57 protein-coding genes and 2 pseudogenes (2 of these 59 cut by a window edge) are annotated in these 55068 nt (G+C 71.4%); 29 read left to right on the top strand and 30 right to left on the bottom strand.

Annotated features, from left to right (window positions below; all coding sequences use genetic code 11):
- A protein-coding gene (locus EIY87_RS33980) for an alpha/beta fold hydrolase (protein WP_125313993.1) crosses the window boundary here: on the bottom strand, window positions 1-191 show its beginning. Its footprint begins 688 nt before the window's first position; only the first 191 of its 879 coding nucleotides appear in the window; the start codon lies at window positions 189-191; its stop codon lies beyond the left edge, outside the window.
- 112 nt (window positions 192-303) lie between these two features.
- Here EIY87_RS33980 and EIY87_RS33975 point away from each other — a divergent pair, with 112 nt between their 5' ends.
- Complete coding sequence (locus EIY87_RS33975; RefSeq protein ID WP_125313992.1) at window positions 304-2217, top strand: BTAD domain-containing putative transcriptional regulator; 1914 nt, start codon at window positions 304-306, stop codon at window positions 2215-2217.
- 5 nt (window positions 2218-2222) lie between these two features.
- Here EIY87_RS33975 and EIY87_RS33970 read toward each other — a convergent pair whose 3' ends face one another.
- Together EIY87_RS33970 and EIY87_RS33965 are read right to left on the bottom strand one after the other, a co-directional pair.
- Window positions 2223-2621 (bottom strand): arsenate reductase ArsC, encoded by a 399-nt coding sequence (locus EIY87_RS33970; RefSeq protein WP_125313991.1) that lies wholly within the window; start codon window positions 2619-2621, stop codon window positions 2223-2225.
- Window positions 2605-3160 (bottom strand): annotated as a pseudogene (locus tag EIY87_RS33965) (arsenic resistance protein). Before EIY87_RS33965 ends, EIY87_RS33970 begins: the two are co-directional and overlap by 17 nt.
- On the opposite strand from EIY87_RS33965, the gene EIY87_RS49030 reads away from it, so the two are divergent.
- A complete protein-coding gene (locus tag EIY87_RS49030) occupies window positions 3102-3227 on the top strand; it encodes a hypothetical protein (RefSeq protein ID WP_263855651.1) in 126 nt (41 codons plus the stop codon). The pseudogene EIY87_RS33965 and the gene EIY87_RS49030 overlap by 59 nt on opposite strands.
- On the opposite strand, the gene EIY87_RS33960 is transcribed toward EIY87_RS49030, so the two are convergent.
- A complete protein-coding gene (locus EIY87_RS33960; RefSeq protein ID WP_125313990.1) occupies window positions 3217-3579 on the bottom strand; it encodes an ArsR/SmtB family transcription factor in 363 nt (120 codons plus the stop codon). The genes EIY87_RS49030 and EIY87_RS33960 overlap by 11 nt on opposite strands.
- A 73-nt stretch (window positions 3580-3652) precedes the next feature.
- Here EIY87_RS33960 and EIY87_RS33955 point away from each other — a divergent pair, with 73 nt between their 5' ends.
- The 3 genes from EIY87_RS33955 to EIY87_RS33945 all read left to right on the top strand — a co-directional run bounded on the left by EIY87_RS33955 (window position 3653) and on the right by EIY87_RS33945 (window position 5148).
- On the top strand, window positions 3653-4114 hold the full coding sequence (locus EIY87_RS33955; protein ID WP_125313989.1) for an ArsI/CadI family heavy metal resistance metalloenzyme: 462 nt from the start codon (window positions 3653-3655) through the stop codon (window positions 4112-4114).
- On the top strand, window positions 4054-4317 hold the full coding sequence (locus EIY87_RS48140; protein WP_125313988.1) for a hypothetical protein: 264 nt from the start codon (window positions 4054-4056) through the stop codon (window positions 4315-4317). The genes EIY87_RS33955 and EIY87_RS48140 overlap by 61 nt, the downstream gene beginning before the upstream one ends.
- Window positions 4318-4422: 105 nt before the next feature.
- Complete coding sequence (locus tag EIY87_RS33945; protein WP_125313987.1) at window positions 4423-5148, top strand: IclR family transcriptional regulator; 726 nt, start codon at window positions 4423-4425, stop codon at window positions 5146-5148.
- Window positions 5149-5175: 27 nt separating this feature from the next.
- Here the strand turns inward: EIY87_RS33945 and EIY87_RS33940 are convergent, their stop codons facing one another.
- From EIY87_RS33940 to EIY87_RS33930, 3 genes are read right to left on the bottom strand one after another with little or no spacing between them, the layout of a single operon-like run.
- On the bottom strand, window positions 5176-6021 hold the full coding sequence (locus EIY87_RS33940) for an HpcH/HpaI aldolase/citrate lyase family protein (protein ID WP_125313986.1): 846 nt from the start codon (window positions 6019-6021) through the stop codon (window positions 5176-5178).
- Entirely contained in the window at window positions 6018-6515 is a 498-nt protein-coding gene (locus EIY87_RS33935; protein WP_125313985.1) for a MaoC family dehydratase, read from the bottom strand. The genes EIY87_RS33940 and EIY87_RS33935 overlap by 4 nt, the downstream gene beginning before the upstream one ends.
- A complete protein-coding gene (locus EIY87_RS33930; protein ID WP_225440201.1) occupies window positions 6512-7840 on the bottom strand; it encodes an MFS transporter in 1329 nt (442 codons plus the stop codon). Before EIY87_RS33930 ends, EIY87_RS33935 begins: the two co-directional genes overlap by 4 nt.
- A gap of 170 nt (window positions 7841-8010) precedes the next feature.
- Here EIY87_RS33930 and EIY87_RS33925 point away from each other — a divergent pair, with 170 nt between their 5' ends.
- The 3 genes from EIY87_RS33925 to EIY87_RS33915 all read left to right on the top strand — a co-directional run bounded on the left by EIY87_RS33925 (window position 8011) and on the right by EIY87_RS33915 (window position 11941).
- On the top strand, window positions 8011-9174 hold the full coding sequence (locus EIY87_RS33925) for an acyl-CoA dehydrogenase family protein (RefSeq protein WP_125313984.1): 1164 nt from the start codon (window positions 8011-8013) through the stop codon (window positions 9172-9174).
- Window position 9175: 1 nt separating this feature from the next.
- On the top strand, window positions 9176-10432 hold the full coding sequence (locus tag EIY87_RS33920) for a CaiB/BaiF CoA transferase family protein (RefSeq protein WP_125313983.1): 1257 nt from the start codon (window positions 9176-9178) through the stop codon (window positions 10430-10432).
- Window positions 10433-10714: 282 nt separating this feature from the next.
- Window positions 10715-11941 (top strand): cytochrome P450 family protein, encoded by a 1227-nt coding sequence (locus EIY87_RS33915; protein ID WP_125313982.1) that lies wholly within the window; start codon window positions 10715-10717, stop codon window positions 11939-11941.
- A gap of 12 nt (window positions 11942-11953) precedes the next feature.
- On the opposite strand, the gene EIY87_RS33910 is transcribed toward EIY87_RS33915, so the two are convergent.
- On the bottom strand, window positions 11954-12526 hold the full coding sequence (locus tag EIY87_RS33910; protein WP_225440200.1) for a hypothetical protein: 573 nt from the start codon (window positions 12524-12526) through the stop codon (window positions 11954-11956).
- A 28-nt stretch (window positions 12527-12554) separates the two neighbouring features.
- Here EIY87_RS33910 and EIY87_RS33905 point away from each other — a divergent pair, with 28 nt between their 5' ends.
- Window positions 12555-12947, top strand: coding sequence for a winged helix-turn-helix transcriptional regulator (locus EIY87_RS33905; protein WP_225440199.1), 393 nt, complete (start codon window positions 12555-12557; stop codon window positions 12945-12947).
- Window positions 12948-13263: 316 nt separating this feature from the next.
- On the opposite strand, the pseudogene EIY87_RS33900 reads toward EIY87_RS33905, so the two are convergent.
- Window positions 13264-13681, bottom strand: a pseudogene (locus tag EIY87_RS33900) (LysR substrate-binding domain-containing protein); the annotation flags it as partial.
- A 110-nt stretch (window positions 13682-13791) separates the two neighbouring features.
- On the opposite strand from EIY87_RS33900, the gene EIY87_RS33895 reads away from it, so the two are divergent.
- On the top strand, window positions 13792-14067 hold the full coding sequence (locus EIY87_RS33895) for a hypothetical protein (RefSeq protein ID WP_225440198.1): 276 nt from the start codon (window positions 13792-13794) through the stop codon (window positions 14065-14067).
- Between the two features lie 83 nt (window positions 14068-14150).
- Here the strand turns inward: EIY87_RS33895 and EIY87_RS48620 are convergent, their stop codons facing one another.
- The 3 genes from EIY87_RS48620 to EIY87_RS33880 are packed head-to-tail and all read right to left on the bottom strand — an operon-like array spanning window position 14151 to window position 16002.
- Window positions 14151-14942 carry a DUF3224 domain-containing protein gene (locus EIY87_RS48620; RefSeq protein ID WP_225440197.1) on the bottom strand — a complete coding sequence of 264 codons (792 nt, stop codon included), beginning with the start codon at window positions 14940-14942 and terminating at the stop codon, window positions 14151-14153.
- A gap of 38 nt (window positions 14943-14980) precedes the next feature.
- Window positions 14981-15619, bottom strand: a complete 639-nt coding sequence (locus EIY87_RS33885) for a CatB-related O-acetyltransferase (RefSeq protein WP_125313981.1) — start codon at window positions 15617-15619, stop codon at window positions 14981-14983.
- A complete protein-coding gene (locus EIY87_RS33880; protein WP_125313980.1) occupies window positions 15616-16002 on the bottom strand; it encodes a nuclear transport factor 2 family protein in 387 nt (128 codons plus the stop codon). The genes EIY87_RS33885 and EIY87_RS33880 overlap by 4 nt, the downstream gene beginning before the upstream one ends.
- A 121-nt stretch (window positions 16003-16123) precedes the next feature.
- Here EIY87_RS33880 and EIY87_RS33875 point away from each other — a divergent pair, with 121 nt between their 5' ends.
- Window positions 16124-18868 carry a helix-turn-helix transcriptional regulator gene (locus tag EIY87_RS33875; RefSeq protein WP_225440196.1) on the top strand — a complete coding sequence of 915 codons (2745 nt, stop codon included), beginning with the start codon at window positions 16124-16126 and terminating at the stop codon, window positions 18866-18868.
- A 20-nt stretch (window positions 18869-18888) separates the two neighbouring features.
- Entirely contained in the window at window positions 18889-19047 is a 159-nt protein-coding gene (locus tag EIY87_RS47840; protein WP_158641411.1) for a hypothetical protein, read from the top strand.
- 56 nt (window positions 19048-19103) lie between these two features.
- Here EIY87_RS47840 and EIY87_RS33870 read toward each other — a convergent pair whose 3' ends face one another.
- On the bottom strand, window positions 19104-20378 hold the full coding sequence (locus EIY87_RS33870) for a GNAT family N-acetyltransferase (RefSeq protein ID WP_125313978.1): 1275 nt from the start codon (window positions 20376-20378) through the stop codon (window positions 19104-19106).
- Window positions 20379-20618: 240 nt separating this feature from the next.
- Here EIY87_RS33870 and EIY87_RS33865 point away from each other — a divergent pair, with 240 nt between their 5' ends.
- Together EIY87_RS33865 and EIY87_RS33860 are read left to right on the top strand one after the other, a co-directional pair.
- The gene (locus tag EIY87_RS33865; protein ID WP_125313977.1) at window positions 20619-20933 is read left to right on the top strand and encodes a transposase; all 315 of its coding nucleotides are present in this window, start codon (window positions 20619-20621) and stop codon (window positions 20931-20933) included.
- Complete coding sequence (locus EIY87_RS33860) at window positions 20930-21823, top strand: IS3 family transposase (RefSeq protein ID WP_125313976.1); 894 nt, start codon at window positions 20930-20932, stop codon at window positions 21821-21823. The genes EIY87_RS33865 and EIY87_RS33860 overlap by 4 nt, the downstream gene beginning before the upstream one ends.
- Before the next feature lie 216 nt (window positions 21824-22039).
- On the opposite strand, the gene EIY87_RS33855 is transcribed toward EIY87_RS33860, so the two are convergent.
- A complete protein-coding gene (locus tag EIY87_RS33855) occupies window positions 22040-22693 on the bottom strand; it encodes a type 1 periplasmic-binding domain-containing protein (RefSeq protein ID WP_125313975.1) in 654 nt (217 codons plus the stop codon).
- 156 nt (window positions 22694-22849) lie between these two features.
- On the opposite strand from EIY87_RS33855, the gene EIY87_RS33850 reads away from it, so the two are divergent.
- From EIY87_RS33850 to EIY87_RS33840, 3 genes are all read left to right on the top strand, one after another.
- Window positions 22850-24040 (top strand): HupE/UreJ family protein, encoded by a 1191-nt coding sequence (locus EIY87_RS33850; RefSeq protein ID WP_125313974.1) that lies wholly within the window; start codon window positions 22850-22852, stop codon window positions 24038-24040.
- Between the two features lie 124 nt (window positions 24041-24164).
- Complete coding sequence (locus EIY87_RS33845; protein WP_225440195.1) at window positions 24165-25703, top strand: purple acid phosphatase family protein; 1539 nt, start codon at window positions 24165-24167, stop codon at window positions 25701-25703.
- A gap of 58 nt (window positions 25704-25761) precedes the next feature.
- Window positions 25762-26763, top strand: a complete 1002-nt coding sequence (locus tag EIY87_RS33840; protein ID WP_125313973.1) for a WxL protein peptidoglycan domain-containing protein — start codon at window positions 25762-25764, stop codon at window positions 26761-26763.
- Window positions 26764-26916: 153 nt separating this feature from the next.
- Here the strand turns inward: EIY87_RS33840 and EIY87_RS33835 are convergent, their stop codons facing one another.
- Window positions 26917-27375 carry a MarR family winged helix-turn-helix transcriptional regulator gene (locus EIY87_RS33835; RefSeq protein ID WP_125313972.1) on the bottom strand — a complete coding sequence of 153 codons (459 nt, stop codon included), beginning with the start codon at window positions 27373-27375 and terminating at the stop codon, window positions 26917-26919.
- A 91-nt stretch (window positions 27376-27466) separates the two neighbouring features.
- Here EIY87_RS33835 and EIY87_RS33830 point away from each other — a divergent pair, with 91 nt between their 5' ends.
- Window positions 27467-28513, top strand: a complete 1047-nt coding sequence (locus EIY87_RS33830) for an SDR family NAD(P)-dependent oxidoreductase (protein ID WP_158641410.1) — start codon at window positions 27467-27469, stop codon at window positions 28511-28513.
- Between the two features lie 106 nt (window positions 28514-28619).
- Window positions 28620-29519: an NADP-dependent oxidoreductase gene (locus tag EIY87_RS33825; protein WP_125313970.1), complete on the top strand. Its 900-nt coding sequence runs from the start codon at window positions 28620-28622 to the stop codon at window positions 29517-29519.
- 28 nt (window positions 29520-29547) lie between these two features.
- Here the strand turns inward: EIY87_RS33825 and EIY87_RS33820 are convergent, their stop codons facing one another.
- A complete protein-coding gene (locus EIY87_RS33820) occupies window positions 29548-30432 on the bottom strand; it encodes an oxidoreductase (protein ID WP_225440193.1) in 885 nt (294 codons plus the stop codon).
- An 18-nt stretch (window positions 30433-30450) separates the two neighbouring features.
- Complete coding sequence (locus EIY87_RS33815) at window positions 30451-30975, bottom strand: MarR family winged helix-turn-helix transcriptional regulator (RefSeq protein ID WP_125313968.1); 525 nt, start codon at window positions 30973-30975, stop codon at window positions 30451-30453.
- Window positions 30976-31073: 98 nt separating this feature from the next.
- Here EIY87_RS33815 and EIY87_RS33810 point away from each other — a divergent pair, with 98 nt between their 5' ends.
- From EIY87_RS33810 to EIY87_RS33800, 3 genes are all read left to right on the top strand, one after another.
- A complete protein-coding gene (locus EIY87_RS33810) occupies window positions 31074-31637 on the top strand; it encodes an NADPH-dependent FMN reductase (RefSeq protein ID WP_125313967.1) in 564 nt (187 codons plus the stop codon).
- 49 nt (window positions 31638-31686) lie between these two features.
- Window positions 31687-32616, top strand: coding sequence for an amidohydrolase family protein (locus EIY87_RS33805; protein ID WP_225440192.1), 930 nt, complete (start codon window positions 31687-31689; stop codon window positions 32614-32616).
- Window positions 32617-32827: 211 nt separating this feature from the next.
- Window positions 32828-34894, top strand: a complete 2067-nt coding sequence (locus EIY87_RS33800; protein WP_191984369.1) for a PQQ-dependent sugar dehydrogenase — start codon at window positions 32828-32830, stop codon at window positions 34892-34894.
- On the opposite strand, the gene EIY87_RS33795 is transcribed toward EIY87_RS33800, so the two are convergent.
- Genes EIY87_RS33795 through EIY87_RS33775 form a run of 5 tightly spaced genes read right to left on the bottom strand, consistent with a single transcriptional unit; the run spans window position 34881 to window position 40738 of the window.
- The gene (locus EIY87_RS33795) at window positions 34881-35780 is read right to left on the bottom strand and encodes an anchored repeat-type ABC transporter permease subunit (protein ID WP_125313965.1); all 900 of its coding nucleotides are present in this window, start codon (window positions 35778-35780) and stop codon (window positions 34881-34883) included. The two genes, EIY87_RS33800 and EIY87_RS33795, sit on opposite strands and share 14 nt — an antisense overlap.
- Window positions 35777-36499, bottom strand: coding sequence for an anchored repeat-type ABC transporter ATP-binding subunit (locus tag EIY87_RS33790; protein WP_125313964.1), 723 nt, complete (start codon window positions 36497-36499; stop codon window positions 35777-35779). Before EIY87_RS33790 ends, EIY87_RS33795 begins: the two co-directional genes overlap by 4 nt.
- Window positions 36496-37314: a TIGR03773 family transporter-associated surface protein gene (locus EIY87_RS33785; protein WP_191984368.1), complete on the bottom strand. Its 819-nt coding sequence runs from the start codon at window positions 37312-37314 to the stop codon at window positions 36496-36498. The genes EIY87_RS33790 and EIY87_RS33785 overlap by 4 nt, the downstream gene beginning before the upstream one ends.
- Window positions 37311-38831, bottom strand: coding sequence for an anchored repeat ABC transporter, substrate-binding protein (locus EIY87_RS33780; protein ID WP_125313963.1), 1521 nt, complete (start codon window positions 38829-38831; stop codon window positions 37311-37313). Before EIY87_RS33780 ends, EIY87_RS33785 begins: the two co-directional genes overlap by 4 nt.
- Window positions 38831-40738, bottom strand: coding sequence for a TIGR03773 family transporter-associated surface protein (locus EIY87_RS33775; RefSeq protein ID WP_158641409.1), 1908 nt, complete (start codon window positions 40736-40738; stop codon window positions 38831-38833). The genes EIY87_RS33780 and EIY87_RS33775 overlap by 1 nt, the downstream gene beginning before the upstream one ends.
- A gap of 134 nt (window positions 40739-40872) precedes the next feature.
- Between EIY87_RS33775 and EIY87_RS33770 the strand changes: the two genes are divergently transcribed.
- Window positions 40873-41523, top strand: a complete 651-nt coding sequence (locus EIY87_RS33770; RefSeq protein ID WP_225440191.1) for a choice-of-anchor M domain-containing protein — start codon at window positions 40873-40875, stop codon at window positions 41521-41523.
- Between the two features lie 28 nt (window positions 41524-41551).
- A complete protein-coding gene (locus EIY87_RS33765) occupies window positions 41552-42193 on the top strand; it encodes a choice-of-anchor M domain-containing protein (protein WP_125313961.1) in 642 nt (213 codons plus the stop codon).
- Between the two features lie 347 nt (window positions 42194-42540).
- On the opposite strand, the gene EIY87_RS33760 is transcribed toward EIY87_RS33765, so the two are convergent.
- Window positions 42541-43383 (bottom strand): oxidoreductase, encoded by an 843-nt coding sequence (locus EIY87_RS33760; protein ID WP_125313960.1) that lies wholly within the window; start codon window positions 43381-43383, stop codon window positions 42541-42543.
- 343 nt (window positions 43384-43726) lie between these two features.
- Here EIY87_RS33760 and EIY87_RS33755 point away from each other — a divergent pair, with 343 nt between their 5' ends.
- Complete coding sequence (locus EIY87_RS33755; RefSeq protein ID WP_125313959.1) at window positions 43727-44152, top strand: cupin domain-containing protein; 426 nt, start codon at window positions 43727-43729, stop codon at window positions 44150-44152.
- Window positions 44153-44204: 52 nt separating this feature from the next.
- A complete protein-coding gene (locus tag EIY87_RS33750; RefSeq protein ID WP_125313958.1) occupies window positions 44205-44960 on the top strand; it encodes a GNAT family N-acetyltransferase in 756 nt (251 codons plus the stop codon).
- Window positions 44961-45287: 327 nt separating this feature from the next.
- Here EIY87_RS33750 and EIY87_RS33745 read toward each other — a convergent pair whose 3' ends face one another.
- The gene (locus EIY87_RS33745; protein ID WP_225440190.1) at window positions 45288-46040 is read right to left on the bottom strand and encodes an SDR family NAD(P)-dependent oxidoreductase; all 753 of its coding nucleotides are present in this window, start codon (window positions 46038-46040) and stop codon (window positions 45288-45290) included.
- A 39-nt stretch (window positions 46041-46079) separates the two neighbouring features.
- The gene (locus tag EIY87_RS33740) at window positions 46080-46859 is read right to left on the bottom strand and encodes an SDR family NAD(P)-dependent oxidoreductase (RefSeq protein ID WP_125313957.1); all 780 of its coding nucleotides are present in this window, start codon (window positions 46857-46859) and stop codon (window positions 46080-46082) included.
- 59 nt (window positions 46860-46918) lie between these two features.
- Between EIY87_RS33740 and EIY87_RS49020 the strand changes: the two genes are divergently transcribed.
- Window positions 46919-47479 carry a TetR/AcrR family transcriptional regulator gene (locus tag EIY87_RS49020; protein ID WP_191984367.1) on the top strand — a complete coding sequence of 187 codons (561 nt, stop codon included), beginning with the start codon at window positions 46919-46921 and terminating at the stop codon, window positions 47477-47479.
- Between the two features lie 9 nt (window positions 47480-47488).
- Here EIY87_RS49020 and EIY87_RS33730 read toward each other — a convergent pair whose 3' ends face one another.
- The gene (locus EIY87_RS33730; RefSeq protein WP_125313956.1) at window positions 47489-48352 is read right to left on the bottom strand and encodes an isocitrate lyase/PEP mutase family protein; all 864 of its coding nucleotides are present in this window, start codon (window positions 48350-48352) and stop codon (window positions 47489-47491) included.
- Between the two features lie 20 nt (window positions 48353-48372).
- Window positions 48373-49356 (bottom strand): PDR/VanB family oxidoreductase, encoded by a 984-nt coding sequence (locus EIY87_RS33725; RefSeq protein ID WP_125313955.1) that lies wholly within the window; start codon window positions 49354-49356, stop codon window positions 48373-48375.
- Between the two features lie 92 nt (window positions 49357-49448).
- Between EIY87_RS33725 and EIY87_RS33720 the strand changes: the two genes are divergently transcribed.
- Window positions 49449-50183, top strand: coding sequence for an EthD domain-containing protein (locus EIY87_RS33720; protein WP_158641408.1), 735 nt, complete (start codon window positions 49449-49451; stop codon window positions 50181-50183).
- A gap of 71 nt (window positions 50184-50254) precedes the next feature.
- Here EIY87_RS33720 and EIY87_RS33715 read toward each other — a convergent pair whose 3' ends face one another.
- Window positions 50255-51181 (bottom strand): SDR family NAD(P)-dependent oxidoreductase, encoded by a 927-nt coding sequence (locus EIY87_RS33715; protein ID WP_125313953.1) that lies wholly within the window; start codon window positions 51179-51181, stop codon window positions 50255-50257.
- Between the two features lie 254 nt (window positions 51182-51435).
- On the opposite strand from EIY87_RS33715, the gene EIY87_RS33710 reads away from it, so the two are divergent.
- The gene (locus EIY87_RS33710; RefSeq protein WP_158641407.1) at window positions 51436-52752 is read left to right on the top strand and encodes an MFS transporter; all 1317 of its coding nucleotides are present in this window, start codon (window positions 51436-51438) and stop codon (window positions 52750-52752) included.
- A 40-nt stretch (window positions 52753-52792) separates the two neighbouring features.
- Here the strand turns inward: EIY87_RS33710 and EIY87_RS33705 are convergent, their stop codons facing one another.
- Together EIY87_RS33705 and EIY87_RS33700 are read right to left on the bottom strand one after the other, a co-directional pair.
- Window positions 52793-53290 (bottom strand): flavin reductase family protein, encoded by a 498-nt coding sequence (locus EIY87_RS33705; RefSeq protein ID WP_125313951.1) that lies wholly within the window; start codon window positions 53288-53290, stop codon window positions 52793-52795.
- Window positions 53287-55068 carry the 3' portion of a xanthine dehydrogenase family protein molybdopterin-binding subunit gene (locus tag EIY87_RS33700; protein ID WP_158641406.1) on the bottom strand. Its footprint extends 327 nt past the window's final position, so the window shows 1782 of its 2109 coding nt (coding positions 328-2109); the start codon falls outside the window, past its right edge; the stop codon is at window positions 53287-53289. Before EIY87_RS33700 ends, EIY87_RS33705 begins: the two co-directional genes overlap by 4 nt.

Here is a 55068-nt window from a genome sequence, read left to right as displayed (position 1 = left end):
CGCAGGTCGGGGCAGATCACCGTGTGCTCGCCGGCGAGCCGCTCGGCGACGTGCCGCCACATCAGGTGCGTCTGGGGGAAACCGTGCAGCAGGACCACCGGGCTGCCGCTGCCGCCGACTTCGGCAGCCAGCTCGACACCGCCGGCACCGGGCAGGCGGACGTGGTCGAAACCGGGAATGGAGAGTGTCATCGAAGGCCGTCTTCCTGGTCGGGAACTTGACCTGGCCGAGCTTGGGCGACGGCGATCAGCAACCGATCAGTGCGCCCGGGCGCACCCGGCGGCCGGCACCGATGATGGGGACATGCGAATCGACGTGCTCGGTGCCGTGCGGGCCCTGGGCGACGACGGCAGCCCGGTCGGCCTCGGCGGCCCCCGCCACCGCGAGGTGCTCGCCCGCCTCGTCGCGGCCGAGGGGCGGCTGGTCACGACCGATACCCTCGTCGGCGACCTCTGGGCCGAGCCACCGGCACGCGCGGTCGGCGCGCTGCGGACGTTCGTCGCCGCGCTGCGCCGCGCCCTGGAACCCGACCGGCCGCCCCGCACCCCGCCGCGGGTGATCGTCACCGAAGGCCCCGGCTACGCGCTGCGGCTGCCCCGCGAAGACGTCGACGTCCACCGGTTCGAGGACGCACTCGCCCGCACCCGCCACTCCCCCGGCGCGGTGGCCGAGCTCAGCGCGGCGCTCGCGGCCTGGCGCGGCCCCGCCTACGCCGACCTGCCGGATTCGCCGTGGGCGCACCGCGAACGGAACCGGCTGGAGGAACTCCGGCTCGCGGCGCTGGAACTGCGCGCCCGCATCCACCTCGACGCCGGGGAAGGCGCCGACCTCGTCGCCGAACTCGGCGCGCACGTCACCGAGCACCCGTGGCGCGAACCGGCGTGGGGACTCCTGGCCCGCGCCTTGCACCGCGCGGGCCGCCAGGCCGACGCGTTGTCGACCCTCCGCCGCGCCCGCACGATGCTCGTCGACCAGCTCGGCCTCGATCCCGGCCCCGACCTGCGACGGCTCGAGACCGAGATCCTGACCGGACCCGCGCCCGGGTGGACCGGCCCGGGCACCCGGCTCGGCCCCCGCACGACGGTGCATCTCGCCCGTACGCTCGCGCTCGCCGGTGGCGACGCGCTCATCCACTCCCGGCGTGACCGCCTCACCGCGATCCACGCCGCCGAGCGCACCGGGGACCTGCGCCTGACCGCCCGGATCATCGGCGCCTACGACGTGCCCGCCATCTGGAGCCGGGCCGACGACCCCGAGCAGTCCCGTGCGGTGGTCACGGCCGCCGACCGCACGCTCGCCCGGCTCGGCCCGGACGGGCCCGCCGACCTCCGGGCGCGGCTCCTGGCCACGATCGCCGTCGAAAGCCGCACCGCCGACCTGGCCGAAGCCGAGCTGAGCCGCGCCCGGCGGGCCGCGCGCCAAGCCGAAGCGCTGGCCCGGGAGCTGGGCGACCCCGCGCTGCTGGCGTTCGCGCTCAACGGCGTGTTCCTGCAGTCCTTCACCCGCCCCGGCCTCGCGGCGGCGCGCGACGGGATCGGCGCCGAGATCCTCGACCTGGCGACCCGGCACGGCCTGCCCGACTTCGCGGTCCTCGGCCGGTTGGTCCGCCTGCAGTCCGCCTCGGCCCTCGGCGACCTGGACACCGCGTCAGCGCACGCTACGGCGGCCGAACAGCTCGCCGTCACCACCGAAGCTCCCCTCGTCGCCGTCCTCACGGCGTGGTTCCGCGCCCGGGTCACGGCCACCCGCAGCACCGAGCCCGGCGGACCGGCCCCCGCCGAAGCCGCGGCCCAGTACCGCGCCGCCGAAGAAGCCCTTCGTTCCGCCGGCATGCCGGGACTGCACCGCGGCCTGTTCCCGCTCGCCCTGCTGGGACTGCGCCTGCTGCACGACCGGCCCGCCCCCACCGACCGGCGCCTCGACTGGGGGCCGTACCTGCCCTGGGCGCGTCCCCACGTGCTGCTCGCCCAAGGCCGTCACGAGGAGGCCCGCACCGCGCTCGCGGCGGCGCCGGAGCCACCGCCCGACCACCTGCAGGAGGCGATGTGGTGCCTGACCGCCCACACAGCGGTCCGCCTCGGCGAACGCGAAACCGCCGCACTGGCCGCGGCCGCCCTGAGGGACGCTCAGGCGGAAGACGCCGGCGCCGCCGGCGGAACGCTGACCCTGGGGCCGGTGGCACGGTACCTGGCGGACGCGGAGACACTCGCCGGTTAGGCCGGTCAACGAAGCTCGGCGAGCAGTTCCCGCACCCGCCGATCGATTTCGTCCCGGATCGGCCGGACGTCCTCGACGCCCTTGCCCGCGGGGTCCTCGAGCTGCCAGTCCAGGTACCGCTTGCCGGGGAACACCGGGCAGGCGTCACCGCAGCCCATCGTGATCACGACGTCGGCGGCCTCCACCGCGTCGGTCGTCAGCTTCTTCGGGACCTCGCGGGAGAGGTCGAGCCCGATCTCGGCCATCGCCTCGCGCACGGCGGGGTTGATGCTGTCGGCGGGCGCGGAACCGGCCGAGCGGACGTCGACCGCACCCTCGGCGTGGTGGGCGAGCAACGCGGCGGCCATCTGGGAACGGCCGGCGTTGTGCACGCAGACGAAGAGGACTTCAGGCTTGCCGGTCATCGAAGCTCCTTGTGAAGCGGCGCCGCAGCGCGAGGGAGACGTACACGAGGCAACGGGCCGACGACCCCGGCGAGTGCCTGGCCGCTCGCGGCTCCGAAGGTCGCGATGGCCACGGCGCTGGCGAGTTCGAAGCCCACATCGGTCCGAAGTAGACCAACAGCGGAACCGCGATCCGCGCGACGGGCCCGATCCTCGGCGGGAACTTGTTCTCGTACCAGTCGCGGCCCTTGGCGCGTTCGCCGACGCGGCGGCTCAGGTAGCCGGCGAACAGCGGGATGCCGAGGAAGATCAGCACGCTCTTGGCGATCTGCCACCCGGGCAGGACCGAGAGGTAGAACCAGCCGAGCAGCCCGAAGGCGATCACCTGGAACACCGAGTTCAGCGCGACGAGCACGGCGGCGGCTTCGCGGTCGCCGCAGGCTAGGTCGTTCCAGATGATCACCATCGCGATGCAGCGGGCGAGCCACCGCGGACAGCGCGGTGGCCAAGCCCGGGACCCAGCGCCCGGCCAGCAGCCCGGCGACCATCGCGGCCGCGATCCACACCGGCAGGAGCTTGTCCGGAGTGGACAAACGCGGTGGCGCCTCGATCGTCGTCACGCGGTGACTGCTTCACCCGTGGTCGTCAGCACCGCCGACAGCCGCGCCAGCACCTCCGGGTGCACGCGGTAGTAGATCCAGGTGCCGCGCCGGTCCCCGGTGATCAACCCGGTCTCCCGCAACACCTTCAGGTGATGGGAGATGGTCGGGCCGGTCAGGTCGAAGGCGTCCGTCAGGTCGCACACGCACGCCTCGCCGCCGGCGTGGGACGCGATCAGCGACAGCAACCGCAGCCGGACCGGGTCGGCCATCGCCTTGAACAGGTGCGACAGCTCGACCGCCTGATCCTGCGTCAGCGGCTCCGCAGCCAGCGGCGCGCAGCAGGCGTCCAGCGCGACGAGCGGCAGTTGCTTCGACATCCCTCTATATTGACAGACTTCGATACAGGCGGCAATCTGCTTAGACCATCGTCTATTCAAGGAGGTAGCGCAGATGTCACGGGTACAGCTGGCCCTGCGGGTCGGGGACCTGGCCGGATCGATCGACTTCTACTCGAAGCTGTTCGGGACGGAGCCGGCGAAGCTCCGGCCGGGCTACGCGAACTTCGCGATCACCGAGCCCGCGCTGAAGCTGGTACTCCTGGAGGGCGAACCGGGCCAGGAGACGGTGATGGACCACCTCGGCGTCGAGGTCGAGTCGACCGACCAGGTCAACGCGGCAACCCAGAGGCTGACCGGCGAAGGACTCGAGACGCGGACCGAGGACGACACCACGTGCTGCTACGCGGTGCAGGACAAGGTCTGGGTCCACGGCCCCGGCAAGGAGCCGTGGGAGGTCTACACGGTCAAGGGCGACTCGACGACGTACGGCACCGACACGATCACCCCGGCAACGTGCTGCACGCCGGACGCCGAGACCGGCGCGACAGCCAAGCCGGAGGGCTGCTGCAGCTGAAGCCCGCTGAGCCGGCCGAGGAACTGGCCCCGCTGGAGCGCAGCGGTCAGTTCGGCCACGCGCGGGGCCAGGTGCGCCGGGCGGAACTGCTCGCGCGGGACGGCCACCGGCCCCGGGCACCTTCGACGATGGTCCGGCACTGGGGAGCGTTCGTCCGCCAGGGCGAGCAGCCGGCCCAGCAGGTGGGGGTCGGACGCCCGTAGACCCGGGAACGCCGGCCGGCGAGATCCCAGCCCCGTCGGCCGGCAGGGTCGCACTGGCGCAGTATGGTTCGTACATACGAACAGCTCATCGATTCCGGGGGTGCCATGGCAGAGCGGACCGCCAAGGCGCACCGCACGGTTTCGCGGGTGACCGACATCCTCGAAGCCGTCGCCGCGGCCCGGCCCGGCGGACTCCGGCTCCACGATCTCGCCCTGTCGCTGGACGCGCCGAAGTCGTCCGTCTTCGGCCTCGTCAAGGGTCTGGTCGCCACGGGCTACCTGGTCGAAGAGGAAAGCCGTTACGTCCTCGGCCCCGCGCTGGGCCAGCTCCTCGCCGTCGAGAGCCCCAGCCTGGTCGACGCGGCCCGGCCGGCGCTCGAGAGCCTGCGCGACACGTTCAACGAGACGGTCACGCTCGCCACTCCCGTCGGCGAGTCCATCGTGTACGTCGACTCCGCGGAGTCGAGCCAGATGATCCGCTACTCGCCCCCCGCGCACACGCGCCGTCCGCTGTACCCGCCCAGTCCCGGCAAGGCGGTCCTCGCGCACTGGTCGCGTCGGCGCCAGGAGGCGTACCTCAAGGAGATCGTCACCGCCGAAGAGCTACCCGAAGCCCTGGCCGAACTCGACGACGTGCGGGCGCGCGGCGTCGCCTTCAACCGTGGCGAGACGCTTCCCGACGTCAGTGCGGCCGCGGCGCCGATCCTCGTCGGCGGGAAGGTGCTGGGCGTCATCTCGGTCGCCGGCCCGAGCTCGCGGATGCGCGACCGGCTCGACGAGATCGCCGCGGCCGTGAAGGACGCAGCGGCCACGACCGCCGGGCGCGTCTGAACGCGTCCCCGGCGAGGGACGTCCGGCTCAGGCGCGAGCACGCGAAAGAATGCGCTGCGCCTGCGCGAAAACCGGACCGTCGACCATCCGGCCCTCGTGGGTCAGGACACCGAAGCCGGCGGCTTCGGCCGCACGCAGCAGGCTCTCGGCCCACGCCACCTGCTCGGCCGTCGGCCGGTAGCCCTCGCGGATCACCGGGACTTGGGACGGGTGGATCGCCACCTTGGCATCGAAGCCGATGGCGACGGCGTCCTCGACCTCGGCCGCGAGCCCATCGACATCGGGGATGTCCAGGTAGACGGCGTCGAGGGCCGGCTTCCCCGCCGCCTTGGCCGCGATCAGCGCCCGCGACCGCGCGTGGCGCGCGACGTCGCGGTAGCCGCCCGTCACGCGGCGCGCCATCGAGCCACCCAGGCCGGCGACCAGGTCGTCGGCGCCCCACATGACCGCCACGACGGCCTCGGCCTGCGCGATCGTGTCGGCGTCCCGGATGCCTCGCGGGGTCTCGAGCAGGGCCACCACGTCGCAGCCGCCGAGCCCGGCGACCGCGGCCGCCGTCTCGGTCTTGGCGAGCATGACCCGCCGGATCCCCGCCGGCCGCAGCGAGGTCGTGACCAGGTCGCGGTCGGCGGCGTGGTCGGCACCGCCGACCGCGTTGACGCGCACCACGATGCGCTCCGGGTCCAGCTGCCCGGAACCGGCTGCCTCGCGGAGGGCCTCGCGTGCCGCCGCACGGCGGTCAGGCGCGACCGCGTCCTCGAGGTCGAGGATCACGACATCGGCGACCGCGAGCGCCTTGGCGTAGCGCTCGGGGCGGTCGGCCGGGCAGAAGAGCCACGCACTGCCGGGCGGCCAGCCGGGAGCGTCGCTCACGACGCACCGCCCGGCCGCATCCGGACCAGGGTCTGCCGGACGGCGAGTGCGACGACCTCGCCGCGCTGGTTGACCGCCTGGTGGCGCAGGCTCACCACACCCTCGCCGGGGCGGCTGTTCGAGGCGCGCTTGTCGGTGACCGCGGTTTCGGCGTAGATCGTGTCGCCGTGCCGCACCGGTGCGGGGAAGCGGATCTCGCCGAACCCCAGGTTGGCCACGATCGTGCCCTGCGTGAGCTGGCTGACCGAGAGACCGACCAGGGTGGACAGCGTGAACAGGGAGTTCACGAGGCGATCGTGGAACGGCGGCAGCCGCTCGCTCGCTGCCTGGTCGAGGTGCAGCGGCTGGGTGTTCATGGTGAGCGTGGTGAAGAGGACGTTGTCGGCTTCGGTCACGGTCCGCCCGGGCGCGTGGACATAGGTGGCACCCACCTCGAACTCTTCGAACCACAGGCCGCGCTGCTCGATCCGGCGCTCCGGCCGCGGGAGGGTCATCGGGCAGCCACCGGCCGCTGCCGCCTGGCCGCGGCCTTGCGGGCCCGGCGCGCCTGGTCGAGAACCGCGCCGACCACCAGCAGGATGCCGGCGCCGACGAACATCAGCGAGACGCCGTACGTGGAGTGGCTCGGCGAGGCGTCGACCAGCGCGACCGCCCACAGTGGAGCGAAGCCACCCGCGAGGGCGCCGCCGACCTCACGACCGGTGCCGAGGCCCGAGGCCCGCACGTGCACGGGGAACTGGCGGGCGAGGAAGTCGCCCTGCGCGGACAACGCGGCCGGGATGACCAGCCCGGTGGTGAGCACGAGAGCCGCGCCGATCGCCCACTTGTTGCCGGTGTCCAGCAACGAGAAGAACGGGAAGGCGAGGGCGACGACGCCGGCACCGGCCGCCAGCAGGACGCGGCGGGAATCGACGCGGTCGCAGAGCCTGCCGACGACCGGGATCACGATGATCGCGGTGACACTGGCCAGGGTGATGCCGAAGGTGCCGTAGGAGGCGGGAGCGCCGACGTCCGTCTTGAGGTAGCTCAGGGAGAAGGTCTTGAAGACGTAACTGGCGCCGTTGTACCCGATGGTCATGACCATGACGACGAGCAGTGGCTTCCAGTTGCCGAGGACCAGCTCGATCAGCGGCTTGCGGCGCTCGCGTGGCGTCGCGTGCTCGAGCTCCTCGAAGGCGTGGGTCTCGGGCAGCCGCCGGCGGACGACGTAGCCGACGCAGACGAGGACGAAGCCGACCAGGAACGGGATGCGCCAGCCGAAGCCGTAGAGGAAGTCCTCGTCGATGGCGGTCAGCAAGGTCATCGTCAGCGACGAGACGAAGAGGCCGATGTTGACGCCCAGCGCGGGCCAGGAACCGAAGCGGCCGGTCTTGCCGGATCCCGCGTACTCGTAGGACATCGCGATCGCGCCGCTGAACTCGGCACCCGCGCCGAGGCCCTGCACCAGGCGGATGACGACGAGCAGCAGCGGGGCGGCCACGCCGATCGCGGCGTAGCCCGGCAGCAGGCCGATGCAGCCGGACGACAGGCCCATCACGAGGAACGTGATCGACAGGGTCGCCTTGCGGCCGAAGCGGTCCCCGATCGCCCCGAAGACGATGCCGCCGAAGGGGCGGGCGATGAAGCCGACCGCGAACGTCGCGAACGAGGCCAGCGTCGCGGCCGAGTCGTTGCCCGCGGGGAAGAAGACGCCGCCGAAGACGAGGGCGGCCATCGAGGCGTAGAGGTAGAAGTCGTACCACTCGAGGGCCGAGCCCACGATGATCGCGGCCGCGGCGCGACGGCGCTCGGTGCTGGTCAGCTCGGGTCGGGAAGCCACTTCGTCCACGGCGTTGCCTTTCGCATATACGAACGCGCTTGCGCATCTGCGGACTAAGGAAGCACGTGGCAGGCGTCACGTCAAGCGTTGGGCAGGGATCCGCAGGCTTGCCCGGAGTCCACATCCATGTTCAGATATGCGTACGGCAGTTCATATATGCGGAGGTTGTTGTGGATTTCACGCTCACTGAGGACCAGCAGGCCCTGCGCGCGGGCGTCCGGGCGCTGATCGCGAAGTTCGACGACGACTACTGGGCGCGCTGCGACGCGGAGCACGAGTTCCCGTGGGACTTCTACAACGCGCTCGCCGAGGGCGGCTGGCTCGGGATCGCCATCCCCGAGGAGTACGGGGGCGGCGGCCTCGGCATCACGGAGGCGGCGCTCCTGCTCGAGGAGATCGCCGCCTCCGGCGCCGGCATGAACGGCTGCAGCACGATCCACCTGACGATCTTCGGCCTCAACACCATCGTGAAGCACGGCAGCGAGCAGCAGCGCAAGGAGATCCTGCCCGGAGCGGTCGACGGCTCCCTGCACGTCTGCTTCGCGGTCACCGAGCCCGATGCCGGCACCGACACGACGCGGATCTCGACCTTCGCCCGCAAGGTCGACGGCGGCTACCACCTGCGCGGCCGCAAGGTGTGGATCACGAAGGCCGGCTACTCGCAGAAGGCCGTCCTCATCGCCCGCACGAGTCCCCGCGACGACGAGCGCCCGGTCGACGGCATGAGCCTGTTCCTGCTCGACATGGACTCCCCCGGCATCGCGCTGAACCCGATCCCGAAGCTCGGCCGCAACGCGGTGCCCTCGTACGAGATCGCCTTCGACGACGTCTTCGTCCCCGAGTCGGCCCGCGTCGGCGAGGAGGGCAAGGGCTTCCGCTACCTCCTCGACGGGCTCAACCCCGAGCGGATCCTGCTCGCGCACGAGGCGCTCGGCATCGGTCGCGCGTCGCTGCGCCGGGCCGTGAAGTACGCGCGGGAGCGGGTCGTCTTCGACCGGCCGATCGGACAGAACCAGGGCATCGCGTTCCCCCTCGCCGAGTGCGCGATGCGGCTCGACGCCGCCGAGCTCGTCGCCCGCCGGGCAGCCTGGGCCTACGACCAGGGCCTCCCCTGCGGCCGCGAGGCGAACACCGCGAAGTTCCTCTGCGCCGACGCGGGGTTCAAGGCCGCCGACCAGGCGGTCCAGACCCACGGCGGGATGGGCTACGCACACGAATACCACGTCGAGCGCTACTTCCGGGAGTCGCGCATCCTGCGCCTGGCCCCGGTCAGCCAGGAGATGGTCCTCAACTACGTCTCCACCCACGTCCTCGGCCTCCCGAAGAGCTACTGAGATGAGTACCGAGACGTACGCCGCGGACGCGCCCGCGCTGCGCGGCATCAAGGTCGTCGACCTGTCGCGAGTCCTGGCCGGGCCCCTCTGCGCGCAGATGCTCGCCGATCACGGCGCCGAAGTGATCAAGGTCGAGCCGCCCCTGGGCGACGAGACCCGGACGTGGGGTCCGCCGTTCGCCGGGCCGGACACGAGCACCTACTTCACCGGCATCAACCGCAACAAGGCGAACGTCTGCCTCGACCTGCGGACCGAGGCAGGCCAGGCGGTCCTGCGCGACCTGCTCGCCGAGGCCGACGTCGTCGTCGAGAACTTCAAGGCCGGCACGCTCGCCCGCTGGGGCTTCGACGACGAGGTCGTCCGCACGACGTGGCCGCGGCTGATCCTGTGCCGCATCACCGGGTTCGGCACCGACGGCCCGATGGGTGGCATGCCCGGCTACGACGCGGTGGCGCAGGCCTACAGCGGCCTGATGAGCGTCAACGGCGAACCCGACGGTGAGCCGCTGCGGGTCGGCGTACCGATCGCGGACATGGTGACCGGCATCTACGCCTGCACCGGCGTCCTGCTCGCCCTGCAGGCCCGGCACCGCACGGGCGAAGGGCAGATCGTCGACTGCAACCTGGTCAACACGGCCGTCTCGCTGCTCCACCCGCACTCGCCGTCGTACCTCATGGGTGGTGTCGACGGTGCGCGGACCGGTTCGGCCCACCCGACGATCGCGCCGTACAACAGCTTCGCCGCGGCGGACGGGCTGGTGTTCATCGGCTGCGGCAACGACAAGCAGTTCCGCACGCTGGCGGAGGTGCTCGACATCGCGGGTCTCGCCGACGACCCGCGTTTCGCCTCGAACGCGGCGCGCTTGGCCAATCGCGCCACGATGGAGGAGCACCTCCGTCCCGCGATCGCGACGTGGAAGCGCGCCGAGCTGAGCCGCGAACTGCTGGCCCGCGGCGTCCCGGCGACACCGATCCACACCGTCGGCGAGGCACTCGAGGACGCCCACGTGCGCAGCCAGCAGATGGTGGTCTCGAGCGGCGGCTACGTCGGCACCGGAATCCCGATCAAGCTGCGCGGCACGCCCGGCACGGTACGCACGGCCCCGCGTCCGCGCGGCGCCGACACCGAGGCGGTCCTGGCCGCACTCGGGTACGACGCCGACCGCGTCAACCGGCTCCTGAGCGACGGCACGGCCCACGCGGCCGACGAGACGGAGCGAGCTTTGCCGACGAGCCCGCCTCCGGCGGAGAACGGCTAGGTGATCTCCGAGGTTCGCGGTGCGGATCGCACCGGCCCACCGCTTCCGGATCTGCTCGCTCGAAAGCAGCCACTCGCCGTTCGCTTCGAAACCGCGGGAAGGTCGCGTGATCAGGGCGGGAGCTGCGTCATTTCACCCGTTGAGGGCACGCGTGCCGCATCCACGCGGTGGCACGATGGACAATGCCGGCAACCGTGCGGGATTCAATTTGCTCTTCTGTTCGGTGAACGCCCGTGCGTCGGCGGCGACAGCGTCGAAAACACCGGTTCGTAGGGGGCGACCGTGGAACAGCCGATAACGCTCGATGTCAACGCGTCCGACGTGCACGCCGAAGGCGCCCGCCTGCGGGCACGGGGGCCGGTCACCCGGATCGAACTGCCCGGTGGCGTCCCGGCCTGGGCCGCCACCGGGAACGATGTCCTGCGTCGGCTGCTGGCCGACCCCCGGGTGTCCAGGGACGCGATGCAGCACTGGCCCGCGTTCACCAACGGGGAAATCGCCGAGGACTGGCCACTACGGATCTGGGTTTCGGTCCGGAACATGTTCACCGCATACGGCGCCGACCACCGGCGCTTGCGTTCCCTGACGGCCGCCGCCTTCACCGCCCGCCGCACCGAGGCACTCCGCCCGAAAATCGAAGAAATCACCCGGGACCTGCTCGACGCCATCGAGGCGGAATCCGATGACGCGCCCGTTGATCTGCGGGCGCGGTACGCCTACCCACTGCCGATCGAGGTCATCTGTCAGCTGTTCGGCGTCCCGGGCGACAAACGGGCCGGGATCCGCGAAGTGGTGGACCGCTTCTTCGACAGCGCGATAACCGAGGAACAGGCGCAGGCCAACGTGGCGACGGCGTACACCCTGTTCACCGAACTGATCGCGCAGAAACGCGCGGCGCCCGCCGACGACCTCACCAGCGCCCTGATCGCCGCGCGCGACGACCGGGACGGCGCGCTGACCGAAACCGAGCTCGTCGACACGATGATGCTGATGATGACCGCCGGCCACGAGACCACGGTGAATCTGCTCGATCACGCCGTCACCGCGCTGCTGTCCCACCCCGATCAGCTCGCCCTGGTCCGGTCCGGGCGACGGACCTGGACCGCCGTGGTCGAGGAGACGCTGCGCTGGCAGGCACCGATCCCGTACACACCGCTGCGGTACGCGGTCGAGGACATCGAGGTGGACGGCACGGTGATCCGCCGCGGCGACGCGATCCTGGTCGGCTTCGGCGCCGCCGGGCGCGACCCCGCCCAGCACGGCGACACCGCCGACGAGTTCGACATCACCCGCACGGCCGCACCGCACCTCACCTTCGGCTACGGAGCGCACCACTGCCCGGGCGCGCCGCTGGCCCGCCTCGAAGCCGAGGTGGCGCTCCCGGCGCTGTTCGGCCGCTTCCCGGAGCTGTCCCTCGCCGTGCCGCCGGAGAAACTGACCACCCTGCCCACGTTCCTGTCCAACGGGCACACCAGCCTGCCCGTCCACCTCCGGCCCGCACCTCGCTGACACCACCGGCGGTCATCTGCGGTCGATGGCGACCCAGTTCGTTTCCCACGTGGTTCCGCCGTCGGCCGAGAAGGCCTGTTCGAACCTGGCGGTGTCCTGGCCCTGGCGGAAAACGAGGAAGCGCACCTTGATCGGACGGCCGCCCAGCTGGTCGTCGCCGTAGAACTCGCCGACGCCGTCGTGGAACCCGCCGTACACCGCCGGGTTGAGCAGGCCGTCACGGGCGTTGACGAAGGTCAGGCTCCACCGCTGTGCCGCCGGTTCGTACAGCCGCAGGTTGAGGGCGTCGATGTGTCCGCTCGGCCCGGCGACCTTGAGCTCGACGACGTTCTCCCGCCGGTCCAGCAGTGGACGGACGACGCTGGTACCCGAGAACTGGAGCCATTCGTCCGCGGACTCCGAGAGCGGCTCGGCGAGCACCCGCACCGTGGTGTGCCAGGTACCGATTTCCCAGTCGAAGTCGCATTGGCCACCGGCAGCCGTCGACGACGCCGGAGCTGTCGAGGCGTCGCCCGACGTCGCCATCGCGATCAGCATGAAGGCCGAAACGCCTGCGGTCAGGATCCGTCTGTATGGCATGGTCATGGTCCGACTATCCGAGCGGAGCACGGCCATGGACAAGAAGGCACCTGCAGGTAACTCCCCGCGTCCCAACCCGCTGCCCGGCTGCCCGATGGCCGCGGCGTTCGCCGCGATCGGCGGCAAGTGGAAGCTGACCCTGCTGTACTGGCTCGGCCACGGAGAGTCCCACTTCGCCGGCCTGCGCCGCCGGAGCGCCCCGATCACGCCCAAGGTGCTGGCCGAACAGCTGCGCGAACTCGAAGCCGACGGACTGGTCGAACGGGTGGCGACCGGACCGGTCCCGGCACCCGTCATCTACCGGCTCACGCCGTACGGATCCACCGTCCTGCCCGTCGTCGAAGGAGTCCGGGTGTGGGGTGAGGAGCACCTCCGGCGCTCCCCCGCCGCGGGCACGCCGATGAGCTGCGTCAACGCGATCGCGTAGCCGCGCTCAGTCGGTGACGTGCCACTTTCCGCCGCGCAGTTCGAGGACGGCGTCGCCATCGGTGATGCAGCCACGGTCCACAGTGGCGGTCAGCAAGTCCGGCCGCGCCGCACATGCCCACAAGACTGTTCTGCGCCTTGGTTTTTGGCCGCGCTCGCAGTCATGCGCAGGGCGCCCTGGAACGATGGCTGCGGCGCCGGCTCCGGTGGGGGCGCGGGGCGGCGCACCTCGTAGCCGGCCAGGGTCACCGCGCTGAGCCAGAACTGCGAACGCGTGCTGGGCAGCACCGCCATCGCCACGATCCCCGCGAGCATCAGCTGTCGCGGGTCCCCGAGCCCGGTTCGCGCACCACGAGCGGCGTGATCGCCAGCTCCGCCGCCGTCAGCGGGCGACGCCGGCGGGCCCACGGGTGCGTCGTCGCCACGACCACCAGGTGGTCCACGGCTACCTTCCGCGACGCCAGCCCCGTGAGCGGCCCCGGCGACTCCACGAATCCCAGGTCGACGCGGCCGGTGCGGGTCAGCTCCGCCACCTGGTCGGAGTTCGCCACCTCCAGGCCGAGGTACAGGCCCGGCTCGGTGCGCTTCAGTTCCCCGATCCAGCCCGGCACCAAGGTGCTCGGCCAGCGTCATGCTCGCCGCGACGTGCAGTTGGGCGTCGTGCTGGGTGCGCAACGCTTCCGCGCCGGCCGGCAGCGAATCCAGCTCCGCCAGGACGCGGTGGGCCCAGCCCGCGCCGGGTGCGCTTTCGTACAGGGCCCGTCCGGCGGACCGCAGACTGACCACATGGGAGCCTTGGCCGTCACCGTGTTCGCGACGGCCGCCCGGGCCTGTCGGGACCGCCGGTGGCGCTGTACGGCCTGGGCGCGGGCTGGAGCGCGGACGAAACCCGCGGCACGCTCTCGGCGTACTTCTTCGTGCTGGGCCTGGTGGCGGTGCCGAGCCTGGGCTGGCCGTCGGTCCCGGGACCGGTGCTGATCGCGATGGCCGTGGCGGCGGTGGCGGGTGACGTCCTCGGCCGCCTCCTGTCCCGCCGCGTCGGCACCCGCGTGGTCCGCCGCTCGGTACTGACGCTCACCGCGGCCGGCGGGGCGCTCACCCTGGCCCACGCCGTCTGGTGACCCGGCGCGGCCGGAATCACCTGTCGTGCGCCGGACCCGTACCGGCTGGGTGGCGCCATCGCCGTGCTGCCGCCGGTCGGCCCCTACCCCTCGGTATCGGCGAGCACGGCGCCGAAGGTGTAAGCGAGGGTCAGGACGCCGTGGCTGGCCTCGGTGGCCCGGCCGGACAGGCCGGCGAGGTCCGCCGTGCCGGAATGCGGGACCACGGTGCCGAAGGTGCTTTGGTCCTCGCCGTCGGCCAGCCCGCCGTGCTGGATGACGAAGGTGCCCTTCCGGCCCTCCAACGTCGCGTCGATGCGTTCGGAGGCGACGTAGCCGGCACCCGCGGCTGCCTGGGCAGTGAGCACTTCGGCCACTCCGGTTCCCTCGAGGGCACCCCGGTAGGTCTTGCGGATCACGATCTTGGTCTGCTTCGGCCCCTCCGCCGGCTCGTCGTAGACGGTCTCCTCCCAGCTGTCGATCTCGAACTCGGCCTGGATCGTCCGCGGCGCGGCAGCCCCGCTGGACCATTCGACGAGTTGCAGCACGAGGCCGTTGGGGTCGGTGACCTGGAACAGCCGTTCGCCCCACGGTTCCTCACGCAGCGGCAGGGTGATGTCGGCGCCGGCGTCACGCAGGCGCTCCTGTTCCGCTTCGATCCCGGTCACGGTGAAGGCGAGGATGACGCCCGCCACCTGCTGGAAGCGCTGCTCGTCCGGCAGGATTTCGAGACCGCGCCGCAGCAGGACGATGTCGGCGCCGGCGTCGTCCCGCGTCAGGGAGACGAAGCCCTCGGCGGCGTGCGCTTCACGGTAGCCGAAAAGGGTGGTGAGGAAGGCTGCGGAGGCGGCCGGGTCGTCGACGGTGAGCGAGACGGTGGTGGTGCTGATGTGCATCGGACTTTCCTTCTGGTGAGCGAGAACCGGACGCGGGGTCAGCGTCCGGCGGTGACGCGGGCGATTTCGGCCGGGGTGCCGGCCATGATGGTGCGGGCGTGTTCGGTGATCAGCTCCGCCGGCCAGTCCCACCAGGCGGCTTCCCGCAGCCGGTCGACGTCGGCGTCGGAGAAGCGCCGTCGGATCGTCCGGGCCGGATTGCCGCCGACGACCGTGTACGGCGGCACGTCGGCGGTGACCACCGCGCCGGCGGCGACGATGGCGCCGTCACCGATCGTCACGCCCGGCATGACGGTGGCCCGGTAGCCGATCCAGACGTCGTTGCCGACGACGGTGTCGCCCCGGCTGGGCATGCCGGTGACGAGGTCGAGGGTCCGCTCGGCCCAGGGCCCGCCGAACATGGTGAACGGGTAGGTGGACACGCCCATCGTGGGGTGTTCGGCGCCGGCCATGAGGAACCGGGCACCGGCGGCGATGGCGCAGAACTTGCCGATGACCAGCCGCTCGGGCCCGTAGGCGTAGAGGACGTTGCGGTCTTCGAACCCGGTCGCGCCGTCCGGGTCGTCGTAGTAGGTGTACTCGCCCACCACGATCTTCGGCGAGGTGATCAACGGCTTGAGGAAGACCACCCGCTCGTGCGCGGGCAGCGGGTGGCGGACGGTCGGGTCGGGTGTCACTTTTCGGCTCCCGGGTCGGAGGTGGGGACGGGCACGGGGTCGAGGAAGCCGTAGCCGCGGCGCAGGCGGTCGGGCCCGGCGACCAGCACGGCCAGCCCGATGATCACCGGCGGCCCGCCGGGCGGCGCCAGTGCCCACGGGAGGCGTGCCACGTGGTGGTGGACGTCGACCGGCCCCGCCGGCCGGTACACCAGCCCGGGGAACTGCCGCTGCGCCGCGGCCACCGCGGCGTCGATCGCGTCGCGGCCGTCGGCCACCACGATCGGGTCGACGTAACCGGCGTCGTCGGTCCAGAGTTCGCCGACGAGCGCCCGGCGCCGGCCGGGATCACGCTCGTTCCAGCTGGCCAGGTACCGCCTGGCCAGCTCGTCGAGGTCGGACATTTCACTTCCCTTCGGCCACCGTGTTGCGATGAAGACGCTAGGGCCGCGGACGGCGTGCGGAATCCGTCACGTCCCGGTACTTCCGGCCTGGACCGCCGGCCGGCTTAAGTACTGTCGGCCTGTGTTGCACGGGCGGAGTGAAGCGATATCGGTCGTCGACCAGGTGCTGGCGAACGCTCGCGCCGGTCGGAGCGGAGCCCTGGTCGTCACCGGGGAGCCGGGGATCGGCAAGACCGCGTTGCTGGAGTACGCGGCGGCGGCGGCCGGTGCGGTCCGGGTGGTGCGCAGCACCGGGATCGAGTCCGAGGCGCACCTGCCGTTCGCCGGGCTGCACCTGCTGCTGCACCCCGCGCTCGACCGGGTCGACGCGCTTCCGGCGCCGCAGGCGCGTGCCCTGCGCGGGGCGTTCGGGCTGGCCACGGCCGAACCGGGCGACCGCATGCTCGTCGGCCTCGCCGTGTTGTCCCTGCTCGCCGAGTTCGCCGACGGCGGGTCCGTCGTCTGCCTGGTCGACGACGCGCAGTGGCTCGACCGCGCGTCGGCCGAAGCTCTGCTGTTCACCGCGCGGCGGCTCGACACCGAGGGCGTCGCGCTGATCATCGCGGCCCGGCCCGGCTTCGCCGCACCCGGGATCGCCGAGCTGGCGCTGACCGGCTTGGCCGCACCCGCCGCAGCCGGGCTGCTGGCCGAACACGCCGCCACGCTGACGCCCGCGGACCGGTACCGCGTGCTGGCCGAGGCCCAGGGCAACCCGCTGGCGCTGCTCGAGCTGCCGGCCGCGCTCGCCGCCGGCCGGCAGGTCACCGGCGAGGCCCTGCCCATGAGCGACGCGATGCAGGCGGCGTTCCTCGACCAGGTGCGGCGGCTGCCCGAGGCGACCCGGCAGCTGCTGCTGGTCGCGGCGGCCGAGGACACCGGTGGCCGCGACGTCGTCTTGCGCGCCGCCGCCCCGCTGGGGTGCCGGCCGACGGATCTGGTGCCCGCGGAAGCGGCCGGCCTGCTCGAGGTGGACCACGCGAGCGTACGGTTCCGGCACCCCCTGGTCCGGTCGGCGGTGTACCAGGCCGCCCCGGTCAGTCTCCGCCTGGTGGTCCACACCGCGCTGGCCGAAGCCCTCGACCGCCCGGAAGACGTCGACCGGCGCGCCTGGCACCGCGCCGTGGTCGCCACCGGCCACGACGAGCAGGTGGCCGCGGAACTCGAGGGCACCGCCGAGCGGGCCGCCGCGCGCAGCGGGTACGCCGCCGCGGCGGCCGCCTACGAGCGTGCCGCGCTGCTGACCGCGCCCGGCCCGGACCGTGCGCGCCGCCTCGTGCTGTCCGCCGAAGCGGCTGCCGAGGAAGGCGACCTCGACCGCATGGTGGAGCTGGCCTGTCGCGTGCCAGCCGACGACGCGGCTCTGGCCGTCCGCGCCATCCGGGTGCGCGCCGCCGCGGCGTTCCACCAGGGCTCGCTCAGCACGGCCCGCCGGCTGCTGACCGAGGCCGCCGCGCTGGCCGTCGATCCGGCGCCGGCCGCGCACCTGCTGCTCGACGCCGTGCACGCCGCCTGGTACCTGGGCGAACACGAGATCGCGGACGCCGCCGGCCGGCTCGACGCTCTCCCGCTCCCGCTCGACGACCCGCTCACCCACGTCGCGCGCATGCTCACCCACGTCGTGTGGTCCGCCGTCGGCCGGGGCGACCCGGCCCCCGAGACCCTTGCGCGCCGGATCGCCGACGCCCGGCGGACCGGGTTCGGCGGCCCGCACGCCACGATCCTGGTCGGCGCCACCAGCCTCCAGGTCGCCGGCCACGACACCGAAGCCCACCAGGTGGCCGGCACGCTGCTCGCCCGGTGCCGCGACCACGGGTGGATCGGCCGTACCCCGCCGGTGCTCGCCTGTGTGGCCCGGTCCTCGGCGTTCCTCGGCCGGTACGCCGACGCCGTGGACGAAGCCACCGAGGCCCTGCAGGTCGCGCGGGAGCTCGGCCATCGGCAGTGGATCGCCGAAACCAGCGGCGTGCTGGCGTATCTCGCCGCGGTGGCCGGGGACGAGAGCCGCTGCCGCGCCTTCGCCGACGACGCGCTCGCCGCGCCGGAACCCGGCGCGCCCCCGCCCGGCATGTCCTGGGCGCAGTGGGCCCTGGCGCTGCTCGACCTCGGCCACGCCCGCTGGGACGCGGCCCTCGTCCGGCTGACGACCCTCCACACGGGACCGGTGCGCCACCAGCTGCCCGGCCTCCGCAGCATCCCGGACCTGATCGAGGCGGCGGCACGGCTCGGCCGCACGGAGGACGCCCGTGAACCGCTCGCCCGCCTCGCCGATTGGGCGCGCCAGTCGGGGCAGCCGTGGATCGACGCGCACGTGCACCGCTGCCGCGCTCTGCTCGCGCCCGATGCCGACGCGGCCGGGCTCTACGAGGCAGCGCTGGCACGCCACCCCGGCGACCGGCCGTTCGAACGCGCGCGAACGGCCCTGCTCTACGGCGAGTGGCTGCGCCGCCTGCGCCGCAAGTCCGAGGCGAGAATTCAGTTCCGTGAGGCATACGAGACGTTCGTCAGGCTCGGCGCCACGCCCTGGGCAGAGCGGACCCGGACCGAACTGGACGCGACCGGTGAGCTCGTCTCCGGGCCGGCGGCGACGGACGGAGTGCTGGCCGCGCTCACCCCGCAGGAACGGAAGATCATCCGGCTGGCGGCCCGTGGACTGTCCAACCGGGACATCGCCGCGCAGCTGTTCCTCAGCCCGCGCACCGTCGGCTACCACCTCTACAAGGCATTCCCCAAGCTCGGCGTCTCCGCGCGAACCGAACTCGCCGACGTCGTGCTCGCGAACAACCCGGCCTCACTCCCCCCAGCTGCGGCAACCACCCCGGCGCGGTAGAACGCGGCGAGGAAGCCCGGATGACGCGTGGTTGGATCTGGCGCCAGTCCGGCGGCTGTCTGCGACTACGCGCGATCGAGACTGCCCTGCGCACGCTCGGCTCCGAAGGACTGTTCGGCGCGGGCACGGTGGCGCTGATGGACGAAACCGCCCGGAACGCCACCCGCGCGACGAACTGAGCCGGTGCGCACCAGTTCTCATGCACTCGACCCCACAGCGATGACCCGGCTGTCGGTCAGTTCCGATCGGCGCCGTCCCCCGAGAGCGCCGCGCGGTCGTGCAGGTGCAAGCTGAGGTAGGCGAGGTCGGGCGCCACGTGGTCGACCTGGGCGCCGACGCGCCGCATCGCGCGGATCATCGGCGTGTTGGTCTCGTGGGCGATCGCGATGACGGCGGCGCTCCCGTCGGCGCGGGCGAGCGTGACGAGCCGCTCCAGCAACGCGCTTCCGGCACGCTTGCCCTGCCACCCGTCTTCGACCAGCAGGCCGATCTGCGCGCACCGGCCGCTGCGGAGCATCGTCGCCATCCCGATCACGGCACCGTCCGGCGTTTCCGCGAGCAGGACGCGCGTGGCCTCGTGACGCAGCAACGGCTCGATCGGCGGCGGCTCACCACCCCCGTAACGACGGGCACGCGTCTCCGCGCCGCACCGCGCGTGCATCGCCTCGATCGCCTCGACGTCGGCGACCACGGCCGGACGGATGATCACCTCGGCCCCGGAAGCCAAGACCACCGGCACCAGGCTCCCGGCCAGCCGGCGGCAAAGGTCCAGCGCGGCCTTGGCCCGGGCGAACTCCGCGGGCGTGAACGGCAGCCGCGGCCGCGTCACCACGACCTGACCGCCGCCTGCCTCCGCCAGCCGCATCGACGTCCCGTCGAAACCGGACTTCTTACCACCGCCGGGTTTCCGCTCGATACCGCACTCGCCCAGGACCGCCCGCAGCAACCGGTCCGGATCGGCTCCCGTCGCGGCCGCGATGGTCAGCACCCGGGTCGGCAGGTCGACGAACTCGTGCACGTCCGCCGGCACGACCCGCACCTCCCGGCCACCACCGAGTTCGACGACCACGGCGATGTTCGCCGCGGTCGTCCCGGCCGGCGTGCGGACCAGGAACTCGTCCACCACACCGTCCGGCACCGCGAGCACCTGCAGCGAGACGATGTCATAGCGGTGCGCGGCCAACGCCGCGGTGACGCCGGCCAGACTGCCCGGCACGTCCCGCACCGTGGCTCGCACCCGCCACGCCATCCCGGTCCGCATCTGCTCCGCCGCCACGACCCGGCCGGCCGGGGCCCGGTGCGTCCACCACCACCGCCCGGCAGCGGTGACGATCAGCAACCCACCCAGCCCGAACAGCACGACCGGCGCAACCCGGTTGTGCGCCAACGTACTGACGAACAGATCAGCCGCCCCGGTCGCGATGAACAGCGCCGCCAGCTCAACCAGCTCACGACTGCGCGAGGTCCTGTCACGCTTCGCGGATTTCGGATTTCCCTCGGCTTCGGTCATGCGGCCAGGATGACCGCCGACCTTTACCCCGGCCGCGCCGGTCTGTCACGATCCAGTTAACGAACGCACCGAGCGGCTGAACCGACCGGTGCCGGCCGTGGCGAGTGGCGCCGGGCGGCCCTGCGGTGTCTTGAATGAGTCATTCAGGACCTCCGAAGACCTGGGCTTGACCCGGTTTGGCGGACACCTCTGATCAGGGGCGTAGGGCCTCTGGAAGAGATGTCCCTCATCATGGAACCCATGGCCAGGAAGAAGCCCCGTGCGCGCCAGCGGTCTCGGCGGGTGTTCACGCCTGAGTTCAAAGCCCAGATCGTCGGTCTGGTGCAACGCGGCGAGCGAACAGTGCCGGAGGTGGTCCGGGACTTCGAGCTGACCGACTCGGTCGTGCGGAAATGGATCACCCAAGCCGAGCGTGACGCCGGGGTCCGCAGTGACGGGCTGACCAGCGAGGAGAAAGCCGAACTCGCCGCGCTGCGGAAAGAGAACACACGGTTGCGTGAGGACGTGGAGATCCTCAAACGGGCGACGGCTTTCTTCGCGAAGGAGACCCGGTGAACGTCTACCCGTTCATCGAGGCGGAGAACGCCCGCGGCGCAGGCACCGTCAAGCGTGCCTGCACCCTGCTCAAGGTCTCCCGAGCCGCCTACTACACCCACCGCACCGGTCTCTCGCAGCGTGCTCACGAGGATGCCACGCTGACCGAGAAAATCATCGAGGTGCACCGCGACTCCCGCGGCACCTACGGATCACCGCGGGTGCACGCCGAACTGCGGGCCCAGGGGCACCACCATTCCCGCAAACGCGTCGCCCGGCTGATGCGCCAGGCAGGCCTGGCCGGGCGGGCACCGAAACGGTGGCGGGCCACCACCGTCGCCGACCCGGCCGTCCCCACCCGCCCGGACCTGATCACCCGCGACTTCACCTGCACCCCCGGCGCGGTCAACACACGGTGGTGCGGGGACATCACCTACATCCCCACCTGGGAAGGCTGGCTCTACCTGGCCACCGTGATCGACATCGCCTCCCGGCGAGTGGTCGGCTGGGCCACCGCCGACCACCTGCGCACCGACCTCATCGACACCGCGCTAGGCAACGCTCTCACCCAGCGCAGCCCCGCTCCCGGAGTGATCTTCCACTCCGACCGCGGCTGCCAGTACACCTCCGCCCAGTTCGCCCGCACCGCCACCCAGGCCGGAGTCCGGCTCTCGGTCGGACGCAAAGGCCAGTGCTGGGACAACGCGGTGGCTGAGTCGTTCTTCGCCACGATTAAGACCGAGCTGCTCGACCGCCGCACTTGGGCCACCAAAACCCAGGCCCACCAGGCAATCTTCAGCTACATCGAAGGCTGGTACAACACCCGCCGCCGGCATTCCAGCCTCGGCTACCTCAGCCCCACCACCTACGAAACAACCACCCAGCCGGCTACCGCGCCTGCGATAGCCTGACCTCACTCATCAACCCTGTCCGCCCAAACGGGTCAAGCCCAGACCTGAATGAGTCATTCAGGACGTCGGCTAAGCCGCCGCCGGGCAAACCGCCGCCTGACGTTGATCGGGATCCTCGCCCTCACGGCCGTCGCGGCCGGCTGGTTCGGCGAAAGCGGCCTGGGTACGCCCAAGACCTGAACGCCACGACCGCGAGCCACCGCGCTCGGACGCCCGCTAACCGAGCCGGATCACGATGCCGGTGAGTCCACTGAGGACGCTCACCACCCCCGCCCGGACGGCGGCGTCCGCGCGGGCGGGGGTGAACGACGCCGGGTCGTCGCCCGTGGACGTGCCCAGTCCCTCGCCGCGGAACGACGCTCCCGGCCAGTTCGCGGCCGTGACGTTCGCCGTCGGCTCGGCCAGCTCGGCGCCCAGCACGAGGAACTGGCGGTCGAGGTGGTTGGCCGTGACCAGGGCCAGCGCGTCGACGAGGTCCTTCCCGGCGGTGACGATCAGATCCGGCGCCAGCTTCACGGCCTCGCCGATGCTGTCGGTGAACCGGCCGGAGTCCGCGGCGGTGACGGTCTTGAGGCTGACGCCCTCCTGCCGGGCCCACTCGGTCACCGCGGCCGCGAGCGTCCGGGTCGGCTGGTCGTCGCCCGCGGTGAGCAGCACCACGCGGTAGCCCGGCGACGGCCGGACGCCGTCCCAGGAGCCGGGGCTCGGCGTGATCGTCGCCTCCGGGGTCGGCGGCGTCGTGACGAACCCGGGTGCGAGCACGCCGACCGCGCTGGGTGCCGGGTGCGGCGCGGACCAGTCGTCGGCGGCGCCGCACCCGCCGGCCAGGACGGCGAGCACGGCCAGGGTTCCGGCGATGCGAGTGCGCAACCTGATCGTCCTTTCGCGAAAGCGAGCCGGTCCCTTCCTACCTGACGAACGGCGCCGCGCGGCGTCCGTCGCCGTCCGGACGCCCGGTGTTCGCCTGGGGTCCGCGAGCCGTTCGTCTTCCGCCAGCAGTCTGCGGGACGACCGGAAAGAGGACCCATGCCCCGCCGTCTCGCCCAGACCTTCGCCGTCGCCGTGTTCGCGGCCGTGGCCGTGCTGCTGGGCGGGTTCCCCGCGCAGGCGCACGGTTTTTCGTCGACCGTCTACGCCGATCTCACCTCACCCGAACGGGGCCACGTCCGCGCCGCGCTCGGCCTGGAGTACGACCTGCTGGTCGTTTCGGCCGCCGACGCACAGCACGACGACCCGCTGTTCCGGCAGGGAACCGCGGCCTTCGACGCCCGCGACACCCCGGCCCAGGCCGCCGCCTTGCGGGCCCACACCCGCTCGATCGGCGACTACGTCACCCAGCGCTTCCGCGTGACCGCCGACGGGCAGGCCTGCGCCGCGACGCCGGACGGCGGTTTCACGATCGAGCAGCGCGACGGCGTGCCGTACGCGCGCATGGTCCTCGACTACCGGTGCCCGGAAGCGGAAGCACACGAGGTGTCCAGCACGCTCTTCCCCGACTCCGAGCAGTACGTCCGCGACACCAAGACCATCGTCACCTACGCGCTGGACCTGACCTCGGGCAGCGCCGCGCTCGACGCGCAGCAGCCTTCGATGTCCACCCACCAGACGTGGACCGCCCGGTTCTGGGACTTCTTCCGGCTCGGCGCCGAACACCTGCTCACCGGGCTCGATCACCTCCTGTTCCTGCTGGCGCTCATCGCGGGCTCGCGCCGCCTGCGCGAAATCGTCCTCGCCGCGACGACGTTCACGCTCGCCCACTCGGTCACGTTCGTCCTGGCCGCGCTCGGCCTCGTGCACGTCCCGGCCGGGATCATCGAGCCCCTCATCGCGCTCTCGATCGCGGTCGTCGCGGCCTGGCCGCTGTGGCGGCTCAAGCGCGGCGCACCCGAGCTCACCGACGACGGCCACTTCAGCCTGGACCGGGCCGGCTGGCTCCGGCTCGGCGTGGTGTTCTGCTTCGGGCTCTTCCACGGGCTCGGGTTCGCCTCGTCACTGGGCATCGACGCCTCGTGGTCGTGGACGCTGCTCTGGTCGCTGCTCGTGTTCAACCTCGGCATCGAGGCCGTGCAGCTCGCGATCATCGCGCTGGTCTTCCCGCTGCTGGCCCTGCTGCGGCGCCGGTCGCCTGCCGCGCCCCGCTGGACGACCGGCGCGATCGCCGCGGCGGTGTCCGTCGTCGGCCTGACCTGGTTCGTGCAGCGCGTGGCCGGCGGGTGACCCGCGAGTTCTTCCGGCGTGCGCAACCGGGCAGTCCCCCTTCGTTCACCCGCGCCACATCGACGGAGTCAACGCTCTGACCCGGTCACCCCTCCCCTACCTGACCTGAACGGACGCATATCCGATGAAGCACTCCAGATCGATCGCCCGCGGCGCCACCGCCGCGGCGCTCGGCCTCGCCGTGGCGTTCGGCACCGGCCCGGTCACCGCGGCCGCCGCCGACGTACCCGTGACGCTGTCCGGCGTGATCCTCGGCGTCGGCGCCAAGGAGTCCCAGCGCGTCGTGAGCTGGTACGCCTCGTCCGACGCCAAGCAGGTCGTGCAGGTCGCGCCGACCGACCGCGTCAAGAACGGCCAGTTCCCCAAGAACGCCCAGACCTTCCCCGCGACCGTCGCCGCGAACAGCGTCAACGGCGGCTTCAACGCGCACGCCACGATCGACGGCCTGCGCCAGCGCACCGGCTACTCCTACCGCGTCGGGTCCGGCGGCAGCTGGTCCCCGGTGTACACGTTCAAGACCCAGGACTTCCGCGGCGACTTCGACTTCCTGTTCTTCGGCGACCCGCAGATCGGCTCGTCGGGCAACGTGGCCAAGGACGGCGCCGGCTGGGCCGACACCCTGAACGTCGCCCTCGGCGCCAACCCGGACGCCGAGCTGCTCGTCTCCGGCGGCGACCAGGTCGAGTCCGCCAACACCGAAACGCAGTGGGACGCCTTCCTCGCGCCCGACAAGCTGCGCCAGTACCCGTGGGCGGCCACGATCGGCAACCACGACGTCGGCGGCAAGGCCTACGAGCAGCACTTCTGGACGCCGAACACCGACCGCTCGGCCGCGTACTACAACGGCGACCCGGGCACCCGCTCCGGCGGCGACTACTGGTACTTCTACAAGGACGTGCTGTTCATCGACCTCAACAGCAACGCCTACGCCGCGGGCGCCGACGAAGCCCACATCGGCTACGTCACCGATGTCGTGAAGAACCAGGGCCGCAAGGCGAAGTACACCGTGCTGGTCTACCACCACTCGATCTACTCGCCCGCCGACCACGCCAACGACAAGGACAACCAGCAGCGCCGCCAGGACTTCCCGACCGCGTTCTCGAACCTCGGCGTCGACCTGGTCCTGCAGGGCCACGACCACAGCTACTCCCGCAGCTACGTGATCAAGAACGGGCAGAAGGCCAACCCGGCCGAACAGCCCGGCGCCACCCAGGTCACCCAGGGCCCCGGCGGCGTCGTCTACGTGACGGCGAACTCCGCGTCCGGCTCGAAGTACTACGACCTGACCGCCCCGGACACCACCCAGGACCCGAACTACGGCCCCGACCCGCTCAACCCGGACAACCACTGGGCCAACTCGGTCGAGAACCAGGAGCACGTCCGCACCTACGTCAAGGTCGCGGTGCGCGACGACAAGCTCGTCGTCCAGAACCTCCGCAGCGGCACCTGCGCCGCGCCGAACGCGGCGGTCGAGCTGGGCAAGGTGTCCTGGTGCGGGCCGGACAGCGGCGCCACCCCGGCCCAGCCGGTCGGGTCCACTGTGGACAAGGTCGTCATCCACCCCCACCGCGGCCACGGCGGCGGATCCCCCGAGCCCGGCAAGCCGTGCTGGCTCGAGCAGCCGGCCACCGGCCCGGGGCGCACCATCACCACGCTGAACTGATCGCCCTCCGCGGGGCGAGTTCGCTCGCCCCGCGGACCTTTCCCGACTTGGACGCCCCATGCACCCCCTCGCCCGCGCCGTCGTGAGCCTGCTCGCCGCGGCCGCCTTCGCCGCGGTCACCGCCGGTCCCGCAGCCGCGCAAGCCGAGGCGCCCTGGACGGTGGCGACCGCGGCCAACGACTTCGGCGCCGACCGCGACAACTACAGCTACACCGCCGAGCCCGGACAGCGGATCGACGACGGCCTGGTGATCGCCAACCACGGCGCGGCCCCGCTCGACCTGGCCGTGTACGCCGCGGACGCCTTCACCACCGGATCCGGCCGGCTGGACCTGCTGGCCAAGGACAAGCCCTCGACCGGCGTCGGCGCGTGGGTCCGCCCCGGCCAGGACCACGTCACCGTCCAACCCGGACAGACCACCGAAGTTCCCTTCACCGTCACGGTTCCGGCCGGCGCCACGGCAGGCGACCACCTCGGCGGCATCCTCGCCTCGGTCGTCCAGGGCGGCGTCGAGCGGCGCGTCGGCACCCGGATCCGGGTGCGGGTCGGCGGCGACCCGCGGCCGGGCCTGTCGGTCGAAAACCTCGACGTGGACTATTCCGGCACCGCGAACCCGCTCGGTTCGGGCAACGCCACCCTGACCTACACGATCCGCAACACCGGCAACGCGATCCTCGCCGCGCGCCAGTCGGCTTCCCTCTCCGGCCCGTTCGGGACGTGGCGGGTTCAGGCCGACGCCGTCGCCGACTCCCCGCAGCTGCTCCCCGGCGAAACGTGGCAGGTCTCCGTACCGGTCCACGGTGTCACCCCCGCGGTGTACCTGGCCGCGACCGTCACCCTCCTCCCGCTGCTCACCGACGCCGCCGGCTCGACGGCTCCGCTGGCCGCCGCGGACACCACGGCGCACTCGTGGGCGATCCCGTGGACGGTGGTGCTGCTCGCCGCCCTCGTCGCCGGAACGATCGTCGTCCTGCGCCGCCGGCGCGGCCGGCACGGGGAAAACGAGCAACTGCCCGAGCGTGACGAAGTCGGGGTGCAACCGGACGGAAGGTCGCACTGAAGAGGCGCTCACGCGAACGGCCGCCGACGCCACCAGCGACGGCGGCTCGTCGTGGGCGACCGGCCCCAGCACGTCCGGGGTGACCCCCGGGCGCGCCGCCCGCTTCTCCCGGCGGGCCCGGTAGCCGCTCGCCGCGGCGGCAGCCGGAACCGCCTACGCCGGTTGTGCCGAGTGGCTGTCGAGCAGCTTTCCCAGCAGAGCCTGGAGCTGCCGCTGCTCGGTCCTGCTGAGACCGGCCAGGAGTTCGGCCTGGACGGCGTCGGCGTGCTGTTGGAGTTCTTCGAGGTATCGCGTTCCCGCGGCGGTGAGGGTGACGAGGTTGCGACGCCGGTTGTCGGGGTCGGCGTGCCGGTCCACCCGGCGGCTGCCTGCCAACCGGGCGAGTATGCCGCTGACATCGTTTCGGTCCAGGCCGAGACGGCGGCCGATCTCCGCCTGGCTGAGCGCCCCGTACTCCTCCAGTGCGGCCAGCACGGCGAAATCGGCACGGGCGCCCAACGGCATGCGTTCCGCGGTCAGCCGAGCTCCCAGCGTGGCCACTTTGTTCGCCTGCCAGCTGACAAGCCCGTGCAGCCGGGCCGGAGGCTGCAACGCGTGGTTCGTAACCGCCATGCGCCCACCTTAACCGTTGGCGAGCCCAACATGCCGTGTTATGTTGGTACAACCAACGTTGGTTACCCCAACATCTCCAGGGAGTGAATCCATGAGCACCAGCACCACCCATCCCGATTTGTCCGGCCGCCGGGTCGTCGTGCCGGGCGGCACGGGGGCCGTGGGCGAGGGCGTGGTCCGCGCTCACCTCGCCGCCGGCGCGGACGTCGTGGTACCGACCCGCAGCCAGGAACGTGCCGACGAGTTCCGGCACGTACTCGGCGACGCGGCCGACGACCGGCTACACCTGGTGGCGCACGACTACACGACGTTCCCCGGAGCTGCGCGACTCGCCGACGAGATGGAGCGCAGACTGGGCGGAGTCGACGACGTGGTGGCTCCGATCGGTGGCTGGTGGGCCGGCAAACCGCTCTGGGAGATCGACGAGAACGACTGGCAGAGCGCCTTCGTCGGGCTCGCCTCCGCGCACATGGCCGTCCTGCGGGCCTTCCTGCCCAAGCTGAGCACCCGCGGCACCTACACGCTGATCGTCGGGGCTTCCGCGCTCACGCCGGTTCCCGGAAGTGGCCTGGTCAGCATGGAGCAGGCCGCCCTGCTGATGATGCGACGAGTCGCCGAAGCCGAACTCACCGGTCCCCGGCGGATCCACGCCCTCGTCCTCGGCCCGGTCAGCACCCGCGTCACCGGCACCGCGGAACCGGACTGGGTGAGCGCCGACCAGGTCGGCGCGATCGCCGTCGCCGCCTCGGCCTCCGAGGCGCGCAGCCAGGAGTTCCGGCTGGGCAACCGAGCCGAAGCGGACCAGGCACTCGCACACCTGCAGGCAGGCCGGCCAGCCCGGACCGGCACGGTCGTGACGGTGTCCACAATGGAGCCCAAGGACGGACGACGCGAGGACCTCGTCGCGTTGCTCGCCGAACTCGCTCCGCGGATCCGCGCCGAACCAGGATGCCTGCGGTACACGGTGCACCACACCCACGGCGAGGCGGACGGGCCGTTGCTGGTGATCCAGGAGTTCACCTCGATCGAGAGGTTCAGGCAGCACAGCAAGACCGTGGCCGACCAGATCCCACGGCTCGCCGCCCTCCTGGCGAAGCCCCCGGTGCCACCGGCCCTGTTCGAACCGGTGCTCCAGTAGGAACTGCTGGGAGGAACGCGTCCGGTCACCAGAGGCCACCTCTTTTTGACACAAATGGAATAGCGTTCCATAATCGGATGGAAGCGACGGGAAGGCAGAATCATTCATGCGGCAAGTACGGTATGACCGCTTCGGCGGAATCGACCAACTGTGGATCGACAACCTGCCCCGGCCAGTAGCTTCTCCAGGACAAGCGGTCGTGCGGATTCACGCGTCATGCATCAACCCAGGCGCGCTGTCCGCGCTGCACGGAGCGCCCTACACACCCATCCGAGACCTGGCAGGCGTGGTGGTCAGCGTCGGTGACGGCACACCGGGCGTCCAGGCCGGAGACGAAGTACTCGGCTGGTCACAGGAATGGTCGGCCCACGCGGAGTACGTTGCCGTGCCGGTGGCACAGCTGATCGCCAAGCCGGTCGGCCTGACCTGGGACGTCGCCGGCTCCCTCTTCGTCACCCCCATGGCCGGGCTGGCCGGGTTCGACTCCGTCGAGCCCGCCGCCGGGGAGGTCGTCGTGGTGTCCGGCGCCACCGGGGGTGTCGGTTTCACCGCCGCACAGCTCGCGCGACGGACCGGCGCGACCGTGCTCGGTATCGGCAACCCGGCGAAGGCCGAGCACCTGCGGGCGCACGGCATCATCCCGGTTCCCTTCGACGGCGACATCGCCGAAGACGTCCGCACCGCCGCCGACGGCCGCAAGATCGACGCCTTCATCGACACGGTCGGGTCGGGCTACGTCCGGCTCGCCCTCGATCTGGGCGTGCGCCCGGACCGCATCAACACAGCGGTCGACTACCAGACCGCCAAAGAGCACGGCGTCGCAACGAAAGGCACCATGGACGCCGGCGGCCTCCCGGCCCTCCGCACGCTGGCCGACCTCGCCGTCGCGGGTGACCTCGACATTCCCATTGCCGCGACATACCCCTTGGCCGAGGTGAAAGCCGCGTACACCACCCTCGCCGAGCGCCGGCCATTCGGACGCGTGGTCCTGCACCCGCAGGAGTAGCCGGCGGCGACCAGCCCGGTGCCGGCACTCAGCCGGGTCCGTCGCTCGCGGCCGCCAGCAGCGGCACCACCACATCGCTGATCGGGGTCGGAATGCCGTGAACCCGGGCACGTCGCAGTACGACACCGTTGCGGGTGTTCCATTCGAGCGACCGGCCGGCTTCACGGTCGGCGAGGATCGAGGTCCCCATGTCGGCCGGGTACGCCTGGAAACTGTCGAGGATCTCTTGCGGCACCTCGTCACCCAGGACCGCGCCTTCGGCTCGGGCGACCTCGAGACACTCGCGTAGGTAGTCCAAGGCCAACCGGGCGATGTCCGCACGGCCGAACATGCCGGACCGGCGGCCGCTGAGGACCATCAGCCCGGCGACAGCGTTCTGCAAGAGCTTGCGCCAGGCCACGGACGTGAAATCCGCGGCCAGGTCGACCGAGCACCGAGTGCCGCGCAGCGCCTCGAGCACCACGCGGCCCGCCGGTACGTCGGGCACGGTCAGGCGGGCTTCGCCACGCAGCCACACCGAACCCCCGGGCTGGACCTCGGCCGGGAACCACACGACAGCGGGCAGTACCGGACAGCCGGGGACATACGGCGCGACGGCCGACTCCTGCTCGACGCCGTTCTGCAGAACGCAAATCACGGTGCCGCGACGGCACAACGCCGCCAACCACGGCGCCGCCGCGTCGACTTGGGTTGTCTTGACAGCGAGGAAGACAAGGTCGACCGCCTCTCCGGACTGTGCCGGATCGGTCCGCACCGGACCTGGCACAACGACGAGACCTTCGGCATCCCGAAGCTCCAGACGCTCACGATCCGTACGGCCGCAGAGCATCGGAGTGCGGCCGGCCTCGTGCAACGCCGCCGCGACGGTGGTGCCGATCGCCCCCGGCCCGACCACGGCGACGGTGGGATTCACGGATGGTGTCATACGTGATCAGGTTGCGCACGGCTCGGCCGGGCCGTTTGACGCCGTCGTCGGCCCGCTGTCGATGCGGTCGAGCACTTTCCCGGAGATCCGGTGCAGGGTCTGCAGCTCGCGCGGGGTGAGCACGTCGACGAACAGGGTGAGTACCCGCTCCACGTGTGCGGGTGCCGCGCCGACGAGGTGGGCGTAGCCCGCCTCGGTCAGCACAGCCAGCGTGTAACGCCCGTTTCCGGGGTCCGGCTCGCGGTGGACGAAGCCGCGGCTTTCCAGCCGGCCGATCAGGTGAGAGAGGCGGGACAGCTCCGTGGTGGCCAAGGTGGCGAGCTCGCTCAGTCGCATGCGGCGTCCGGGTTGGTCCGACAGGTGCGCCAGGACGTGGTACTCGAGCAGGCTGAGCTTCGAGTCCTGCTGAAGCTGAGCTTCCAGTGCCGCGGGCAGTCGCTGCAGAAGTTTCATGAACCCGCGCCACGCTGCCAGCTGATCGTCGGTGAGCCAGCGCGGCTCGTCCACGTCGGGGTCCTTCGGAGCAGGCATGGGGCGAGTGTAATAGTCGAGCCGTCACGCTTGAAAGTTCAAGTCAACGAGCGTACCTTGACTTGAAGATTCAAGTCCCAAGGTTCGGAGGCGACACCATGAGCGACCTGAAGCTCGCGATCATCCTCGGCAGCACCCGACCCGGCCGCAACGGCGAAGCCGTGGCCGACTGGGTCCTGACCAGGGCCAAGGAACGCACCGGCGCCGACTACGAACTGATCGACCTGCTCGACCACCCCCTGCCCCATCTCGACGAGCCGGTTCCCGCCAGTGCCGGCAAGTACACCGGCGAGCACACCAAGGCCTGGGCCGCCACCATCGCCGAGTTCGACGGCTTCGTCTTCGTCACCCCCGAGTACAACCACTCCACCTCCGCGGTGCTGAAGAACGCCATCGACTACCTCTACGGCGAGTGGAACAACAAGGCCGCCGCCTTCGTCTCCTACGGTTCACTCGGCGGCGCCCGGGCCATCGAGCACCTCCGCGCGATCTGCAGCGAACTGCAGATCGCCCACGTCCGCCAGCAGCTGTCCTTCTCCTTGGTCACCGACTTCCGGAACTTCACCACCTTCGCCCCCGCGGCCGCGCACGACCAGGCGGCCACGATCCTGTTCGACCAGCTCGAATCCTGGGCCGGTGCCCTCAAGACCGTCCGGAGCTGACGCCGCGATGCGGCTCTACGGACTGGAGGAGCACTTCCTCACCGCCGAGGTGGCCGAGCCGATGCTGAAACGGGCACTGGACATTCCCGCGCTACTCGACGTCGGCGACGGGCGGATCGCGGCCATGGATGACGCCGGGATCGATACGGCGGTGCTGTCCCTGACGACTCCCGGCCTGCAGAACCTCCCCGCCGCCGAGGCGGTCGCCCTGCAGGTGGCCGTCAACGACGGCCTCGCGGCAGCGGTCCGCCGCCATCCCGAACGCCTGCAGGGGTTCGCGACGCTGGCCACCCCGGCGCCGGCAGCCGCGGCCGACGAACTGCGGCGCGCGGTCACCGAACTCGGATTCTCCGGAACGCTGGTGAACGCGCACTCCGGCGGCCGAGCCCTGGACGCAGGCGAATTCTGGGACATCTACGAAGCCGCCGAGGACCTGCGTGCTCCGGTCTACCTGCATCCTCGCGCGCCGGTGCCCAGCGTCACCGACGCGTACTACCGCCGGTTCGGCGAGCCGGTGGACAGCATGCTGGCCACCGGCACGTTCGGCTGGCACTACGACGCCGGCCTGACCGTCCTGCGGATGATCATCGCGGGTGTCTTCAACCGGTTTCCCGGCTTGCAGCTCATCCTGGGGCACTGGGGCGAAGTCGTGCTGTTCTACCTCGACCGCGTCGCCGCCGTGGACGCGCTCGTCACCCTTCGGCGCCCGATCGCGGATTACTTCCGCACCAACATTTTCATCACCCCGGGCGGCATCGCCAGCCACAAATACCTGCGGTGGAGCCGGGAAACAGTGGGAGCGGAGCGGATCATGTACGCCTCCGACTACCCGTTCAACCGCGAACGTGCGGGATCCGCACGGGCCTTTTTGGACACCGCAACCATCGGCACGGCCGAGCGCGAGCTCATCGCGTACCGGAACTGGGAGAAACTCGTCGCCGGCATCCGGCGCGACGGATACGTCCGCGGATTTCGGTGAGCGGGACGCCGGTGCGGCGCCGGTTGACCAGCCGGACGTCCCGCTCGTAGGGTCGATCCGAGATCGCCCTGGCTCCAGGTCGGTCCCGGGCCCGGAGAACCCCGCCCTCGTCGTCAGGTGTCCGCCTCCGCCTGTGCCGACGGGTCGTTCGCCGACGGGAACGGGCGTGCGCGTGCGCGGACCGGGGGCCACGACTGCGCAGGAGGACGGGATGACCAGACGGATCCGGGTGGCGGCGGTCGTCGCCGCGCTCGTCGCCGGAACGCTCGCCACTACCGGGCCCGCGCTGGCCGCGGATCCCTTGCTGTCGCAGGGAAAACCGGTCACCGCGTCCTCGGCGGGCGGGTGCTGCCCGGCGCCGGCCGCCGTCGATGGTGACTCGGCGACGCGGTGGGCGAGCGCCGCCGGCGTCGATCCGCAGTGGATCTACGTCGACCTCGGGGCGGCCGTGCACGTGAGCCGCGTCCGGCTGCAGTGGGATGCCTCGTGTGCCACCGCCTACGAGATCGACACCTCGAACGACCACGCGACGTGGACGCGGATCTACGCCACCACCGCCGGAAAGGGTGGCGTCGAAGACCTGACCTCCCTCGATGGCACCGGCCGCTACGTGCGGGTCTACGGTACGAAACGCTGCCGCACCGACGCGTCGAAGGGCTATTCGCTGCAGGAGTTCGGCGTCTACGGGGCGGCAGGCGACGTCGTGCCGCCGTCGCCGCCCGGCACGCCGACGCTCGTCGGGGTCACACCCACGAGCGCCACCGTCTCGTGGACCGCGGCGACCGACGACGAGGGCGTCGCCGGATACGACGTCTACCGGGACGGCCAGCTCTGCGCGAGCACGACCGGCGCCCTCACCGCAACCTGTGGCAACCTCAGCCCCAACGGCAGCTACGGCTTCTACGTCAACGCGCGGGACGCGGCCGGGAACGTCTCGCAGGCCAGCGGCACCCTGACCGTGAAGACACCACCGTCCGACGACCACACGCCGCCGTCGGCGCCGGCGGACGTGCACACCACCGCGGTCAACAGCACCTCGATCGGGCTGGCGTGGACCGCCTCGACCGACGACGTCGGCGTCACCGGCTACCGGATCTACAACAGCGGCACGCAGATCGGCACGGCCGACACGACGAGCACCACGCTCGGCGGGCTGACCCCGAGCACCGCCTACCACCTGCAGGTGCGGGCCGTCGACGGGAACGGGAACCTCAGCGAGCCGAGCACGCCGGCCGTGGACGTCACGACGACCGGCGGGTCGAACTGCACGCCGTCGCAGGGCGTCTGCGGCGCGACGCAGGTCGGGACCGACGACGACGTCGTGTGGGGCCTGGTCACCCTGCCCGACGGCACGATCCTCTACAACCAGCGTGACGCGCACTCGATCGTCCACCTGAACCCGAAGACCGGCGCGAAGAAGACCATCGGCACCGTGCCGAACGTCCAGAGCACCGACGGCGAAGGCGGCCTGACCGGGCTGGAGATCAACCCGGCGTCGTTCGGCTCCGACCACTGGCTCTACATCATGCACACGTCGCCGAACGACAACCGGATCGTGCGGATCAAGTACGACCCGGCGGCCGATTCGCTGACCACCAGCACCGAGCAGATCCTGCTGACCGGCATCGCCCGCAACAAGTTCCACAACGGCGGCCGGCTGCGCTTCAGCCCGGACGGCCGCTACCTGTTCGCCGGCACGGGTGACGCGCAGAACGGCGACAACGCGTCGAACACCAGCAGCCCCAACGGGAAGGTGCTGCGGATCAACCCCGACGGCACGATCCCCACGGACAACCCGTTCCACAACGCGGTGTGGAGCTACGGGCACCGGAACGTCCAGGGCCTGGCGTTCGACTCGCAGGGCAGGCTGTGGGAGCAGGAGTTCGGCAACAGCATCATGGACGAGACGAACCTGATCGTGAAGGGCGGCAACTACGGCTGGCCGACGTGCGAAGGGACGTCGGGTTCGTGCGGCACCGCGGGGTTCATCGCGCCGAAGAAGACCTACCCGGTGGCGCAGGGCTCGTGCAGCGGGATCACGATCATCCACGACGCGCTGTACGTCGCCTGCCAGCGCGGGGCACGCCTCTACCGGGCGGTCATCAGCGGCAGCTCGCTGACCAACTTCCAGACGTTCTTCAACGGCACCTACGGCAGGCTCCGCACCGTCGAACCGGCGCCGGGCGGCCAGATGTGGCTGGCGACGAGTGTCGACGGCGACAAGGACAGCACACCGCACAACAGCCACAACAAGATCCTGCGGGTCACGGTCGGCTAGCCCGCCGGAACCGTCGCTCGGCTCCCACGCCGGTTCCGCCCCGGGCATCTCCAGGGCGGAACCGGGCGAGGACGCCGTGCCGCGGGGCGAACACCCAGCACACCAGGAACACCGCGGTGGCGACCAGCACGATCAGGCCGCCGGCGGCGAGGTTGAGCGAGTAGGACAGGTACAACCCGACCGCCGCCGACAGCATCCCGATCACCGGCGCCAGCACCATCATGACGCCGAGGCGGTCGGTGAGCAGCCGCGCGCACGCGGCCGGGGTGATCAGCAGGGCCAGCACCAGGATGTTGCCCACCGCCTGCAGCGAGATCACGATCGCGACCGTGACCATCGTGTAGAGCGCGATGTCGAACCCGAACACCCGCACGCCCAGCGCCCGGGCGGTCTCCCGGTCGAGGCTGACGGTGACCAGTTCCTTGTGCAGGACGGCCGCGGCGACCAGCAGGACCGCGCCGGCGATCGCGACGACACGGACGTCGCCGTCGCTGATGCCGAGGATCTGGCCGAACAGGAACGACTCCAGCGAGCCGGAGTAACCGGGCGCGCTGGAGAGGATCACGATGCCGAGGCCGAACGCCGCGGCGAAGAACACCCCGATCACGGTGTCTTCCTTGAGCCGCTTGTTCTGCGCGAACACCGCGACGCTCAACGCGGTCAGCAGCCCGGCGATCGCCCCGCCGAGCGCGAGGTCGAACCGGAACACGAACGCGATCGCGACGCCGGGGAACACCGAGTGCGACACCGCGTCGCCGATGAAGGCCATGCCGCGCAACACGACGTGGCTGCCGATGACGCCGCAGACCACGCCGGACATCATCGCGACGAGGAACGCGCGGCGCATGAACTCGTGCTCCCACGGCGCGAGCAGGAAGTCGATCATCGGGCGATCCCCAAGGAGTGGATGAGCTGGTCGGACCGGGTGACGCCGAACGCGCGCAGCCACACTTCGGGATCCCGCAGCTCCCCGGGTGGCCCGTCGGCGACGATGGTGCGGTTGAGCAGGCACAGCCGGTCGCACAACGCGGCCGCGGCGGGCAAGTCGTGCGTGGTCATCAGCACGGCGTTGCCCTCGTCGGTCAAGGTCCGGAACAGGCCGGTGAGCAGTTCCTGGGTGGGCACGTCGAGCCCGGTGAACGGCTCGTCCAGCAGGAGCAGCCGCGGCCGGACGGCCAGCGCGCGGGCCACGAGCACCCGCTGCCGCTGCCCGCCGGACAGCTCCCCGATCGGGCGGCGGGCCAGGCCGGTCAGGTCGACCCGGCGCAGCGCGTCGCGGACGGCGTCGCGGTCGTCCCGGCGCGGACGGCGGAGGAAGCCGATGGCCGAGGTGCGGCCGGTGAGCACGGCTTTCTCCACCGAGATCGGGAAGTCCCACGCGAACTCGTGGCGCTGCGGGACGTAGCCGATCGTGCCGTCGAGCCGGATCGTCCCGGCCGTGGCCGGGAGCAGACCGAGGACGGCGCGCAGGAGCGTGGTCTTGCCCGCGCCGTTGGGGCCGATCAGCCCGACCAGTTCACGGTCCCCCAGCCTCAGGTCCACTTCGGACAGTGCGTCCCGGCCGCCGATCCGGACGCTCAGGCCGGTGATCTCCAGGGCTGTCACGAGTCGCTCCTGCCGCGCCGGGTCCGGGCCAGGACCGCGAACACCAGCGCGGCCAGGATGATCACGGCGCCGAGCGCGTACCACCAGCCTCCCGAGGTCGCGCTGTCCTCCTGCGACACGGTGGCGGGAGCCGAGGTAGGCGTCCGGGAAGTGGCCGCCGCGAACGCGGCTGCCGGTTGGCCGTCACCGACGTAGATCCGCAGCTGTTCTCGATCGCTGAGGGTTTTCCCGTCCGGCGCGGCGGTGAGCATCTCGATGTCCAGGGTGTACGCGCCGGCCGCCGAGAAGGCCCAGTTGCCGTGGACGTGCGAAGCCTTCTCGATACCGGTTTCCTGGGGGAAGGGCCGGGTGCTGTCGAACACCTCCTGGGGCTTGCCGAAGTTCCCGTTGAGGAACAAAGCGAACCGGCCCGGCCCGGCGACGGTGTGCAGCCGCCAGGTGACTTCGCGATCGACCATCCCCGCGATGGACGGGTCCTGCGTGTTCCACCCCGGCCACAGCACGCCGGGCCGCTGGACCTGCGGGAGCAGCCAGACCGGCGCACCGGGTGCGCCGAGGAACGCGTACTCCGCGCCCGTCGGCACTTCCCTCTTCGCCGCCGACACGGCGTGCAGGACGACATCGGGCAGCGGGCGCCAGGTCGCGGGCTGGGTGGTGTCGTCGCGGACCTGGATCTTCCAGGCACCGTCGACCATCCGGGGCCCCATGTCCACGTGGCCGTCAGCGATGACCGTCGGCTGCGCGGGGGTGGCAGCCGCGACCGGCGACGGGGCGAGGGCAGCCGCGAGGGTCAGGGCAGCGAGGCGAAGGATCACGCGCCACCGCCGAGGCAGGTGCGCAGCTCGTCGGCGTTGTGCCGCATCATGGCCAGGTAGTCGCGCGCGTGCTCGTCGAAGGCGTCGCCGTAGAGCAGGCACACCTTGACGTGCTGGTCGGTCGCGACCTGGGTCAGCACGGTCGCGCGCTGGGCGAGGTTCGGTTCCATGAACACGGCCGGCACGTGCAGGTTGCGGATCGTCTCGGTGAGTTTCCGGACCTGCTCGGCGCTCGGTTCCGAGGCCGGGTTCGGCACCACGAAACCGGCGACGGTCAGGTCGTAGGCCTTGGCGAGGTAGCCGAAGGCGTCGTGGGTCGTGATCAACTGGCGGCGGTCCTTCGGGATCCCGGCGATGCGCTGCCGGAGGTAGGTGTCCAGCTCGTCGAGCCGGGCGGAGTAGGTGCGGGCGTTCTCGTCGTAGGTGGCCGCGCCCCGGGGGTCGCGCTGCTTGAGGGTGTCGCGGATCAGCTGCACGTAGGCCTTGGCGTTGCGGACGTCCTGCCACAGGTGCGGGTCGATCTCACCGTGGACGTGCTTGCCGAGCACCGCTTGGGGCAACTGGTGGATCGAGGCACCCGGCTTGCCCAGGAACGCGAACCGCGGATCGTCCGGAACCGTCTCCAGGGCCCGGTTGGGCACGTCGACGACGACGTCGTTCGCGGGCACCGGGTGCTGCTGCCCGGTGCCGCTGTCGGTGTAGGCGTAGACGCCGCCGGTGTCGAGGTCGACGGCCAGGTCGGTGTGCCCCACCCCGATGATCGCGGGCTTGTCCGCCACGGTGTGCGGGTCGACGCCGACGGCGAAGGTGAACGTGCCCTCCCCGATCGGGGCCGAGGCGGCCTGGCCGGTGACCAGCTGCGCCGACAGCGTCAGCCGGTAGACGCCGGGCGCGCTGAACGCCCAGTTCAGGTGGGTGTGCGCGGCCGGCGGCAGGGTCGTGGTGTCCTTCGCGTCGAGCCCGTCGGCGGAGTCGAAGTAGACGTCGGGCTGCCCGAGGGCTTCGGTCAGGTAGACCGCCACCGTGCCGGGCCCCTCCAGTTTCGTCGCGGCCAGCCGGACGTCGGAGGTGCGGGTCGCGCCCCGGGCCTTGCCTTCCCCCCGGACGGCGAGGCCGAGCCACGCGACGTCCAGGCCGATGTCCTCGACCAGTGGCATGACCGTGGCACCGTAGGTTTCCGCGGCTTCGGCCAGCGAGACGTTCGGCGTGCCCGGACGGGCGTTCGCGTCGATCGTCTTGATCAACGCGTGTTCTTCGAGCAGCAGGTGGTTGGTGAAGGTGACGTCGGCCTTCGCCACGTTCGTCGCGTCCCGCGGCGTCGGCTCGTAGGAGTGCGGATCGCCGCCCGAGGGCACGATCGAGGTGACCGACACGCGCTCACCGCCGACGTTGCGCACCAGGTCGGCCAGGATCTCGGTGGTCGTGACCACCGGCAACCTCCCGCCGGTCGCCGCGCCGCTGGAGCACGCGGTCGCCAGCACGCCCACGGCCAGCAGCACCGGGATCGTTCGCCGCATCACCGCTCACCGTCCACAACGGACTTCCGGCGGCGGATCAGGAGCAGGCAGGCCGTGCCGCCGAGCAACGCCAGCCCGGCCAGCGAAACCGGTCCTGCGAACGAGAACCCCGTCGATGCCAGCCCGGCTCCGCGTGAGCGGGCGGCGACGTCGTCCGCGCAGGTGCCGGCCGGCGGAGTCGACGTCGTGACCGGCAGCGCCTGCTTCGGGTCGGCCGGCCCGACGGCGAAGGTCACCGTCTGCTGGTCGCTGGACTGGGCGCCGGAGGCGAGCTTCGCGCTGTGGGTGAAGGTGACGTGGTAGATGCCCTGCTTGGTGAAGGTCCAGTTGCCGTGGGCGTGCGTGCCGAGCCGGACGGCGTAGCTGTCGGGGACGCCGTCGCCGCTGTTGAACGCGAGCACCGGCTTGCCGAAGGGGTCGAACTTGAACACCGCGAGCGCGCCGGGACCATCCACTTCGTCCAGTCGCCAGGTGACATCTCCGCTGACGTCGCCGCTCTTCAGCTCCTCGGTGTTCCAGCCCAGCCACAGCACGCCGGCCTGCTGGGTCTGCGGGATCTGCCAGATCCGGTCACCCGGCTTGCCGAGGAAGGAGAACTGCGTGCCCGCGGGCACGGTGGTGGCGGCCTTGTCCACGACGTGGAACACGACGCTGCCCGGGGCCCGCCAGGTCGTGGTGCCCGCGACGGTGCCGTCCTTGACCTGCGAGACCAGCTTCCCGCCGACCAGGCGCACGGCGTAGTCGGCATGGCCGTCGGCCAGGACGACCCCGGCGCTCGAGGTCACCGGGCCCGCGGGCACGCACGGCTTGGTTGTCGTGCCGGGGGCGGGGGCGCCGCCGGCGGGCGACGAGGCAGGGGTGGAGGACGTCGGCTGGGTGCCGGGCGGGGCCGACGCGGTCGATGACGGCGCCGAGGTGGGCGGCGGCGGGGTGCCCTCGCCGGTCACGACGTGCTCGACCGCCGCGGAGCGGGCTTCGGCGAAGTCGGTGGTGGACCGCGGGACGAACCGTGCGGTCAGGGAACGAGTGCCGGACGCCAGTGCGACAGTGTCCAAAGTGGCCTGTCCGCCGACGACCGGAGCGTGGCCGAGCACGGTGGCGCCGTCGGCGAATTCCACCCAGCCGACCGCGTCGGCCGGGGTGACCGTGCCGGTCAGCTCGACGTTCTCCCCCACGGCGGTGGTCGCCGGGGACGCGGTGAGGGTGGCGGTCGTGGCGGTGGCCGGGATGTCGGCGGCCGACGTACCGCCGACGTACCAGGTGTAGTCGACCAGCCCGGAACTGAGCCGGTGCCCGGCGGTGTCGGTGGCGGTGGCTTCGAAGGTCACCGTGTACCGGCCGAGCGCGCTGAACGCCCAGTTCGCGTGGACGTGACTGCCGACGGCCTGGTGCAACGACTTCGGGCCGCCGTCGCGGGAGCTGAACACCCGCAGCGGCAGGCCGAAGGAGTCGGTCTGGAACACTTCGAGCGCGCCCGGGCCGGCGACACCGGCGAGGCGGAGGTCGATCGCGTCCCCGGCGAACGTGCCGGCGCTCAGGCTTTCGGTGTCCCAGCCCGCGAACAGCAGCGAGAAGTCCTGGACCTGGGGCGCGACCCAGACCGGGGTGCCGGCGGCGCCGAGGAACGAGTACTCCGGGATCTCCGGGACGGCGATGCGGGAGACGTCGTTGTCCCGCAACTGGAACAGCACGTCCTCGGGCGCGAAGTACTGGTGGGGCTGGTTGCCCACGCGCGTGCGCAGCGCCAGGCGTCCGTCGGTGTACTGCACGTCGACGGTGTCGGTGTGCACGTCGTTGAGCACGGTCCGCTGCCGCCCGGCCGGCGCCGGACCGCTCTCCGCGTGCGCGACCGGTGCGAGCAACGGGAGCGACACTGCGGCGACGCACCCGGCCAGCAGCGCGCGCACCGGTCTTGACCTACCCAGCATGGATCTTGTCCCCCATCGCGTGAAAACACATGCGCGAACCTTGTCTTGTTAATGAATATCATTGTCGTTAATGTTCTGTCCAGTCCGTCCCCTTCCGCACGCAAGGAGTTCTTGTGCGTCGTCGTCCTGCCCTGCTGGCCTGCAGCGCCGCCACCGCGGCCCTGCTCGCCGGGCTCTTCGCCGCCCCGGCCCACGCCGCGCCCGCGGTGGTCCTCGATCACGGCCACGTCGACGCGGTCGACGTCGAGTACGAAGACGGGGCCCTCGAGCTGCACGTCCACGACGAGTCGGTCGAACCGTCCGTCGAATACGACCCCGCGCAGGTGGTCCTCAAGGCGCTGCCGGGCGCGCGCACCACCGTCCCCGCCGACGCCTCGTACCGGTTCCTCGGCCCGGCCGGCGCACCGGTCTCGATCCTCCCGGAAACCCAGAACCCGGACCTGCTCTGGCCCGGCTTCAGCACCGAAGAACTGACCACCGGCGTCTTCGCCGGCGACTCGGTCAAGGTCACCCTCAAGTCCGTCCGCGGCCCCGGCGCGGCGAGCGTGTTCACCACCGACCCGTTCGGCGCGGCGAACGTGCTGCTCGACAGCGGTGACGGCCTGCCCGACGCCCTGACCCTGCCCGCCGGGCTGCACGAGCACGTCAACTGGGGCTTCACCCAGCCCGGCGTCTACAAGCTGACCTTCCAGGCCACCGCGACGCTCACCACCGGCGCGAAGGTGTCCTCGGCCCCGGCCGTGCTCACCTTCTGCGTCGACTGATCCCGTTCACCCCCGAGAGAGGTTCGTCATGCGCCTGAAAACCCGTTCCCTGACCGCAGCGGCCGTCGCCGCCGCACTCAGCCTCGTCACGGCCCTGCCCGCCGGCGCGGCGACGACGGTGCTCACCGCCGGGCACGTCGACGTCCTCGACGTCGACTACGCCTCCGGCGACCTCACCGTCCAACTGCTCGACGGCACCGCGAGCCCGAGCGTCAGACGGGCACCGTCCACTGTGGAGCTGGACGTGCTCGCCGCCGCGAAGACCACGGTGCCGGACAACTCCGCCTACAGCTTCCTCGGCGCTCCCGGCTCGACGGTGTGGATCCTGCCGCAGACGCAGAACGCGAACCTGCTGTGGGCGGGCTGGAACAGCACCGACGTCCCCACCGGCACGTTCCAGGGCAACACGCTGACGACGAGCCTGATCAGCGTCAGCGGCGGCAACCTCAGCGTCTACACCCAATCGCTGGGCACGCCGACAGTCCTGTTCAACAGCGGCGACGGACTGCCCGACGCCAAGCCACTGGCAGCCGGGGCGCACACGCACGCCAACTGGGCGTTCAGCGCCGCCGGCACGTACACGGTGACCTTCCGCGTCAGCGGCACCCTGGCGGCCACCGGCGCGACCATCTCGACGGACGCGACGTACACGTTCAAGGTCCTGCCCTGAGCCGCGGCCGGGCGCGCCGGCCTGGCCCCGGTGCGCCCGGCCCGCGGGAGACTGCCGTCCAGGTGCCGCTCGACATCAACCGATCGAATAAGGTTCTGCTGCTGCGGAAAGCCCTCGCCCACAGAACCGGCCCCGATGAACCGGTCGTCGTCGGCGGCCCGGATTCGACCAGCCGTCAACACACGCAGCACGACGTACGGTTTGGTGGTCATCCGGAAGATCCCGTCGCCGCGCCGGCGAATCACCGCGGACGAGCGGATCCGGGTGATCAGCAGCCGGTCCCCCGGTTTCCAGCCCAGAGCGCCAACGACGCTTCGGTCCTGGATCCGCATGGTGGATCCTCCGGTTCAGCGATCGGTGCGGGGGAAGTCGGCCGAACGGCTGACCTCGGCCCACTGCTCGGTCTCGGCCGCGCGTTCTTCGGCAGCCTTGCGGGCGGCCTCGACGGCGTCGCCGCCGAGGATGAGCCGCCGGGGCGGCTTCTCGGCGCCGACGACGTCGATGACGGCCTTCGCACCGCGGGCCGGGTCGCCCGGTTGGTTGCCGTCGTGGGCGTCCCGGTAGCGGTGGACGGCACCGACCGTCTCCTCGTAGTCCGGTCCCACGGCGTGCCGGGTCATCGAGGCGCCCTGCCAGTCGGTCCGGAACGCCCCGGGCTCGACGATGATCACCTTCACGCCGAAGGGAGCCGTCTCGCTGGCGAGCACCTCGGAAAAGCCCTCCACCGCGAACTTCGCGGTCTGGTACGCACCCATCCCGGGGGTGCCGCCGACGCGGCCGCCGATCGAGGAGAACTGCACGAAAGTCCCGGACCGCTGCGCCCGGAAGAGCGGCAGCGCGGCCCGCGTCACGTTCACGACGCCGAAGAGGTTGGTCTCGATCTGCCGGCGGAAATCGTCCTCGGCCATCTCCTCGATCGCCGCACTGTTCGCGTAGCCGGCGTTGTTGACGACCACGTCGAGCCGGCCGAAGCCGGTGGCAGCCTCCTTGACCGCGCGGACGGCGGCCTCCGGGTCGGTGACGTCGAGGGCGACCGGGCGGATCCGCGTGCCGTAACGGGCCACGAGGTCGTCCAGCTGCTCGGGCCGCCGCGCCGTGGCAAGGACGGAGTCTCCCGCGTCCAGTACCGCTTCGGTGAGACAGCGCCCGAATCCGCGGGACGCTCCGGTGATCAACCAGACTCTACTCATGTGAGAGCTCCTTCTTCGTCTAAGTGCGTCATTACTGTAGCACTTAGCGCCTGATTGACGTGACCAGTCGCGTTCACGGCGACCGGTACGTCGGGTCAGCCTCGGGCGAGGGCGACTTACACACGCAGCGTCACCCGACGCTCGCGAGCACGGTCCCGGCGGTCCTACCGTCCGGGACGATGCCCACCGAAAAGATCACCTCGTCACCGGTGCCAACAAGGGCCTCGGCCTGGCCACCGCACGGCAGCTGGCCGCGCCACCTGTTCCGCGGGGCCGGCGACCTTCGCCGCGCTGCTGAAGCGGCGCACATCAGCTGTCCATCACCACGATCGAGGTTTGCCCCATGAACCGGAAGCCCCTCGCCCTGATCACCGCTTGCCTGGCACTCACCGCGCTCCCCGGCACGGCTGACGCCACGCCCGGCCGCGGCGTTTCGGCGGTCACGCTGTTCGACCACGTCGTCGGGGACACCGACTACGTGCTCAAGGAAATCACCCTGGCGCCGGGCGGCAGCACCGGCTGGCACTACCACCCCGGCCAGGTCACCGGCTACGTCAAGCAGGGCGTGCTCAGCCACGACGACGCCACTTGCGAGAGCGATGGCGTCTACCACCCCGGTCAGGTGATCGCCGAAGCGAGCGGGCCCGGCTACGTCCACATCGGACGCAATCTGGGCACGACACCTGTCGTGCTCGAAGTGCTCTACCGCAGCCCGGCCGGGCAGCCGCTGGCCGTGGACCAGGCCAACCCGGGGTGTTCCTACGAATGACGCCAGCGGCTGTTCACCCTACTGTCAGCATCGCGCTCGGAGACTCGAAGACATGACCCAGCACCTGACCGACCGTGCCGCACGGGCCTGGATCGCGACGATGGCCCTGTTCGCCGAAACCCAGCCAAACGGCTTCCACCGCGACGGTCCGGCCGGCACCGCCGAACTGGTCACCGGCGCGCCGATGCCCCTGCTGAACGGGATCATCAGCACCGCAGCCGAACCGGACGCCGGCGAGATCGCCGAGTTCGCCGGGTCACGACGGCTGACGTCCGTGGCATGGAGCCTCCAGATCCGCGGCGGGCGAGTCGACGACCGGATCGCCGCGACCGCCGCGGCCCACGGCCTGGGGCAGCGGACGCTGCTGCCCTTCATGCTGAAGGACCTCGAGCCAGCCGTCGAACCCGAAGCGATCGCGGTTCGTGAAGTATCCAGTGTGGACAGTGCCCTGTACCGCACCACGATGGCCGCCGGGTACGAGGGACCGGCCGAGCTCTTCTCGGTCTTCGCCGCGCCGTCCGTGCTGGACCACCCCGCCATGCACGGCTACGTCGCCGAAATCGACGGCACCGGCGTCGCGACGTCCTTCGGCGTTCTGGTCGACGACATGGTGGGGGTGTTCAACATCGCCGTACCCCCGCCATTCCGCCGCCGCGGCTACGGCCGGGCCGCGACGGCCGCCGTGCTCCGCGATGCGTACGCACTCGGCGCACGGACCGCGTTCCTGCACGCCAGCCCGCTGGGGGTGCCCCTCTACGAAGCGATGGGGTTCGCCCACGCGGAGAACTGGTCGTTGTTCACCGGGTGAGCGTGGTGCTGGGAACTGCTCCTGCCGAGCACGTCCGGTGATCCGGCGGCCGGCATGCACGCCCCGTGCGGGAACACCTCGCGCAGGTCGACGGCTCGGTGACCCTGCTCAGAAGCCGACTTCGTCCCCAGTGCGGAAGCGCTGACCCGGACGACCTGGCAGGAAGTCCCCTCCCATCACCGAGACGCCGGCGACGGCGCGGCGCTGCCACGCGCGAGGTAGTTCGGCTGTGGCCATCGTCGCCCGCCGGGACGCGGTGCACGGACGCGGCTTTACGGCTACCGCCACGATGCTCGACCGACCGGCTTCCCGACCCGTTGTTCCCGCTCAGGCGATGGCGAGCCCACCGTCCACCGGCAGCACACTGCCGTGCACGAATGCTCCGGCTCGGGACGCCAGGAAAACCGCGGCGCCGATGAGGTCGAGGTCCGCGCCGGGTCGCGTGAGCGACAGCCTGCCGAGCATCTCGGCCATCCGGCCGGACGTCATTTCCGTCTCGAAGGGTCCCGGGGCGATCGCGTTGACGGTGATCGACTCCGGGCCCAGCGCCAGTGCCAGGTGCCGGGTGAGCGTGTGCACCGCCGCCTTGGTCGTCGAATACGCGAATCCGCGTCCCGACGGCTTCAGCCCGACCACCGAGCCGATGTTGACGATCCGCGCCGGGTCGGCCGGGGAGGCGGCTTCCCGCAGCTTCGGGAGCAGCCGCTGCACCAAGCCGAACACCGGCTTGACGTTGATCGCGAACAACTCGTCGAAGGCGGACTCGGGGTAGGTGTCCACTTCGCCACGGACGTTCGCGCCGGCGTTGTTGACCAGGACGTGCACCGCCGGTTCGGCGGACAACGCTTCCGCCACCGCGTCCATCCCCCCTGTCGTCGACAGATCGGCCGGCACGGCGGTGCAATTGCCCCGCTCCCCCAGGCGGTCGGCGGTGGTGGCCAGGGTTTCCGCCGAGCGGCCGACGATGTAGACCTTCGCCTGCCGCTCGACGAAACCGCGGGCGATCATCTCGCCCAGACCCCGGCCACCACCGGTGACCACCACGACCTTGTCCCGGACGGAGAACAGTTCGTCCATCATGCTCCTATCATTATCCTCAAAGAGCACGATGTCCAGCGTTCACTGCACCGAGCGAATCGTCCCGCCGTCCACCCGCAGCGTCGCACCGCTGATGTAGTCGGCGTACGGGCTGGCCAGGTACGCGACCGCGCCCGCGATCTCCTCAGGCCGGCCGAACCGGCCGACGTCGTTGGGCACGAAGTCCTCGGCCGCGTTGCGCTCGATCTCGGCCCACTCCCCGCCCCAGCCGCGCTCCGGCGCCATCTCGGTCAGCAGGCGCTGCACCGAGTCGACCAGGATCGCCCCCGGAGCGACGACGTTCGACGTCACGCCGGTGCCCTTCAGGTCGCGGGCCAGCGACACCGCAAGGTTGTGGCGCGCGGCCAACGTCGCGTTGTAGTGGGGCTGCATCGCCATCGGCTGCCCGCTCAGACCGCCGCCGATCTGGATGACCCGGCCCCAGCCGCGGGCCCGCATGCCCGGCACGAACCGGTGGATCATGCGCACGCCGGACACCACGTTGACGTCGTAGGTGCGCAGCCAGACCTCGGGCGTCGAGTCCGCCCAGCCGAGGTGGTCGTACGCCCCGGCGTTGTTGACCAGCACGTCGACGTCACCGGCCACGGCCGCCACCGCGTCGGCACCCTCGTCGGTGGCGAGGTCGCCCACGGCCACCGCCTTGGCACCGACCTTCTCCGCGACCGCGCGGGTCCGGGCTTCGTCGCGCCCGTGGACGACGACGTCCGCGCCTTCCTGCGCGAGCAGCAGGGCGATCGCTTCGCCGAGTCCCGAGCTCGAGCCCGTGACGAGCGCGCGCCGGCCGGTCAGTTGCAGATCCATGTTCTCGTTCTCCACATGTATACGACTGTAGACTTTAATCGTAGTCTACACTCGTATACATGACTGAGCCACGTCGCCGCGACGCCGCCGCCACCCGAGAGGCCATCCTGCGCGCGGGCATCGAAGCTTTCACCCGCGCGGGGTACGACGGCGTCGGCGTCCGGGAGATCGCCCAAGCGGCCGGGGTCACCGCGATGCTCGTGAACCGCTACTTCGGTTCCAAGGAAGGCCTGTTCACGGAGGTGGTCGAGGTGTCGCTGACCGAACGGACCGTGCTGGGCGCCGACCCGGCGACGCTGGCCCGCGACGCCGCGGCGACGCTCGTGCGCCGCACCGCGCCCGACGCCGGTGACTTGGACCCGTTCCTGCTCGTCCTGCGGTCCGCCCCGAACCCCCGGGCCGCGGAGATCCTGCGCGCCGGGATCGAAAAGCACGTCGAGCGGCACCTGTACGACGTCGTCCCGGGCACCCGCGGCACCGAGCGGGCGGCGATGGCGCTGGCGGTGATCAACGGATTCTGGCTGATGCGCAAGGTGATCGGCAGCACCGCGCTCAACGAAGCGGACGAAGAAACGCTGCGGAACACCCTCGAAACCCTGTTCCGAGTGCTGATCGACTGAGGCGGCCGGTCAGGTGCCGGGCTCGGTCGTGGCGCGCTCGATGTCGTACAGCTCTTCGAAACCGGCGAGCTCCTGGAAGCTCTCGTAGATCGCGAAGGACTCCGCCGCCGGGCGGCCACTGGGTTTTCCCGCGCGCTGCAGCTCGTACGCCTCGCGCAGCGCGGCGAACGCCGCCGTCTGGCCGGTCACCGCGTCGATCAGGATCGCGTACCCCAGACTCCGCCACTCCTCGGCGGTGTGGAGGTCGAACGACGTGAGTGTGGCGACGGGCGCCGAAAGGCGGGCCGGAGCCTCGGCCAGCTGCTCGTCGTTCGCGGGCAGCAGCATGACGACGTCGGCGCCGGCCTCGTGGTAGGCGGTCAGGCGTTCGACGGCGCGCTCGAAGTCCTCGTTCTGCACCGCACCCGTGCGGGCGATCAACAGCAGGTCGGGGTCGCGGCGGGCCTGCGCCGCGAACCGGATCTTGGCCACCATCTCCTCGAGCGGGATCAGGTGCTCGACGTGCCGATGATGACTGGCGCGCTTCGGCGCGACCTGGTCTTCGAGCTCGATGGCGTGCACGCCGGCCGCCTCGAGCTCCCACACCGTGCGGGCCACGTGGATGGCGTCGCCGAAGCCGACTCCGCCGTCGACGATCAGCGGCAGCCGGGAGCGCCGCCGGATCTGCCAGCTCGCCGCCGCGAGGTCCGAAACGCTCAGCAGCGCCTCGGAAATCGCCAGCGAGTAGCCCAGACCGCCACCGCCGAGGTACCCGCCGTCGTACCCGAGCCGCTCGCAGAGCCGCGCGGTGAGCGCGTCGGGACACCACTGCACCATGACCGGCTCACCGCTCGACACCCGCGCGCGGAACGCCGCCCGATCGAGACCCACCATGTCCGCTCCCATCGCACCCGTCACAGGTCGAGGACCAGCTCCGCGGAGGAGCAGCTCCCGACGCAGATCATCATCGTGTCGCCGGCCGCGCGCTCGTCGTCGTCGAGCACGGTGTCGCGGTGCACCGGCGAGCCGCCGAGCACCTTCGTGCAGCACGTGCCGCAGAAACCCTCCTCGCACGAGTACGGCACCTCGGGTACGAGGTCGCGCACCGCTTCGAGGATCGTCGTGCCGTCGGCTACCTCGACAGTCTGCCCCGTCTGGGCCAGCACCACCGTGAACGGCCGCGCGTGGCTGTCCGGCGCGCCGTCCTCGCCCGGCTCGGTGGTCCCGGCCGTGAAGAGTTCGAAGTGGACATCGAGCTCGGGCCGGACCCGGCTCGCCACCGCACGCAACGCGTCGAGCATCGCCGCCGGTCCGCAGCCGTAGATCGCCGCACCGGCCGGAGCCGACTCGACGATCTCCTCCAGCGGAAGCAGGCCGAACCGGTCCTGCGGCCGGACGTCGACGGCCGCGTCCGCCGCGCACGCCAGCTGGTCGAGGTCCGGCAGGAACGCCATCGACTCCAGCGAGCGCCCGCCGTAGTGCAGCCGCCAGCCGGCGCCGCGGGCCGTGAGCTCGCGCGCCATGCCCAGGATCGGCGTGACGCCGATTCCGCCCGCGACGAGGACGTACGACCCGGCCGGGCGCAGCGCGAAGTGGTTGCGCGGCCCGCGGATCACCAGCTCCTTGCCGACGAGCGCGGTGTCGTGGATCTCCGCGGAGCCACCGCGGCCGGCGAGCTCGCGCAGCACCGCGATGGTGTAGGAGTACGGGTCCCCGCGGTCGCCGCACAGCGAGTAGTGCCGGATCCGGCCGGACGGGAGGACGACTTCCACGTGCGCCCCGGGTTCCCACGGCGGCAGCTGCCCGCCGTCGGCTCGCGCGAGCCGCAGCGAGATCACCCCGTCGGCTTCCCACCGGGCTGCCAGCACCCGGACCTGGAGTTCCGCTTCGGTCGTCATGGCCCACCTTCACGTCTTCGTGATTGCTCCTATAATTAGCATAGAAAGCCGACCCATCGATGACAAGAGCGAAAGCGAACGAGGAGAGACCCGTGACGGCACCGGATCCGACGACCAAGCTGGTGTACCTGGCCCGGCGCAACCCCGCGCTGTCGGCCGCCGAGTTCGTGGTCCGCTGGCGGCAGCATTCGCTGCTCGCCGGCAGCATGCCGCTGATCCGGCCCGGCATCGTGCAGACCGCGCACTGCCTGAACCTGTTCGACCGCACGGTGTTCGCGCGCGCCGCCCTCGACTACGACGGCGTCAACTTCCTCACCCTGACCGGCCCCGAGGTCGCGACGGCGATGTGGCAGCACGACGAGATGATGGAGCTGGTGCAGCCGGACGAGCTCGCGACCTTCTCGACCTACGCCCGCCACTTCACCCTGACGACGCACGAGCACCTCGCAAGCCCCGGGGGCATGCGCGCGCACTGCCTCGCCGTCTTCCTCAAGCGCGACCGCGCGCTGACGAACGAACAGTTCGTCGCGGCGTTGACCGAGGCGCACGCCGGGGTGGCGGCGGGCACCCGCCGCGGCGTGGTGAACGCGGTGGTCGACCGGCCGCCGGGCTACAACTTCGACGCGGTGACCGAGCTGTGGTTCGACAGCGCCGAGGAGATGCGGGCGTTCACCCGGGCACCGGCGTTCGAGGACGTCTACCTGAAGCGGCGCGCCGAGTTGTGCGACGAGATGCGCACGATCGCGATGGCGACCCGGCTGAGTCACGCCCGGCCCGCGATCGACGAGCGAACCGCCGTCGACCGGCCGATCGCGCAGCCTTCCTAGGGCACAAATGGTTCACGCGCGGGGCCCCGGTGCGTCAGGGGCCCCGCGCGTGCGTCGGGGGGATCGGCGGCTCAGACGATGTGCGGAGCCTTGGTGTCCGTGGCCAGCACGGTCCGCGGCAACAGCTCGACGAGTTCCTCGAGCGGCCACGGCCCGGCGTTCTCGTCCCGGAAGATCGTGCGCGCCTCGACCGGGTGGCTGTACATCCCGATCTTGCCGCCCCCGGCCCGGAACACCCGCCCGGTGACGTCCGCGGCCCCGTCGCTCGCGAGGTAGACGACGATCGGGGCAACCAGCGACGCGTCGGCTCGCGGCTCCTTGGCGCGGGCTCGCCGCTCGCTCATCACGCCCTCGGCGATCCGGGCCGCGTCGCGCTGGGCCTGGTCGGCCGTCATCCGCGTCAGCGCGAACGGCGCGACCGCGTTCACCGTGATGCCGTCGTTCTGCAGCTCCCAGGCCAGCGCGTAGGTCAGACTCGTCACGCCGCCTTTGGACAACGCGTACTCCGCGTTGCCCAACGGTGCTGCCCACTGGTTCGACGTGGTGTTGATGATCCGCCCGCCACCCTGGCGCCGGAGCACCGGGATCGCGTGACGGCACATCGCGAAGGTGCCTTTGAGGTTGACCCCGACCATCACGTCGAAGTCCTCCTCGGCGGCGTCCTCGATCTTGTGCTGGCGCACCACGGCCGCGTTGTTCACCACCACGTCGAGCCGGCCGAACGCCTCGACCGCCGTCGCCACGACCCGGGCCGCGCCCTCCCACTCGGCGACCGACTCGTAGCTGGCCACGGCCTCGCCGCCGGCCGCCCGGATGGCGGCCACCACCTCGTCGGCGGGACCGGCGGCCGTGCCAGCCCCGTCCGGATCCACGCCGAGGTCGTTGACCACGACCTTGGCGCCGGCCGCCGCGAGCGCGAGGGCCTCACCGCGGCCGATGCCCCGGCCGGCGCCGGTCACGATCGCCACCCGTCCCTCGAGCGGACCCTGTCCAGCCATCGTTCCTCCTCCACAAGCCACTATCAGGTTAATGATAGGAGCGAAGTCGCAGGTGTCAAGCCGAGTCGAGTTCACCTGCCCGGCTCGGAGTGAACCGAAGAGACGCTTGACCAACCCGAAATCCAGGCTAATAGTAGGAGCAATTGGTCCGGTTCTCGGCCTCTCACCATCCACAAAGGAGCAACGATGCTCGACTGTGCCCGGTCAACCACCCTCGGAACCACGACTTGCCCCGCGACGGCGAGGCAATCCCGGTGAGCGCCGCCGACCCGCGAACCGTCCGGCGCGAGGTCCGCCGCGTCGTCGCCTCGAGCTGCCTCGGCACCGCCATCGAGACCTACGACTTCGTCCTCTACAGCTCCGCCGCGGCGCTGATCTTCGGGCCGTTGTTCTTCGCGCAGCTCAGCCCGGCGGTCGCGACCATCGCGTCGTTCGCCACCTTCGCCACGGGCTACCTGGTCCGGCCGCTCGGCGGCTTCGTCTTCGGCTACCTGGGCGACCGCTTCGGGCGCCGGTGGGTGCTGGTCACCACGGTGTGCCTCGCCGGCGGCGGCACCGGGGTCATCGGCCTGCTGCCGACCCAAGCGCAGATCGGCCCGCTCGCGCCGGTCCTGCTGGTGCTCCTGCGCATGGTGCAGGGCCTGGCGCACGGAGGCGAATGGGGCGGCGGCGTGCTGATGATCGCCGAGCACGTCGAGCCGCGCCGGCGCGGGCTGTACACCGGCATCGGGCAGGGCGGCCTCTCGCTCGGGGCGGTCATCGCCACCCTGGTGATGGCGGTCGTCGCCGGGCTCCCGGAGCCCGTCCTGTTCGGCTGGGCGTGGCGCATCCCGTTCCTGCTGAGCTTCGTGCTCATCGCGCTCGGCATCTACCTGCGGCTGCGGATCAGCGAGTCCCCGCTGTTCGTCGAAGCCAAGCGGGCGCGCGGGCAGAAGGCGGGCCTGGCGAGCCACCTCGGCCCGCTGGTCCGCGGGATCCTCGCGAGCATCCCGCCCACGATGTCCGCGGCCTTCTTCGGCAGCTTCGCGGTGAGCTTCGCCGTCGCCGCCGGGCATTCCCGCACGACCGTGCTCCTCGCGCTCAGCGCGAGCTGGATCCTGTCGACCTTCACGATTCCGTTGTACGGCCTGGTTTCCGACCGGCTCGGCCGCCGGCCGGTCTACGTGGCCTCGGTGCTGGGCGTCGCGATCGCCACGTACCCGTTCCTGCTGGCGATGCGCAGCCACTCGACGGCGTTGCTGTTCGTCGCGTTCATCGTGTTGTTCAGCTTCATCACCCCCGCCGCGCAGGGCACCATCGCGTCGCTGCTGAGCGAGCTCTTCCCGACGCGGCTGCGCTCGACGGGCGTCTCCCTCGCCTACCAGCTCGCCGCGATCGTCGGCGGGCTGACCCCGGTGGTGAGCGCGACCCTCCTGACCACCTCCGGCGGGCTGGGCTGGGTGGTCGTGGTGATCGCGGGCTTGTGCGTGATCGCGGCACCCGCCGTACTGCTCGGCCGTGAGTCGGTCGGGAAGTCGCTGGCCGACACCGCGGCCCCGCGCCCGGTACCGGAGGAACTCCCGGCCCGCTGAGGACGAACCGGCTGGGGTGCCTCCACCCCAGCCGGTTCGTTCAGTTTCCGGAGCCGCGCCGGACCGGTTCGAGCGCTCCCTTGAGGAACACCAGAGGTGCCCCTTCGCCGTCCGCTTCGAGCGCGGCGACCGCACCGAGCACGACGTAGTGGTCACCGGCCTCGTGGACGTCGGCGAAGGTGCAGTCGAGCCACGCGAGCGCGCCTTCGAGCACCGGCGCCCCGGACGGCGCGGGCCGCCAGCCGATGCCGCGGAACTTGTCGGCACCGCGGGCCGCCAGGCGGCGGCAGATCCATTCCTGGTCGTGGGCGAGCAGGTTCACGGCGAACCCGGGCGCGGTCCGGATCTTCGGGAACGTCGTGCTGGCGCGCGCCGGGCAGAACCCGACCAGCAGCGGGTCGAGGGACACCGAGAAGAACGATCCCACGGTCATCCCGACCGGCGTCCCGGCCCGATCGAGCGCGGTGACCGCTACGACGCTCGTCGGGAAGTGCCCCAGCACCGCGCGGAACCGGTCGGAGCCCGGCGGCGCGCTCACCGCCGGGCCCCCGCCTTGAGCGCCGACAGGACGCGCTCGGCGGTGAGCGGGAGGCCGTGCAGCCGCACGCCGACGGCGTCGAACACGGCGTTGGCCACAGCCGGGGCGACCCCGATGTTCACCAGCTCGCCCACGGACTTCACCGCGTCGTCGTCGGCGGCGGGCTCCAGCACCCGGACCTCCAGCGGCGGGACGTCGGCCGCGGACGCGATCCGGTAGTCGCCCAGGGTCGCCGTGACGACCGCGCCGTCCTCGACGACCAGCTCTTCGAGGAGGGTCTGGCTCAGCCCGTAGACGAACCCGCCTTCGAGCTGGCCCCGGTGCGCGACGTCGTTGAACACGCGCCCGGTGTCGGCGACCAGCAGGGCCCGGCGCACGTCGATCCGCCCGGTCTCCTCGTCGACGCCGACTTCGACGGCGATCCCCGCGTGACTGCGGACGTCGGCGTCCGGCGGCGCGGGCCAGCCGGCGGCCGCCGTGCCCTCGGCGACCACGGCGGGGATCCCGAGCTCCACCAGTCGCCGGGACGGCCAGTACCCGCCGCCCTCGCCGGGTGCGCCACCCAGCTCCGCCAACGCCGCCCGGCAGCTTTCCACCACGGCTGTCCCGGCCACCGCGGTCACCCGGCTGGCGCCGGTGCCGGAGTCCTGGAGCGCCGGGTCCGCGCCCACGTCGACGGCCTGGATGCGGATGAACTCCCCGGGTACGCCCAGCGTCTCGGCGGCCAGCCGCTCGAACAGGGAGTAGCTGCCCGAGCCCTGGTCGACGACCGACAACTCGATCCGCACGCCGTCGCTCGCCACGACGCACCGGACGGTGCTCAACCCCGGGCCCGTGTCGCGGAAGGTCAGCGCGACGCCGATGCCCCGCTTCCCGCTGGATTCGGCGCGCCACTTCCCCACGGTTTCCCGCAGTTCCGCGACGATCCGCCGGACTCGCGCGTTCGCCGCGTTGGCGTGGCGGAACTCCACCGGATCGATCCCCAGCTCGTGGGCGATCACGTCCACTTGGGACTCCGACGCGAACAGCGCCTGGAACTCGCCGGGCGCCCGGACGTGCCCGCCGGGGAGGTTGTTCGAGTAGTAGCTCACGCAGCTCTCGCGCCGGTTCGCGACGGCGTACGACCCGTAGGGCGCGTGGATGGTGGGGATGACGACCATCGGGACGGCCTTGACGCCGCCGAAGGCACCGCCGTCGATCACCGTTTCCGCGTGCAGCGCCCGCACCACGCCGCCGGTGACCGCGGTCCGCAGGCGCACCCTCGCCGGGTGGCGCGTCGCGGTGGTGGTCAGCTCTTCGTCGTAGGACATCGTGTGGCGCGCCGGTCTCCCCGTGCGACGGGCGAGCAGGTAGCAGGCGATTTCGGCGTACGGGAACCCCTTCGACCCGAAATCACCGCCGACCGGGCTCAAGTGGACGCGCACGGTGTCCACCGGAACGTTCCCCACCTCGGCGACGAGGCGACGGAGGTTGAACGGCTCCTTGTGCGTGGCCCAGATGTCGACGCGGCCCTCCGTCACCGACACCAGGCAGGCGTGCGGTTCCAGGGGCGCGGAGTGATTGCGGGCGGCGGTGAAGGTGTGGTCGAAGACGTGGTCGGCCGCCGCGAACGCGGTGTCGACCTCGCCTTCCTCGGTGGCCCAGATGCCTTGCGCGTTCGGGCACGGCCGGTCGGCGACCGCGCCCGGGTACTCCGCGTACCGCGGGTGCAGCGGATCGTCGGCTCCCATCGCTTCGTCGAGCCCGGTGATCTCCGGCAGCGGTTCGTACCCGACGTC

It is taken from the genome of Amycolatopsis eburnea, from assembly GCF_003937945.1.
Taxonomy (GTDB): Bacteria; Actinomycetota; Actinomycetes; order Mycobacteriales; family Pseudonocardiaceae; genus Amycolatopsis; species Amycolatopsis eburnea.
Note: the sequence above shows the minus strand (reverse complement) of the source record. Positions and strands in the feature narration are given on the sequence as shown.

Excerpts from the sequence above, each read along its gene's own strand:
- EIY87_RS33975 (WP_125313992.1), top strand. The coding sequence starts at position 304 with ATGCGAATCGACGTGCTCGGTGCCGTGCGGGCCCTGGGCGACGACGGC.
- EIY87_RS33970 (WP_125313991.1), bottom strand. The coding sequence starts at position 2,621 with ATGACCGGCAAGCCTGAAGTCCTCTTCGTCTGCGTGCACAACGCCGGC.
- EIY87_RS33960 (WP_125313990.1), bottom strand. The coding sequence starts at position 3,579 with ATGTCGAAGCAACTGCCGCTCGTCGCGCTGGACGCCTGCTGCGCGCCG.
- EIY87_RS33955 (WP_125313989.1), top strand. The coding sequence starts at position 3,653 with ATGTCACGGGTACAGCTGGCCCTGCGGGTCGGGGACCTGGCCGGATCG.
- EIY87_RS33945 (WP_125313987.1), top strand. The coding sequence starts at position 4,423 with ATGGCAGAGCGGACCGCCAAGGCGCACCGCACGGTTTCGCGGGTGACC.
- EIY87_RS33935 (WP_125313985.1), bottom strand. The coding sequence starts at position 6,515 with ATGACCCTCCCGCGGCCGGAGCGCCGGATCGAGCAGCGCGGCCTGTGG.
- EIY87_RS33920 (WP_125313983.1), top strand. The coding sequence starts at position 9,176 with ATGAGTACCGAGACGTACGCCGCGGACGCGCCCGCGCTGCGCGGCATC.
- EIY87_RS33910 (WP_225440200.1), bottom strand. The coding sequence starts at position 12,526 with ATGACCATGCCATACAGACGGATCCTGACCGCAGGCGTTTCGGCCTTC.
- EIY87_RS33905 (WP_225440199.1), top strand. The coding sequence starts at position 12,555 with ATGGACAAGAAGGCACCTGCAGGTAACTCCCCGCGTCCCAACCCGCTG.
- EIY87_RS48620 (WP_225440197.1), bottom strand. The coding sequence starts at position 14,942 with ATGCACATCAGCACCACCACCGTCTCGCTCACCGTCGACGACCCGGCC.
- EIY87_RS33880 (WP_125313980.1), bottom strand. The coding sequence starts at position 16,002 with ATGTCCGACCTCGACGAGCTGGCCAGGCGGTACCTGGCCAGCTGGAAC.
- EIY87_RS47840 (WP_158641411.1), top strand. The coding sequence starts at position 18,889 with ATGACGCGTGGTTGGATCTGGCGCCAGTCCGGCGGCTGTCTGCGACTA.
- EIY87_RS33870 (WP_125313978.1), bottom strand. The coding sequence starts at position 20,378 with ATGACCGAAGCCGAGGGAAATCCGAAATCCGCGAAGCGTGACAGGACC.
- EIY87_RS33865 (WP_125313977.1), top strand. The coding sequence starts at position 20,619 with ATGGCCAGGAAGAAGCCCCGTGCGCGCCAGCGGTCTCGGCGGGTGTTC.
- EIY87_RS33850 (WP_125313974.1), top strand. The coding sequence starts at position 22,850 with ATGCCCCGCCGTCTCGCCCAGACCTTCGCCGTCGCCGTGTTCGCGGCC.
- EIY87_RS33845 (WP_225440195.1), top strand. The coding sequence starts at position 24,165 with ATGAAGCACTCCAGATCGATCGCCCGCGGCGCCACCGCCGCGGCGCTC.
- EIY87_RS33840 (WP_125313973.1), top strand. The coding sequence starts at position 25,762 with ATGCACCCCCTCGCCCGCGCCGTCGTGAGCCTGCTCGCCGCGGCCGCC.
- EIY87_RS33835 (WP_125313972.1), bottom strand. The coding sequence starts at position 27,375 with ATGGCGGTTACGAACCACGCGTTGCAGCCTCCGGCCCGGCTGCACGGG.
- EIY87_RS33830 (WP_158641410.1), top strand. The coding sequence starts at position 27,467 with ATGAGCACCAGCACCACCCATCCCGATTTGTCCGGCCGCCGGGTCGTC.
- EIY87_RS33825 (WP_125313970.1), top strand. The coding sequence starts at position 28,620 with ATGCGGCAAGTACGGTATGACCGCTTCGGCGGAATCGACCAACTGTGG.
- EIY87_RS33815 (WP_125313968.1), bottom strand. The coding sequence starts at position 30,975 with ATGCCTGCTCCGAAGGACCCCGACGTGGACGAGCCGCGCTGGCTCACC.
- EIY87_RS33810 (WP_125313967.1), top strand. The coding sequence starts at position 31,074 with ATGAGCGACCTGAAGCTCGCGATCATCCTCGGCAGCACCCGACCCGGC.
- EIY87_RS33800 (WP_191984369.1), top strand. The coding sequence starts at position 32,828 with ATGACCAGACGGATCCGGGTGGCGGCGGTCGTCGCCGCGCTCGTCGCC.
- EIY87_RS33795 (WP_125313965.1), bottom strand. The coding sequence starts at position 35,780 with ATGATCGACTTCCTGCTCGCGCCGTGGGAGCACGAGTTCATGCGCCGC.
- EIY87_RS33780 (WP_125313963.1), bottom strand. The coding sequence starts at position 38,831 with ATGCGGCGAACGATCCCGGTGCTGCTGGCCGTGGGCGTGCTGGCGACC.
- EIY87_RS33765 (WP_125313961.1), top strand. The coding sequence starts at position 41,552 with ATGCGCCTGAAAACCCGTTCCCTGACCGCAGCGGCCGTCGCCGCCGCA.
- EIY87_RS33760 (WP_125313960.1), bottom strand. The coding sequence starts at position 43,383 with ATGAGTAGAGTCTGGTTGATCACCGGAGCGTCCCGCGGATTCGGGCGC.
- EIY87_RS33755 (WP_125313959.1), top strand. The coding sequence starts at position 43,727 with ATGAACCGGAAGCCCCTCGCCCTGATCACCGCTTGCCTGGCACTCACC.
- EIY87_RS33750 (WP_125313958.1), top strand. The coding sequence starts at position 44,205 with ATGACCCAGCACCTGACCGACCGTGCCGCACGGGCCTGGATCGCGACG.
- EIY87_RS33745 (WP_225440190.1), bottom strand. The coding sequence starts at position 46,040 with ATGATGGACGAACTGTTCTCCGTCCGGGACAAGGTCGTGGTGGTCACC.
- EIY87_RS33740 (WP_125313957.1), bottom strand. The coding sequence starts at position 46,859 with ATGGATCTGCAACTGACCGGCCGGCGCGCGCTCGTCACGGGCTCGAGC.
- EIY87_RS49020 (WP_191984367.1), top strand. The coding sequence starts at position 46,919 with ATGACTGAGCCACGTCGCCGCGACGCCGCCGCCACCCGAGAGGCCATC.
- EIY87_RS33730 (WP_125313956.1), bottom strand. The coding sequence starts at position 48,352 with ATGGTGGGTCTCGATCGGGCGGCGTTCCGCGCGCGGGTGTCGAGCGGT.
- EIY87_RS33725 (WP_125313955.1), bottom strand. The coding sequence starts at position 49,356 with ATGACGACCGAAGCGGAACTCCAGGTCCGGGTGCTGGCAGCCCGGTGG.
- EIY87_RS33715 (WP_125313953.1), bottom strand. The coding sequence starts at position 51,181 with ATGGCTGGACAGGGTCCGCTCGAGGGACGGGTGGCGATCGTGACCGGC.